This window comes from Chitinophaga pinensis (assembly GCF_007896845.1).
GTDB classification, from domain to species: domain Bacteria; phylum Bacteroidota; class Bacteroidia; order Chitinophagales; family Chitinophagaceae; genus Chitinophaga; species Chitinophaga pinensis_C.
The window spans coordinates 1-57,671 of sequence record NZ_VOHS01000030.1 but is presented as its reverse complement, the minus strand read 5'-3'; the positions used below and the strand labels follow the sequence as shown (position 1 = coordinate 57,671).

58 protein-coding genes (1 of these 58 running past the window's edge) are annotated in these 57,671 nt (G+C 44.9%); 31 read left to right on the top strand and 27 right to left on the bottom strand.

Translation table 11 applies throughout. The annotated features are described in order from the left end of the window. Both FEF09_RS22275 and FEF09_RS33440 read right to left on the bottom strand, forming a co-directional pair. Window positions 1-1,632 carry the start of a sugar-binding protein gene (locus tag FEF09_RS22275; RefSeq protein WP_261387666.1) on the bottom strand. The gene continues 2,493 nt to the left of window position 1, outside the view, so 1,632 of the gene's 4,125 nt are visible here — the first part of the coding sequence; the start codon lies at window positions 1,630-1,632; its stop codon lies off the left edge, out of view. Beyond that, the gene (locus FEF09_RS33440) at window positions 1,622-1,879 is read right to left on the bottom strand and encodes a hypothetical protein (protein ID WP_261387665.1); all 258 of its coding nucleotides are present in this window, start codon (window positions 1,877-1,879) and stop codon (window positions 1,622-1,624) included. The genes FEF09_RS22275 and FEF09_RS33440 overlap by 11 nt, the downstream gene beginning before the upstream one ends. A gap of 220 nt (window positions 1,880-2,099) precedes the next feature. Between FEF09_RS33440 and FEF09_RS22270 the strand changes: the two genes are divergently transcribed. After that, window positions 2,100-2,543: a hypothetical protein gene (locus FEF09_RS22270; protein WP_146307152.1), complete on the top strand. Its 444-nt coding sequence runs from the start codon at window positions 2,100-2,102 to the stop codon at window positions 2,541-2,543. A gap of 53 nt (window positions 2,544-2,596) precedes the next feature. Then, window positions 2,597-3,019, top strand: a complete 423-nt coding sequence (locus FEF09_RS22265) for a hypothetical protein (protein ID WP_146307151.1) — start codon at window positions 2,597-2,599, stop codon at window positions 3,017-3,019. 263 nt (window positions 3,020-3,282) lie between these two features. Here the strand turns inward: FEF09_RS22265 and FEF09_RS22260 are convergent, their stop codons facing one another. Further along, window positions 3,283-4,047 carry a hypothetical protein gene (locus FEF09_RS22260; protein ID WP_146307150.1) on the bottom strand — a complete coding sequence of 255 codons (765 nt, stop codon included), beginning with the start codon at window positions 4,045-4,047 and terminating at the stop codon, window positions 3,283-3,285. 366 nt (window positions 4,048-4,413) lie between these two features. On the opposite strand from FEF09_RS22260, the gene FEF09_RS22255 reads away from it, so the two are divergent. The 5 genes from FEF09_RS22255 to FEF09_RS22240 all read left to right on the top strand — a co-directional run bounded on the left by FEF09_RS22255 (window position 4,414) and on the right by FEF09_RS22240 (window position 11,552). After that, a complete protein-coding gene (locus tag FEF09_RS22255; RefSeq protein ID WP_222597072.1) occupies window positions 4,414-7,227 on the top strand; it encodes a SusC/RagA family TonB-linked outer membrane protein in 2,814 nt (937 codons plus the stop codon). Further along, window positions 7,152-7,580 carry a hypothetical protein gene (locus FEF09_RS31735; RefSeq protein WP_222597071.1) on the top strand — a complete coding sequence of 143 codons (429 nt, stop codon included), beginning with the start codon at window positions 7,152-7,154 and terminating at the stop codon, window positions 7,578-7,580. The genes FEF09_RS22255 and FEF09_RS31735 overlap by 76 nt, the downstream gene beginning before the upstream one ends. A 20-nt stretch (window positions 7,581-7,600) precedes the next feature. Then, window positions 7,601-9,490: a RagB/SusD family nutrient uptake outer membrane protein gene (locus tag FEF09_RS22250; RefSeq protein WP_186774461.1), complete on the top strand. Its 1,890-nt coding sequence runs from the start codon at window positions 7,601-7,603 to the stop codon at window positions 9,488-9,490. A 19-nt stretch (window positions 9,491-9,509) separates the two neighbouring features. Then, window positions 9,510-10,187 carry a DUF3823 domain-containing protein gene (locus FEF09_RS22245; protein WP_146307148.1) on the top strand — a complete coding sequence of 226 codons (678 nt, stop codon included), beginning with the start codon at window positions 9,510-9,512 and terminating at the stop codon, window positions 10,185-10,187. Between the two features lie 141 nt (window positions 10,188-10,328). Beyond that, complete coding sequence (locus tag FEF09_RS22240; RefSeq protein ID WP_146307147.1) at window positions 10,329-11,552, top strand: hypothetical protein; 1,224 nt, start codon at window positions 10,329-10,331, stop codon at window positions 11,550-11,552. Here FEF09_RS22240 and FEF09_RS22235 read toward each other — a convergent pair. Further along, on the bottom strand, window positions 11,547-11,960 hold the full coding sequence (locus tag FEF09_RS22235) for a response regulator (RefSeq protein ID WP_146307146.1): 414 nt from the start codon (window positions 11,958-11,960) through the stop codon (window positions 11,547-11,549). The two genes, FEF09_RS22240 and FEF09_RS22235, sit on opposite strands and share 6 nt — an antisense overlap. Before the next feature lie 21 nt (window positions 11,961-11,981). Continuing rightward, window positions 11,982-13,136, bottom strand: a complete 1,155-nt coding sequence (locus tag FEF09_RS22230) for a sensor histidine kinase (protein ID WP_146307145.1) — start codon at window positions 13,134-13,136, stop codon at window positions 11,982-11,984. Window positions 13,137-13,444: 308 nt separating this feature from the next. Here FEF09_RS22230 and FEF09_RS22225 point away from each other — a divergent pair, with 308 nt between their 5' ends. Next, window positions 13,445-13,768, top strand: coding sequence for a DUF3820 family protein (locus FEF09_RS22225; RefSeq protein WP_261387664.1), 324 nt, complete (start codon window positions 13,445-13,447; stop codon window positions 13,766-13,768). Between the two features lie 13 nt (window positions 13,769-13,781). On the opposite strand, the gene fabF is transcribed toward FEF09_RS22225, so the two are convergent. Together fabF and FEF09_RS22215 are read right to left on the bottom strand one after the other, a co-directional pair. Beyond that, the gene (gene fabF / locus FEF09_RS22220; protein WP_146307144.1) at window positions 13,782-15,035 is read right to left on the bottom strand and encodes a beta-ketoacyl-ACP synthase II; all 1,254 of its coding nucleotides are present in this window, start codon (window positions 15,033-15,035) and stop codon (window positions 13,782-13,784) included. A gap of 120 nt (window positions 15,036-15,155) precedes the next feature. After that, entirely contained in the window at window positions 15,156-15,716 is a 561-nt protein-coding gene (locus FEF09_RS22215) for a TetR/AcrR family transcriptional regulator (RefSeq protein ID WP_146307143.1), read from the bottom strand. 104 nt (window positions 15,717-15,820) lie between these two features. On the opposite strand from FEF09_RS22215, the gene FEF09_RS22210 reads away from it, so the two are divergent. Continuing rightward, complete coding sequence (locus tag FEF09_RS22210; RefSeq protein ID WP_146307142.1) at window positions 15,821-16,309, top strand: DinB family protein; 489 nt, start codon at window positions 15,821-15,823, stop codon at window positions 16,307-16,309. 70 nt (window positions 16,310-16,379) lie between these two features. On the opposite strand, the gene FEF09_RS22205 is transcribed toward FEF09_RS22210, so the two are convergent. The 6 genes from FEF09_RS22205 to FEF09_RS22180 are packed head-to-tail and all read right to left on the bottom strand — an operon-like array spanning window position 16,380 to window position 22,829. Continuing rightward, window positions 16,380-17,372, bottom strand: a complete 993-nt coding sequence (locus FEF09_RS22205) for an L-histidine N(alpha)-methyltransferase (protein WP_146307141.1) — start codon at window positions 17,370-17,372, stop codon at window positions 16,380-16,382. A gap of 29 nt (window positions 17,373-17,401) precedes the next feature. After that, a complete protein-coding gene (egtB, locus tag FEF09_RS22200; RefSeq protein ID WP_146307140.1) occupies window positions 17,402-18,553 on the bottom strand; it encodes an ergothioneine biosynthesis protein EgtB in 1,152 nt (383 codons plus the stop codon). Between the two features lie 12 nt (window positions 18,554-18,565). Then, a complete protein-coding gene (locus tag FEF09_RS22195) occupies window positions 18,566-20,134 on the bottom strand; it encodes an ABC transporter permease/substrate-binding protein (RefSeq protein ID WP_146307139.1) in 1,569 nt (522 codons plus the stop codon). Further along, window positions 20,109-21,095, bottom strand: a complete 987-nt coding sequence (locus FEF09_RS22190; RefSeq protein WP_146307138.1) for an ABC transporter ATP-binding protein — start codon at window positions 21,093-21,095, stop codon at window positions 20,109-20,111. The genes FEF09_RS22195 and FEF09_RS22190 overlap by 26 nt, the downstream gene beginning before the upstream one ends. Window positions 21,096-21,138: 43 nt before the next feature. Beyond that, complete coding sequence (locus tag FEF09_RS22185) at window positions 21,139-22,521, bottom strand: mercuric reductase (RefSeq protein ID WP_146307137.1); 1,383 nt, start codon at window positions 22,519-22,521, stop codon at window positions 21,139-21,141. 26 nt (window positions 22,522-22,547) lie between these two features. Continuing rightward, window positions 22,548-22,829 carry a DUF427 domain-containing protein gene (locus tag FEF09_RS22180; RefSeq protein ID WP_146307136.1) on the bottom strand — a complete coding sequence of 94 codons (282 nt, stop codon included), beginning with the start codon at window positions 22,827-22,829 and terminating at the stop codon, window positions 22,548-22,550. 216 nt (window positions 22,830-23,045) lie between these two features. On the opposite strand from FEF09_RS22180, the gene FEF09_RS22175 reads away from it, so the two are divergent. From FEF09_RS22175 to FEF09_RS22165, 3 genes are all read left to right on the top strand, one after another. Then, window positions 23,046-25,577, top strand: coding sequence for an XrtN system VIT domain-containing protein (locus tag FEF09_RS22175; RefSeq protein WP_146307135.1), 2,532 nt, complete (start codon window positions 23,046-23,048; stop codon window positions 25,575-25,577). Beyond that, window positions 25,570-26,931: an exosortase N gene (xrtN, locus tag FEF09_RS22170; RefSeq protein WP_146307134.1), complete on the top strand. Its 1,362-nt coding sequence runs from the start codon at window positions 25,570-25,572 to the stop codon at window positions 26,929-26,931. Before FEF09_RS22175 ends, xrtN begins: the two co-directional genes overlap by 8 nt. Window positions 26,932-27,058: 127 nt before the next feature. Further along, complete coding sequence (locus tag FEF09_RS22165; protein WP_146307133.1) at window positions 27,059-27,490, top strand: SRPBCC domain-containing protein; 432 nt, start codon at window positions 27,059-27,061, stop codon at window positions 27,488-27,490. Window positions 27,491-27,492: 2 nt separating this feature from the next. Here the strand turns inward: FEF09_RS22165 and FEF09_RS22160 are convergent, their stop codons facing one another. After that, complete coding sequence (locus FEF09_RS22160; protein WP_186774459.1) at window positions 27,493-28,125, bottom strand: MarR family winged helix-turn-helix transcriptional regulator; 633 nt, start codon at window positions 28,123-28,125, stop codon at window positions 27,493-27,495. Window positions 28,126-28,305: 180 nt separating this feature from the next. On the opposite strand from FEF09_RS22160, the gene FEF09_RS22155 reads away from it, so the two are divergent. Beyond that, complete coding sequence (locus tag FEF09_RS22155) at window positions 28,306-29,472, top strand: lycopene cyclase family protein (protein ID WP_146307131.1); 1,167 nt, start codon at window positions 28,306-28,308, stop codon at window positions 29,470-29,472. Between the two features lie 3 nt (window positions 29,473-29,475). Continuing rightward, the gene (locus FEF09_RS22150; RefSeq protein ID WP_146307130.1) at window positions 29,476-32,526 is read left to right on the top strand and encodes a response regulator; all 3,051 of its coding nucleotides are present in this window, start codon (window positions 29,476-29,478) and stop codon (window positions 32,524-32,526) included. A gap of 153 nt (window positions 32,527-32,679) precedes the next feature. Here the strand turns inward: FEF09_RS22150 and FEF09_RS22145 are convergent, their stop codons facing one another. The 10 genes from FEF09_RS22145 to FEF09_RS22100 all read right to left on the bottom strand — a co-directional run bounded on the left by FEF09_RS22145 (window position 32,680) and on the right by FEF09_RS22100 (window position 39,155). Further along, entirely contained in the window at window positions 32,680-33,093 is a 414-nt protein-coding gene (locus FEF09_RS22145; protein WP_146307129.1) for a hypothetical protein, read from the bottom strand. Beyond that, entirely contained in the window at window positions 33,090-33,527 is a 438-nt protein-coding gene (locus tag FEF09_RS22140; protein WP_146307128.1) for a hypothetical protein, read from the bottom strand. The genes FEF09_RS22145 and FEF09_RS22140 overlap by 4 nt, the downstream gene beginning before the upstream one ends. Window positions 33,528-33,538: 11 nt before the next feature. Beyond that, the gene (locus FEF09_RS22135) at window positions 33,539-34,240 is read right to left on the bottom strand and encodes a hypothetical protein (protein WP_146307127.1); all 702 of its coding nucleotides are present in this window, start codon (window positions 34,238-34,240) and stop codon (window positions 33,539-33,541) included. Further along, a complete protein-coding gene (locus tag FEF09_RS22130) occupies window positions 34,186-34,836 on the bottom strand; it encodes a hypothetical protein (protein WP_146307126.1) in 651 nt (216 codons plus the stop codon). The genes FEF09_RS22135 and FEF09_RS22130 overlap by 55 nt, the downstream gene beginning before the upstream one ends. Then, a complete protein-coding gene (locus tag FEF09_RS22125; protein WP_261387671.1) occupies window positions 34,833-35,372 on the bottom strand; it encodes an alpha-2-macroglobulin family protein in 540 nt (179 codons plus the stop codon). Before FEF09_RS22125 ends, FEF09_RS22130 begins: the two co-directional genes overlap by 4 nt. Before the next feature lie 313 nt (window positions 35,373-35,685). Continuing rightward, a complete protein-coding gene (locus FEF09_RS22120) occupies window positions 35,686-36,378 on the bottom strand; it encodes a carboxypeptidase-like regulatory domain-containing protein (RefSeq protein ID WP_146307124.1) in 693 nt (230 codons plus the stop codon). A gap of 705 nt (window positions 36,379-37,083) precedes the next feature. Continuing rightward, window positions 37,084-37,752 carry a hypothetical protein gene (locus FEF09_RS22115; protein ID WP_146307123.1) on the bottom strand — a complete coding sequence of 223 codons (669 nt, stop codon included), beginning with the start codon at window positions 37,750-37,752 and terminating at the stop codon, window positions 37,084-37,086. Next, window positions 37,746-38,075, bottom strand: coding sequence for a hypothetical protein (locus FEF09_RS22110; protein WP_146307122.1), 330 nt, complete (start codon window positions 38,073-38,075; stop codon window positions 37,746-37,748). The genes FEF09_RS22115 and FEF09_RS22110 overlap by 7 nt, the downstream gene beginning before the upstream one ends. Further along, window positions 38,072-38,422, bottom strand: a complete 351-nt coding sequence (locus FEF09_RS22105; RefSeq protein WP_146307121.1) for a hypothetical protein — start codon at window positions 38,420-38,422, stop codon at window positions 38,072-38,074. Before FEF09_RS22105 ends, FEF09_RS22110 begins: the two co-directional genes overlap by 4 nt. A gap of 64 nt (window positions 38,423-38,486) precedes the next feature. Further along, on the bottom strand, window positions 38,487-39,155 hold the full coding sequence (locus FEF09_RS22100) for a hypothetical protein (RefSeq protein ID WP_146307120.1): 669 nt from the start codon (window positions 39,153-39,155) through the stop codon (window positions 38,487-38,489). A gap of 130 nt (window positions 39,156-39,285) precedes the next feature. Here FEF09_RS22100 and FEF09_RS22095 point away from each other — a divergent pair, with 130 nt between their 5' ends. The 5 genes from FEF09_RS22095 (at window position 39,286) to FEF09_RS22075 (ending at window position 43,711) form a co-directional block, all read left to right on the top strand. Further along, a complete protein-coding gene (locus FEF09_RS22095) occupies window positions 39,286-39,849 on the top strand; it encodes a helix-turn-helix domain-containing protein (protein WP_146307119.1) in 564 nt (187 codons plus the stop codon). A gap of 90 nt (window positions 39,850-39,939) precedes the next feature. Then, window positions 39,940-42,186: a heavy metal translocating P-type ATPase gene (locus FEF09_RS22090; RefSeq protein ID WP_146307118.1), complete on the top strand. Its 2,247-nt coding sequence runs from the start codon at window positions 39,940-39,942 to the stop codon at window positions 42,184-42,186. A 10-nt stretch (window positions 42,187-42,196) separates the two neighbouring features. Continuing rightward, entirely contained in the window at window positions 42,197-42,403 is a 207-nt protein-coding gene (locus tag FEF09_RS22085; protein WP_146307117.1) for a heavy metal transport/detoxification protein, read from the top strand. Window positions 42,404-42,733: 330 nt separating this feature from the next. After that, on the top strand, window positions 42,734-43,102 hold the full coding sequence (locus FEF09_RS22080; RefSeq protein ID WP_146307116.1) for a hypothetical protein: 369 nt from the start codon (window positions 42,734-42,736) through the stop codon (window positions 43,100-43,102). 66 nt (window positions 43,103-43,168) lie between these two features. Then, complete coding sequence (locus tag FEF09_RS22075) at window positions 43,169-43,711, top strand: hypothetical protein (protein ID WP_146307115.1); 543 nt, start codon at window positions 43,169-43,171, stop codon at window positions 43,709-43,711. Between the two features lie 69 nt (window positions 43,712-43,780). Here the strand turns inward: FEF09_RS22075 and FEF09_RS31730 are convergent, their stop codons facing one another. After that, entirely contained in the window at window positions 43,781-44,464 is a 684-nt protein-coding gene (locus FEF09_RS31730; protein ID WP_222597070.1) for a hypothetical protein, read from the bottom strand. A gap of 513 nt (window positions 44,465-44,977) precedes the next feature. Between FEF09_RS31730 and FEF09_RS22065 the strand changes: the two genes are divergently transcribed. From FEF09_RS22065 to FEF09_RS22030, 8 genes are all read left to right on the top strand, one after another. Next, window positions 44,978-46,960, top strand: a complete 1,983-nt coding sequence (locus FEF09_RS22065) for an alpha-L-arabinofuranosidase C-terminal domain-containing protein (RefSeq protein ID WP_146307114.1) — start codon at window positions 44,978-44,980, stop codon at window positions 46,958-46,960. Between the two features lie 323 nt (window positions 46,961-47,283). Then, the gene (locus tag FEF09_RS22060; RefSeq protein WP_146307113.1) at window positions 47,284-47,856 is read left to right on the top strand and encodes a hypothetical protein; all 573 of its coding nucleotides are present in this window, start codon (window positions 47,284-47,286) and stop codon (window positions 47,854-47,856) included. Then, a complete protein-coding gene (locus tag FEF09_RS33435; protein ID WP_261387663.1) occupies window positions 47,849-48,280 on the top strand; it encodes a multiprotein-bridging factor 1 family protein in 432 nt (143 codons plus the stop codon). Before FEF09_RS22060 ends, FEF09_RS33435 begins: the two co-directional genes overlap by 8 nt. A gap of 13 nt (window positions 48,281-48,293) precedes the next feature. Continuing rightward, complete coding sequence (locus FEF09_RS22050; RefSeq protein WP_146307112.1) at window positions 48,294-48,731, top strand: hypothetical protein; 438 nt, start codon at window positions 48,294-48,296, stop codon at window positions 48,729-48,731. A gap of 281 nt (window positions 48,732-49,012) precedes the next feature. Next, window positions 49,013-50,362, top strand: a complete 1,350-nt coding sequence (locus FEF09_RS22045) for a TolC family protein (protein ID WP_146307111.1) — start codon at window positions 49,013-49,015, stop codon at window positions 50,360-50,362. A 16-nt stretch (window positions 50,363-50,378) separates the two neighbouring features. Further along, complete coding sequence (locus tag FEF09_RS22040) at window positions 50,379-51,710, top strand: efflux RND transporter periplasmic adaptor subunit (protein ID WP_146307110.1); 1,332 nt, start codon at window positions 50,379-50,381, stop codon at window positions 51,708-51,710. Then, the gene (locus FEF09_RS22035) at window positions 51,634-52,383 is read left to right on the top strand and encodes an ABC transporter ATP-binding protein (RefSeq protein ID WP_146307109.1); all 750 of its coding nucleotides are present in this window, start codon (window positions 51,634-51,636) and stop codon (window positions 52,381-52,383) included. The genes FEF09_RS22040 and FEF09_RS22035 overlap by 77 nt, the downstream gene beginning before the upstream one ends. Before the next feature lie 2 nt (window positions 52,384-52,385). Continuing rightward, window positions 52,386-53,606, top strand: coding sequence for an ABC transporter permease (locus tag FEF09_RS22030; RefSeq protein ID WP_146307108.1), 1,221 nt, complete (start codon window positions 52,386-52,388; stop codon window positions 53,604-53,606). A gap of 21 nt (window positions 53,607-53,627) precedes the next feature. Here FEF09_RS22030 and FEF09_RS22025 read toward each other — a convergent pair whose 3' ends face one another. Both FEF09_RS22025 and FEF09_RS34905 read right to left on the bottom strand, forming a co-directional pair. Further along, window positions 53,628-54,179: an HD domain-containing protein gene (locus FEF09_RS22025; RefSeq protein ID WP_146307107.1), complete on the bottom strand. Its 552-nt coding sequence runs from the start codon at window positions 54,177-54,179 to the stop codon at window positions 53,628-53,630. Beyond that, entirely contained in the window at window positions 54,179-54,343 is a 165-nt protein-coding gene (locus tag FEF09_RS34905) for a four-helix bundle copper-binding protein (protein WP_409994874.1), read from the bottom strand. The genes FEF09_RS22025 and FEF09_RS34905 overlap by 1 nt, the downstream gene beginning before the upstream one ends. 296 nt (window positions 54,344-54,639) lie before the next feature. On the opposite strand from FEF09_RS34905, the gene FEF09_RS22015 reads away from it, so the two are divergent. The 4 genes from FEF09_RS22015 to FEF09_RS31720 all read left to right on the top strand — a co-directional run. Then, the gene (locus FEF09_RS22015; RefSeq protein WP_146307105.1) at window positions 54,640-55,533 is read left to right on the top strand and encodes an S-adenosyl-l-methionine hydroxide adenosyltransferase family protein; all 894 of its coding nucleotides are present in this window, start codon (window positions 54,640-54,642) and stop codon (window positions 55,531-55,533) included. 51 nt (window positions 55,534-55,584) lie between these two features. Further along, entirely contained in the window at window positions 55,585-56,991 is a 1,407-nt protein-coding gene (locus FEF09_RS34540) for an ATP-dependent RecD-like DNA helicase (protein WP_146307104.1), read from the top strand. A 19-nt stretch (window positions 56,992-57,010) separates the two neighbouring features. Then, window positions 57,011-57,166: a hypothetical protein gene (locus tag FEF09_RS30880; RefSeq protein WP_186774458.1), complete on the top strand. Its 156-nt coding sequence runs from the start codon at window positions 57,011-57,013 to the stop codon at window positions 57,164-57,166. After that, window positions 57,160-57,671, top strand: a 512-nt coding sequence (locus FEF09_RS31720) for a helix-turn-helix domain-containing protein (protein WP_222597069.1), incomplete at its 3' end; no start/stop codon positions are given. The genes FEF09_RS30880 and FEF09_RS31720, both read left to right, overlap by 7 nt.

Here is a 57,671-nt window from a genome sequence, read left to right as displayed (position 1 = left end):
GACGTCGGAAGGGACGTCTCTTACAACAGGATCAAGCCCTGTGCCGTCGATGGTGGTGTTATTGAAGACGAGGTGATGCAGGTTATTGCCGTAGATCTGGATACCATCGCGTTGTGAGCGCAGAATGGTGTTGTTGTCAAATTGCATATTGAAAATGCCGGTGCCACCTGCATAGAATTCAATCGCACCTCTTTTCTGGTCCCACAGGTCATAACTGGTTCCACAACCGATCATGGTATTTTCATATACTTTGATGAGATCACCGGGATATTCGAATGTGAAGCCGGGGAAATCATTGGTGAAGCGGATCGCAGAACCGCCTACGCCGTCTTTGATCAGGTTATGATGGATCTCATGTCCGGTACCGCCAAATAATGCGATACTACCTGCACGCCAGTTGTTTTCGATAGTATTATACCTGAAGATGTTATTACGACAGGTGGCGTTATTACCCGCCGCATTAGCGGGCCATACTGCGAGACCGTCATCGCCGTTATTCCGTACACTGGATTGTTCTACTACGGAATTCGAGGTGCCCTGACAGAAGTTTACACCATCTGCATAGTTGTTGCGGATACGGCATCTGGAAATAACGAGGTTATTAGTGATGTCGATCGGATAAGGGGGATCGTAACCAGCTATCCAGAAACCGCATTCAAAATGCTCCACCCATATATCATGTATACGGGAACCGGAGCCATAGGTACCCATAAAACCTTTATAGGTCTTATACATTTCGCCGGGGAGTCTTGGATTTGCTTCGTCGTATTTCAGGCGGTCATTGTTGATAGTACTGAGTGTAAAATTAGAGATCTCTACGTTGCTGGCACGGCCCATAAAGCCGCCATAGAATTGTTTGTCGGTGGAAAAATTAACATCTGTGTACCAGATACCTGCACCCTGTATTTTCATGTTGCTGACATTCAGGGCCAGTTTATCACTTAACAGAAAACGACCAGCGGGGATATATACATGTTTACCCTGGGAGGCCGCTGCGGCGATACATGCATTGAATGCGGCAAAGTCGTCCGTCTGATCGTTGGCGGTAGCGCCATAGTCGGTAACAGACAGGAAGTTGGCTGGTAGCGGCAGTGCTGCAGGGACAGCTTCTACTTCCACAAAGTCAACACCATAGGTGATGGCGTCGTTGTTGTCTTTGCGGATACTGAGTTTGTCGCCTGCATTCATAGGCGCATCCAGCCGGAAATGGATTTCGTCAAAACGCATGAATGTCTTTCCTCCGGGAGTCTGCACCGGATCGGCAGCAGGAAAATACTGGTAGGCCCAGTAGGAGGAGAGGTTGATCGTACGTACTTTGACGCCGTTGACGTACAGTCCGAGCGAACCGGTTCTGCCGGCGCCTGTGTTGTCATCAGGCATAGTGAAACGCAGGTTGACACCTTGTGCGGGCTGTGTGAGTGTCCATTCCACGCCGGCGCCATTTGTTGCAAGACTAACATACTTCTGGTCAGATGCTTCTGAGGCGATTTGTGTCTGAATGAACTGAGGCGATTGCTCGAGGGCTGCACCTCCACTTAAGGCTGCATTTTCTGCTTCATAACGGGTGTAAGGCATCTGGTATGCGCCGCGGGGTAAACCATCGCTTTGCGCCAGCAGTACACTACTTTGCATCAGTAATAGCAGACAGCATATTGTCCGGTACCAGCAGGGAATTTTCTGCAGGTACCTTAGCCGGGCAGGACCAGCCTGCGTAATGGACGCGGAACGTTCCGCTTTCGAGGGAAAAGAAACGGGTTTTCTCATTATGGTAGGTATTTAGAGACAGGAATGTTTCCCAGGGGCCTCTCATTTTCAACAACGTGGTAATATTTTCATCCGTGGTAATCTCAAAGGAAAAGAAGTCGGCTGAAATGGGCAAGTAGTACGGAGAAAATATAGAAAATACGGCGGTTTAAAAGGAGCTTGTTTTCTTTAATTTTCTCATTATCAGTATGCTGTAGATATATGAGCAGCTTCATTGATATAGGCGTCTTAAGGAGGATCCGGCTTCATGAGCCTGATATTTACCCGGGTATTTCGTGTCATTTTTTGGCCGGATATTTTGTTTAATTTAGCGCTACCTATGAAATACCTATACCATGGAAATTAAAGCTCGTTTCTCCCAGATCGGATATGTCTTGTTAGGAGTGTGGGGCCTGTTTCTCGCGGCGATGACATTTTTGGAATATAGTCCCTGGGTGTTATTCACTTATATCGCATTAACAGTATGGCTGATCGGCGTCAGACCATTTATTTTTACTATTCAACTGGATAAGGAAAGAATCACCATTACATGGTTCAAGTTCTTTATAAAACGAACGACCAGCCGCGATATCCAAAATATCAGACTGGAGGTGATTTATCCCGATGCGGAGGAAAATCCGGAAGAAGCTATTCTGCACATATTCAATGGAGCGAAATGTATACATCAGGTATATGCGAATCGGGGATTTGAAGAGCGGGATTTCAGAAAACTGATCGTTAAACTGGAAAAGAATAAGGTTGCCGGACAGGCGGTGGGCAATCAGGCATTGAATAAGTAGGAATTGTAATGCGGTGGGGAATGACGCGTATGGTTAATTAAAATTAAAAATAGATGAAGCTTGGTACTGAATATAGTGTTGTGAAGCACTGGCTGAAAGTGGGCATGGGGGTTGCATCGATAGTGATGTACATTTATTTCCGAGATAGCTCGTGGTTATTCTTTCTGCTATTTACTCTTTTGTTGATGATTGCCAGCAGTCAGCAGAAAACGTATGCTATCGTATTGGAAAATAATATGCTTATGCTGACAGGTGCAAGGTTGGTGGTCAGGAATGTGGTCACTTATAATGTGCAGGACATCTGGCTGGAATTGATCTATTCCGGCTCAACGGGTAAGGCGAAGGACGCCATACTGAATGTATTTGAGGGAAAGAAATGTGTCCGGCAGGTACATGTAAAAGAAGGGTATACAGAAGAGGAGTTCAAAAACCTGATCACTGCATTTTATGTGATGAAGACCTCGTCAGCAGCCTGATATTTGTTATCGGGCCTGTTTACAGGAGATTTACAGGACGCATCGCCGCTATGTACCCGAGGTATACGTGGACTTGATCGCGAAGTGATGCTTTGTTTATCATCAGTGTGGAATGAGTCATAGTTGAAATGTATGGGAGGGCAGGAGGCAATAAATATCTTACTGCGGGAAGCTCCGCAGATATCCGGGATACCGGGCATTGAAAAAAATAAGGCGACAATCTATCATAATAACCAGATAATATCTTTCAGGCAAGGCATCACCTATTCCTTTTGAATAAATACGGGCGACTGATGCAGACAGGCATCAGTAAAAACGATCTCAGGCACATTATAGGATAAAGGTTGCTGTACCCGGGCAGTTTTATGGAAGGTACTTTTTCTTTCAGGCGTGAGTACCGCGATAATATCGGCAGCCATATATTTTTTATCACAAATAAGCATTCCCTGCCGCAGGGCTCTTACTTGTATTGTTACTACAGACATACCTGTACTACTCTGGTCTATCTGTAACATTGTACCCGCAAAATATTCACCCGGCTTCAGAGTCAGAATATGTATATTAGTATGTATAATGCGCTGTGTGCCGAAACTCACATTAGCCGTTATCACTTTTAATTCAAGCGCTGTACAGTTTTTGAGCACAGGCAGCAACTGTGCAGGAATATGTAGTAGGCCGCCTGATGAACATACAGGACTTGCTGCAAAGAAGCGGTCAATGCCTGTCTGCTGATTGAAGCGAAAACCCTCCAGTGCAGAGGCATGATCTCTCCCATTCGTGATGAATGCCTTATTAAGACGGTTAACGTGTGTACCGTCCGGAACCCCCTCCATTTGACTATATAAAGCGTGACGGATGAGCGCGCCCTTTTTGCTCGCAATGCCGAAGCGTTGCGCTGCACGCCGGGTATTTTCTGTTTGCCGGACTGTCTCCGGTGCGCTACGCAGAAAATGATGGTTCTTTCGTTGATAGCCGATCATGTTACCGAGTTTACCGGTGAATGTGATCAGAGAAGTTTGTTTTGCCATAAAGCTATATCTGGTTATCTATAAATATACGATAAAGCCAGAACATGCGCCTGTGGGCTGATTTGACCATATTGCAACAGCTATCGCATCGGTTGTCGTACTTCTTCAATATGCTTATGCGCGTATTAGATAATTGCAAACATCACCCGGATACAGATTGAAGAATATCGAAAAGAATCACTGCCATCATGCCGCTGCTACATCCTATAAAAAACTCCGAAAATAAATAACTGTATTTTTGACATTTATATTATATTCATTTCTGAATTTCACCGTTAGCATGAAAAACGCCGGAGGTACTGACCGGCCAGGAACTGTAGTGTAATTAACAAACCTCGAAAAAAACACACAACTAAACCCAACGTTATGAAAACGCTCTACGTACTCGTAGTGCTGCTGCTATTTGCCTTCCTCCATGGCTTTTCGCAGCAGACAAACAACGTTACTTACTCAGGAACAGTAACAGATTCCACAGGCATCCCCATTCCGGGTGCGACCGTATCAGTGAGGAACAGTAACAAAGGAGTGGTCACGAAGAACGATGGTTCGTTTGTCATTCAAGCCACGCCCGGCGCTATTATTTCCGTCAGCATTGTCGGTTTCCAGACCAAAGAACTTGTTCTCGGGAAGGAAACAAAATTACAGATCACTGTCTCGTCACAGGCCAGTAATCTGACAGACATCGTAGTGGTAGGTTATGGTACACAACGAAAGGCCTCCGTTACAGGCGCCGTTAGTACGCTTAAATCGGACGATCTTGTACGTACGCCTGCTACTACTACCTCTGCCGCTCTCGTGGGGAAAATGCCGGGTATAACAGCCCGTGCTCCTGATTCCCGTCCGGGCAACGGGACTAATCTGCAGATCCGTAACCTCGGTACACCACTCTTTGTTATTGACGGGGTACCTTACACGGGTAACACGGCCACATCTGCCTTCGGATTAACTACCGGTTCAGGACAGGATATCTTTAATACGCTTGGTCTTGAAGATATTGAAAACATTACCATCCTGAAAGATGCTTCTGCTTCCATTTATGGTTTACGTGCCAGTAATGGTGTGGTGCTCGTAACTACCAAAAAAGGGACAAAAAATGAGCAGCCGCGTATTAACCTGTCCGGTTATTACGGCTTCCAGAATTTTACACGTTATCCTTATCCGGCGAATGCCGGACAGTACGTACGTGCACTGGTAGAGTCAGAGCAAAACCTTGGCCGTGATCCGTCATTGCTGTATTCGCCCGGTGAACTGGCGAAATGGGAAGCGGGTACAGAGAAAGGGTATAAAAGTTATGATTACTACAAGGAAGTGCTCCGCCCTAATGTGCCTCAGTACTACATTAGTGCGAATGCTTCCGGTGGTTCACAACGTACCAGCTATTATATGTCTGTCAGCAGACTAAGTCAGGACGCGCTCGTCAAAGATTTCACCTACGAACGTACCAACCTGCAGGCCAATCTGGAAGCCAGTCTGGCGAAAGGATTAAAGGTCGGTACGCAGATCAGTGGTCGTCTGGAAAAGCGCCACAACGTCGGTGTACCGGGTCTGGATGATTACTTCAATCCCTTCCTCAGTATCTTCAGTATGTGGCCGACAGAAAGTCCTTACGCTAATGACAACCCGAATTACATTCACCAGACGCATAACGTAAACGTTAACCCTGTTACCTACAGAGATGACGTTACCGGTTATCTGGATGAATGGTGGAGAGGAATGAACGTTAATCTGAATGCACAATACGATTTCGATTTCGGTCTGAGTTTAAAAGGTGTATACTCCTACAACTATCTCAATGAGGAGTTTGATGGGTTTGAATATACCTGGAATGCCTATAAATACGACGCGAATACAGACAGCTACTTTACCGAACCGGGCTTCGGTAACCAGAACCCATGGCGTGAGAGACATAAACGAAATGTGATCTCCCGCTATGCACAGTTCCAGATGAGCTATGCGCGTAAATTCAATAACCACAATATCTCTGCAATTGCGGCGTATGAGTTGTCTGACTATGAGAACTCATACTATGTAGTACATACCATTCCTACCAATAATTACGTACCTGTACAGTATCTGGTAGAGCAGGACTATCTCTCCGATGAATGGAATCTGGAAGCCAGAGCTGGTTATATAGGGAGGATCAACTATGATTATAAATCAAAGTACCTGTTAGAAGTATTGGGCCGTTATGATGGTTCTTATCTCTACGCTGCGGGCAAACGCTGGGGCTTCTTCCCGGGTATATCACTTGGCTGGAGAATCTCCGAGGAACCATGGCTGAAAGGAAAGTTTGGTGGTGTACTGAATGACCTGAAACTAAGGGCTTCCTATGGTGAAACAGGTAGCGAGATCGGCTTTTCAAATGGTAATGCCCCCAACGCCTTTGACTATCTCGCCGGTTACAACTTCAATCAGGGCGGTGCTGTCATGAACGGCAGTTATGTGATCGGTCTTCGTCCACGTGGTTTGCCGGTAACAGAATTGTCGTGGGTCAAGAATAAGAACTTCAATCTTGGTCTCGACTTTACATTGCTGAACAACAGTGTCAGCGGACAACTGGATGTGTTCGAGCGCCGGCGCTCGGGGTTACCTGCGGCGCGTTATGACGTATTGTTACCAAGTGAAGTAGGTTATTCTTTGCCAAATGCCAACCTCAACAAAGATGCTACCCGTGGTATTGAAGGTATGGTGACGTATACCGGTATTTCCGGTGATGTGCGCTATTCTATTGGTGTCAATGCTACTTATGCACGACTGAGAAGCGTCAGTACTTACAAACCACGTTTTGGTAATGCATGGGATAAGTATCGCAATTCCATTGAAGACCGCTGGTCGAATATCACATGGGGCTACCACGTGACAGGCCGTTTTGAATCGGAAGAGCAGATTAAAAACTATGGCATTGATAACGACGGACAGGGTAACCGTACCGAATTGCCCGGTGATTTATGTATGAAGATGTCAACGGTGACAAGATCATCAACGGGCAGGATCAGCGCCCTATCGGGTATGCGCAGGGTGCACAGCCTTATGTCAGCTTTGGCATCAACAGCAGTGTGTCGTGGAAAGGCATCTCCCTGCGCTTTGATTTTGCAGGTGCAGCCATGCAGTCTTTCCTGCGTGACTGGGAACTGCGTTATCCTTTCCAGAATAATGGTTCTTCTCCGGCTTATATGCTGACAGACCGCTGGCACAGAGAAGATCCTTACAATGCAGACAGCAAGTGGGTAAGTGGTAAATATCCTGCTATCAGAAAAGATAATACTACTCACGTGAACTATGCTGTAAACGATTTCTGGATCACCAACGTAAGGTATATCCGGTTGAAAAATCTGGAACTGGCTTATAACTTCTCCCGTGAGTTTGTCAGGAGGATCGGTATTTCCGGACTGCGTGTGTATGCCAATGGCACGAATCTGTTTTCTATCGACAATGTAAAAGAGTATGAGATAGATCCTGAGATTGGCTCTGCAAATGGTCTGGTATATCCGCAGCAACGGCTGTACAACTTTGGTTTTAACGTATCCTTTTAATGCATCTTAACCCGCTAATCATGAAACGACTTTATATATACTGCCTGATGGCAACGGGACTGTTCCTGCTGACCAGTTGTATGAAAGACTGGCTGGACAGAGAACCACGCACCATCCTCTCTGACGAGCAGGTATGGAATGATCCTAAACAGATCGTCGCATTGCTGGCGAATTTTTATGACAGGATACCTGCGGAGAGCGGGTTGACTGATGTCAATAATGAAGGCGCCGACGGACGGCTTTTTCAATGGCGTAATCTGGCAAATTATGATGAAGCGATGTGGAGTGGTCAATCCAATGAAGATGGCCGTAATAACATCACTTCCTATGGTTACGATAGCTGGTATCTCTGGAATTATACCTACATCAGGGATATTAATCTGGCACTTGAGAATATCGAAAAATACGGCGTAAAGCTGTCAGAAGCTTCAAAGAGACAGTATTCAGCTGAATTACGTTTCCTGCGTGCACTTAATTATTTTAATCTGGTGAAAAGACTGGGCGGTGTGCCATTGGTTACCAAACAGCTGATCTATGATTATTCCGGTAATGTAGAGAGTCTGCAACAGCCACGTGCGAAGGAGTCAGATGTATATGACTTCATTGCTTCAGAAGTAGACGCTATCAAAGATCTGATCGGTAATGATGGTAGTACTACCCGCGCCAACAAATACACTGCGCTTGCGCTAAAGAGCAGAGCGATGCTGTATGCAGGATCGCTTGCAAAGTATAATGGTCTCATGGCTGCACCTATTACGACTGCCGGTGGTGAAGTGGGCATTCCGGCGTCTATGGCGAATGGCTATTATCAGAAAGCGCTGGATGCATCCAAAGAAATCATCAACAGCGGTCCATACACCTTGTATAAAAATAATCCTGATCTGGGTGAAAACTTCTATGAAGCAGTGACCAAGAAGGCGAATAACAGGGAGGTGATCTTTGTGAAAGACTTTCTGCTACCTACCCGCAAGCACGTGTTCTCTTATGACAATATTGCCCGTGGTATCAGGGAAGACAATCTGGGTTCTTCATCTGTTGTGCCTTCTTTAAATCTGGTGGAAGCCTATGAATACAAAGACGGAACAAATGGCGCCCTTAAAACCCGTACTGCTGACAATACAGACTACATCTATTACAATAATGTTGCTGATATCTTCAGCAACAAAGATGCGCGGCTGTATGGTACGATTATTTATCCGGGTACTTCTTTTAAGAGTTTGCCGGTATCTATTCAGGCAGGTGTACTTGTATGGAACAGTGGTCGTAATGCGTATGATATGGTAGAGGGCAGTGATCTGGGGACTACTTATAGCGACGGTAAACTGCTGACCGGTACTTCCGGTCCGCATCGTTCTATTCAGGAGGTTTCCAATACGGGTTTCTATCTGCGTAAGTTTATTGACGCCAATGATAAGACCAGTACCCGTGGTGTGCAAAGTGATGTGTGGTGGGTATGGTTTCGTCTGGGTGAAATTTATCTGAATGCGGGAGAAGCCGCATTTGAACTGGGGCTGACAGGAGATGCGTTGCTTTATATCAATGCACTGCGTGAAAGAGCGGGCTTTGGTCCTAACAGTCTTACAACATTGACGATGGAGCGCATCCGCAATGAGCGCAGGGTAGAACTGGCTTTTGAAGATCACCGCTTGTGGGATCTTAAACGTTGGAGGACGGCGGATAAAGTATGGAACGGCAATTCATCCAATCCGGATGCGATGGTCTACGCATTATATCCTTATCGTGTGATTCGTCCGGGAGACGCTGCGAGAGATGGAAAGTATGTATTTGTGAAGATGGTAGCGCCCCGTTTCAGAGCGCCCCGCTTTTTCCGGTTGGGGAACTATTATACGGCCATTAATCAGTCGGTGCTGAACAACAATCCGAAGATTGTAAAAAATCCATTCCATTAACCTGTTAAAACGAACTGACATGATCAGATTAATATCATCATACGTCATTACACTGTTGCTGTTGGTAATGGTGAATGGCTGTAAGAAAGACAACTACGAAAAACCGTCCTCCATACTTTCCGGTAAAGTGGTGTATGATAAGGAAGCGGTGGGCCTCCGTTCGAATGGTGTGCAGCTGGAGCTGTGGCAACATGGCTTTGAGCTGTTTACAAAAATCCCTGTCTACGTGGCACAGGATGGCACCTTCTCCGCCTCTTTGTTCAATGGAACCTACAAACTGGTCCGCTTACCCGGTAACGGTCCGTGGGTGAATAATATCGATTCTATTGATGTTACTGTCAATGGTAATACAGTGATAGAGGTACCTGTACAGCCTTATTTTGTGATCAAAAATGCGTCCATCAGTAAGTCCGGTACAACGGTGACCGGTACATTTTCTATAGGAAAAATTGCCAACGGTGGTACACTTGAATCAGTAACGTTGTTTGTCGGTAAAACCAATATAGTTGACGCCGTAAACAATCTGGGATCTGCAGGCATCAACGGCAGTGATATTACTGATATCAATGCACCAGTTACTGTCAGTCTGACAATTCCGGGTAGTCTTTCGGGACAGTCATTTTTCTTTGCACGTGTAAGTATCAAGACAGCAGGCGTTGCGGAGCATATTTACTCACAACCCGTTAAAATTGAATAGATAGGAGTCATAATCAAAAACGATAAGCCCATCCGGAAGATGATCTCTTCCGGGTGGGCTTTATAATGATCTGTAAACCAATTGAACAAACCAAGTAGCATCTTTTATTTTAAAATATTAATTTTATTCAAAATGCCGCAGATGTACCTGGACTTATTGAAGCAAAATATCCTATCCCGATGGAAACAAGCCTTTATTGAATTTGACCTTTTACAGGAATTTAAGACTCAAATAGCCACTGAAAAATATATCCCAGGTTACAGATACGATCTCGATGATTATGGTACTCCCGCTTTTTTACAGCCAGATGAAAAGATATTTCCGGTAGGGAATGTACGTGAGTTGGGCGATTATCATTTCTATGGTCTTGCGGAAGACGGCATGCCTTGTTATACATCTTATGGGAAGCCGGCTAACAATGTATTCTGGGCAGGGTATTATTCGTATGGTAAAGAATGGGTGGAGTATATAGAATACAATCTTGAGACGCAGATACCATCCGGCATTAAACGCATCCGCTTCGATGAAAACGGACAAAAAATAGCTTATCAGTCGTTAATGGTGAATGGCAGAGGGATCGGCGAAGAGTATGCTGATATGACCGCAGAAGAGAAGATGAGCAGCATTGAGAGTTATGAGCACTCTTTGTTCTGTAATATCGAACAGTATGAGATCATCGACGGTCGTATTGTGAAAGCGGATTGTCTGGGAATTGTGCCGGGCGTGGGGGAGATCAGATACGAGAATTTGTACAGATACGGGGCTGATGGTATTCTTGATGAGATCAGGATGGTGTATGAAAACGGGGAGAATGAGCTGGCATATGTAAGGCCGGATACGAATCTGGATATACAGTCGCTGATGAACACGGTTGCGGAGAATATGGCGCTTGCAATTGTTGATACATTGGAGGAGCAGGAGGTAGAGACACCATTGTCATTGCTTGAATTGAGTTATCATTATGCAGATACTTATATACCGTCTTTATCACCGCGTTCAGTAGCTGTAACGAGAAGGATTTCCCGGCAGCATCCTGATGAGGATATCTTTGATCTGATCTTTTTAGCTACGGAGCTGGATCATGCTTATCTGGAAGTCAACCGGGAGAAATTTGAGCGTCCTTTTACACAGCTGATAAAAATCATCAGCAAGGAAGAGAAGTGGGAGATGGGAACGCTGATGTTGCGCAAGGTAGGGCATATACTGACCACTAGTAAATTATTCGGCCGTATACCCGTAGGAGATGAGTTTGCGGCTTATGCGGTAGACTGGGGTGTAGAAATGGAGGATTTTGAGGATGTATTGCGTGAATGTGGCGCAACGAATGCGACGATTGCTGTCTGGAAGGAACAGGGCTGGCTATAGCGGAAAATATTGTTTTAAGATTTCTTTCATCAGGGAAGGAGTAAGGGGTTTGTTTTTGAAACCGGCAACGCTGGGATTAAGACTGGCTCTGTGTTTATCTTCGGGGTTGAGTGAAGTGGTCAGCATTACCACAACGATCTTTCCTTTTTCTGCTGGCTGGAGCTTTTCATATTCGTCCAGAAATTCCCAGCCGTTGAGGCCTGGCATATTGATGTCCAGCAGTATCAGTTCTGGTTGTTGACAGGTTGTCCGTTCTACACAACCTTTCAGGTAATCGAGGGCGTCTGCGCCGTTCCACGACACATGTACATGATCGGTACAATCCAGACGTTTAATCACCATCTGATTAATAAAGTTAGTTGCTTCATCGTCTTCGATGAGCAAAATGGAGTTGAGTTTCCTGTTCATGCCGGGTTGTTGGTTGGTTGGTTATACCGAAATAATAAAATAGAATCTGCTGCCTTCACCGGGAATAGAGTCAACCCAGATCCTGCCATTATGCATCGCTACAATCTTCTTACAGTGGGCGAGACCAATGCCGGTCCCTTCATAAGCTGACTTACTATGCAGGCGTTGAAAGATTTCGAAGATCTTATCACTGAATCTTTGATCTATCCCGATGCCGTTGTCCTGAAATTCGAAGATCCAGCCGTCATCGGTCAGGCAGGCTGAAACGTTCACATACAGTTGCTGATCCTTTTTTCTGAATTTGATCGCATTACTGATGAGGTTCTGAAACAGGAGTTTCAGTTCCATCGGGTAAGCACTCAGTACAGGTAGCTGTTTTACGTTAATGATTGCGTTACTGTCTTTGATTGCTGATTGCAGGTCAGCAAGTACTGTTTCCATGATCACATTACAATCTACCTGAGGATCCAGTTCTGCTTTCCCCAGGCGGGAATAATCGAGCAGTCCTTTGATCAGCTGGCTCATGCGATTGACGGACTGTAAGATAAAGTGCAGGTAGGTATCTGCTGTTTCGTCCAGTTTGCCCTGATATTGTTCTGTAATCATTTCTGCCAGGCTGCTGATAGAACGCAAAGGTTCCTGCAGGTCATGCGAGGCAATATAAGTGAATTGTTCAAGTTCGCTGTTCTTTATTTCAAGTTTTTCAGTGTAGAGGCGGCTGTTTTCTTCTGCCATTCTCCTCTCTGTGAGATCGTGGGTTATTTTAAGAAAGCCGGTTACCTGTCCGTCCCGGTTATGCATGGCGGTGATGGTGACATTACTCCAGAAGAGTCCTCCATCTTTTCTTACGCGCCATCCTTCATGTTGTACCCGTCCATCTTTTACGGCTGCATGCAGCAGTTGTTCAGGTACCAGACTGGCTCTGTCCCGTGCGGTATAAAATAAGCGAAAGTTTTTTCCGATGATTTCGCTGCTTGTGTATCCTTTGATCTTTTCGGCGCCTTTATTCCAGTTGAGGATGTTACCGTCGATATCCAGTAACAATATGGCATAGTCTTTCACTTCCTCTACCATGTTCTGGTAGTTGTCCCTGGTTTGTTTTAATTCCAACCTGGCTGCGCGTAATTGTCGTTCCGTATCCTGAAGCCGTTTACGTAGTGCGCTTCTCCTGTTCATGTTCATGCTCTCCTTACTTCATAAAAAAGGTTACAGCCACAGAGGGCTGTAACCGGATGTTCTGAAATAACCACTCTTCTGGGGGGATGTTTAATCAAAAGTTTACAACACTGCAAAACGAAAAGAAAGACGAATGATTTTATATAAGTATAGATGAAGTATACTGATAGATACAGCTGATGACAAGCTGTCAAAAACACATTTAATATTGTCCCGTTAAAAAAAATGTCCCCTCCAAAAATGCTGCTATATCAGACAGATATAGAAATATTATAATTGATGTTGGTACATACGTATAGCTTAGCAGTATGGATTTGAAAATGGAAAAAATAAATGAACTTTTTTCGGCACACGGTGTTTTGCGCCTATCTTTGGGACCGGAAAAGATTTTAAATCAATCAATCATGGAATTCGCACAACCTGACCGGGAAATTTTTCAGCAGCTGGTAACAATGAAAATGCCGTTTGGTAAATACAAGGATGTATTGCTGTGCGACCTGCCTGTTTCGTATCTGGAATGGTTTCAGAGGAAGGGGTTTCCTGATGGTAAACTGGGGATGTTACTGGCGACGGTCTATGAGATAAAGTTGAACGGCCTTACGGGGCTGCTCACTCCCCTTAAAGGGAAATAGTGGTGATCAATGATCAGTTTATTTCTTTGAATACCACAATACCATTGTGACCTCCGAAACCGAATGTATTGCTCATTGCCACACGTACTTTCTTCTGTATGGCATCTTTCAGCACAATCTGTAATCCGGCCGGGATTGCAGGGTCCAGTTGTGTAGTATTGATAGTGGGCGGAATAATTCCATTTTTTATACTGAGGATGGAAGCAATTGCTTCAATGGCGCCCGCAGCTCCAAGGAGGTGTCCTGTCATGGATTTTGTTGCACTGATAGATAAATGCGCAGGAGCGTCTCCAAAGAGGCTTCTGATGGCTGCCAGTTCGCTCAGGTCACCTACAGGCGTAGAAGTAGCATGTGCATTCATATAATCAACATCTGAGGGTTGCAGGTCTGCATCTTTCAGGGCCAGTTTCATACCCTGTAAAGCGCCCTTTCCTTCAGGATGTGTTGCTGTCATATGATAGGCATCTGCTGTCATAGCAGCACCTACTAATTCAGCGTAGATATGTGCGCCCCGGGCTACTGCGTGTTCATATTCTTCCACAACCAGAGCCGCAGCGCCTTCACCCATTACAAAACCGTCTCTGTCTGTATCAAACGGTCTGGAACCTGTTGCCGGATCATCATTACGGGTAGACATTGCTTTCATCGCGCAGAAGCCGCCTACGGAAGCCTCGGTAATTGGCGCTTCAGAACCACCTGTAATGATCACTTTTGCCTTACCAAGACGGATATAGTTGAGGGCATCCATGATCGCTGTGTTAGATGTGGCACAGGCTGATACGGTGGTATAGTTGATACCCATCAATCCGAAGCGGATGGAGATCATGCCTGACGCCATATTGGCGATCAGTTTAGGTACGAAATAAGGGTTGAAACGTGGTACATAATTGCCCACTGTATATTCCTTTACCTGTTCTTCGAAGGTAAGCATACCTCCCTGTCCGGAACCCCAGATCACGCCACTATCAAACGGATCCATTTTTGAGAAATCAAGTCCGGAATCAGTTACTGCCTGTTGGGCTGCAACCAATGCATATTGTGTGAAGGGATCTGTCTTACGTATATCATTCCGGTCCAGCACACTGGTCGGATCGTAGTCCTTGAGTTCACAGGCAAACTGCGTTCTGAATGGATCCGGATTGAACTTTGTAATGCGCGCAGCTCCGCTCTTACCTGCTATCAGGTTGTTCCAGAAATCAGCCACGTTGTTGCCAATCGGAGTAAGTGCGCCAAGGCCGGTGATGACTGCTCTTTTAAGTGTTTGCATGTATGTTGTTTAATTAAGATTAAAAATTATCAATGAAGCATTTTGCGTGGATTAAGAGATCGGAATTGGCAGCGAATTATTATAGAAGACTTACAATTCTTAATTCTCAGCTGATAATGCTTAATTTTTTTTCAGGAGGTCTTTGTATAACTGAGCGCTTATTTTACCATATGTTTTTGGTCCCATCACCCTGCTCATCAGCAGCGAGGCAAGGAGATTACTAAGCACCAGCAAAGCCCTGTCATAAGCATCGCCATCGAACGCAAAGAATCCTTTTTTGCGACCGTTTTCGAGGCATTGAGAGGTCCAGTCTGCAAAGGCTGTTGACATTTCCGTGACCTTTTCCTGTAAAGGTTCGGGGAAGGTCTTGTAGTCAGGAGACAGGGTACCCATCAGGCAAACCAATCCCTCTTTATGTTTTCTGTTGAATGTCTCAAACAGCTGTTTCAGCTGTTTATCTTCCGGCATGCCCGACCATTTGGCCGTGTGCTCCTTAAAGCGCTCGGTTTCAAAGTCTACCACCGCTATGCCCAGATCGGTTTTGGTGGGAAAATGATAGTGAATGGCGGCATTTTTTATCTCCAGAGGATCAGATATATCTTTATAACTAAAGGCATTGTATCCTTTGGTTCTGATCAGCTGATCTGCCAGTGCGACAATTTTCTCTTTGGTATCCTGCATAGAGTACAAAATTACTTACTTGTAAGTAAGTAAGCAAATATTTTCAACTGGCACTCTTTTGGTGCGTATGTGTACATTTATTATCACGTAAAATTGTCTTTGATATGACTACAACCCGCAATCATGATAAAGAGATTGTAAAGACACTGGAGCAGTTTCTTACGGGCGGACATGCACATGCGACCTTTGAGGATGCTGTAAAGGGGCTGCCGGCTGCACTCAGAGGAGAAGTACCTGCAGGTATGCCTTATAGTATCTGGCAGCTGGTAGAACATATCCGCATTACACAGTGGGATATATTGGAGTTTTCGCGTGATGCGAAGCATACTTCTCCCAACTGGCCGGATGATTACTGGCCAAAGGAAAAAGCGCCTAAAGACGATGCTGCATGGAAGCATAGTCTGGCGCAGATTAAAAGCGATCTGAAAGAATTTGTGGCCTTGTTAAATGACCCTGATGTGGATCTGTATAAACCATTTGCGCATGGAGATGGACAGCATTTGTTGCGGGAGGCGATGTTAATCGTAGATCATACAGGTTATCATACCGGCGAAATCATTGTGCTCAGAAGACTGCTGGGCGCGTGGAAGTAGGAGATTGGTTAAAATAAGAAAGCGGCTGTCCGCCTGAGTGAGGCGAGACAGCCGCTTATTTTTTTCTGCATTATACGCAAAGCCACATATTATCTGCAAACCATTTACGGTTATCGAAGAAGTTAGCGACCGTCTCAAAGCCTGACTGTACTGCCAGTTGCTCTGTTGTTTCGAGGTCATACTTTTGCGAGATTTCCATGTAAATGTATTCGTGCAGACCAAAGTGAAATGTTTGTCCGCCGATAGTTACATCCTGTGCTTCGAGGCTTACCAGATAACTTTTACAGGCGCCTGTACCGGGATCGTAAGTCGGATAATGGTCAAACTTTGTGATATCAAAATTACCTCCCAGTTCGCGGTTAATACGCTTCAGCAGGTTGAGGTTAAAATCCTTCGTAATGCCTGCACTATCATTATAAGCGTCCAGTATGATCTGAGGATGTTTTTTCAGATCAAATCCGATCATTACCAGATCTCCCGGTTGCAGATAGTTTCTTAACTGACGGGCAAATTTTCTTGCTTCTGCCGGTGTGAAATTACCGATGTTACCGCCCATACAGAGTATTACCTTGTTTTTATCAGACAGTACGTTTGCTTCCTGCAGCATGTCAAAGTATTCACCGTGCAGGCCATGCACTTTCAGTGCCGGTAGCTGGGCTGGTAATGATTGTTCCAGCTGGCTGATCACGTTGCCGGATATATCGACAGGGTAGTAGGTAAAGTCTTTTCCTGTGTTCAGTAATTCCCTGAGCAGGTGTATGGATTTTGTGGCATCTCCTGCTCCCAGTTCTACTACGTCAAAGCGATGTGTATAGGAGAGGATCGTCTGGCTGATGGCAGCAGATTGCTCCTGCAATATTTCCATTTCGCAGTTGGTCGGATAGTATTCATGACAACGCATGATCTCCTGGAAAAGGCGGTCGCCCTCGGCATCATAAAAATATTTGGAGTCCAGGTACTTGTTTTTTGCACTGAGTCCGCGGATCACATCCTGTAAAAAGATCTCCTGCTGGTCCTGTTTAACAGGAACTAATACCGTATGCATTACAGAGGTGGTGGCCATAATGTTATGATTAGAGTAATGAGATTAATTTATTTTGCCAGTCTGATACCGGTAAACTGCCATCTCAGTGAAGGATGGAAGAAGTTCCGGTAAGTAGCGCGGCTATGATTGGGAGGGGTGACTTCCGAACCGCCACGCAGTACCATCTGACTGACCATGAATTTACCATTGTATTCGCCAATGGCACCGGGGGCTTTTACAAAGCCCGGATAAGGAAGGTAGGCACTCTCTGTCCATTCCCATCTTTGTCCCCAGGAAAATTGTGCCGATGCTGCTTCCCATTCAAATTCAGTCGGCAGACGGAACCCTTTCCATGCGGCGTAGGCGGTGGCTTCATAATAGCTGATGTGACAAACAGGATCATTTTCATTTACCGGTTGTAGTCCCTGCCAGTTATAATGTTGCCATTTCCCGTCAACATGATGCCAGTAGAGGGGGGCTTTTACTTCATTTTTCTTTACCCAGTCCCAGCCTTCTGCATGCCAGTGACGGAAGTCCGTATAACCGCCTGCTTCCATGAATGCAAGGTATTCTCCGTTGGTCACCAGTTGAGCCGCAATGCTATACGGCTGGAGATATACGGTATGTCTGCCTAATTCATTGTCAAAGCAGAAACCATCTCCTTTGTAACCGATATCGTAGAGGCCTGCTTCCATGTCTACAAATGGTTTATCTGTAGCAGGTGCGATATAGTTGTCAACTGCGGTATCAGAGTAAGCCGGCATCAATGGGTTATGACCCAATATGAACTTGATGTCAGTATACAATAGTTCCTGATGTTGTTCTTCGTGATTCAGGCCCAGTACAACAAGTGTCTTCATTTCCTCTGACAAAGGTGTATCAAGTAATGCCTGCATGGCTTTATCGACGTGTTCGCGGTAACGCATCACGTCTTCTACTGCGGGGCGGCTCAGATTTCCTCTGTCTGTACGTATTACGCGGGCGCCTACTGTTTCATAGTAACTGTTGAATACGAAATTATAGTTCGGATCAAATTCTTTGTAACCCGGAAAATGCGGCTTTAGCAGAAATGTTTCGAAGAACCAGGTGGTGTGTCCCAGATGCCATTTCGGCGGACTCACATCAACGACAGGTTGAACCACATAGTCCTCTGTTTTCAAGGGCGCGCAGATATGCATGGACCTTTTCCGCACGGTGTTAAAATCATTTTTCAATTGCATATACCTTCGTGGTTAGTGATGCTGTAAATATTCCTTTAGATCTGATATAGATGTGATATGCAGTTCAGTTGCCTGCTGTTTGCGCATCATTAATGCATAAGTATTGTTGAAGCCAATAGGAGGTAACCACCTGATCTGGTACTGTTGCATAAACGCTTCAGAGACGTAGTCATATACCTTTTGCTTATCTGCGATAAGGGTATCGATAACAGATTTGTCCGCTTGCAGAATGACCAGTAAACCGGTGCCGGTATATTCCGGGTAAAGGTCTATCTGGCCATTGGTGAGTGCATCAAAACAGATTTTAGTGCCTCCGAGGCCGGTTTTTGTGACTGCTTCGAGGTCAGTATATCCGTTTACCAGCAGTTTATACATATTGGCAAGAATGTAGCCGTCGCCGAATATTTTGGCGCCGATGACAACCGTTCCTTTAGCGCCTTTTCTGGCTGGCTGTAATAATCCTTTAGCTTTTAAAAAATCACCGGCTACAAGTGCAGGATCCTGTTTGAGATGATCTACCCTGTAGTTCAGTTCAGTCATTACACTATCATTAATTATACCAGATAGTTTATTTAATGCCGGTGCAAGTTCCGGATACTTATCAAGTGTAGCCTGCCGCACAATGGGGGCTGCATAGTAAGGCGGGAAAATATGCTTGTCATCTTCCAGCACCTGAAGGTCAAATGCTTTTACCCTGCCATCTGTACTGCTCCCGCTGATCACGTCCAGTGTTTTCTCGTAAGCTGCTTTGTACATGATCATATCGCTGATCACGACGGTGCGCATATTGAGTCCGTATACCTGTTTTAAGCCCAGATTTCCATCTTTCCGCCCCATGAATTCAGGTGTAAAACCTGCTACGAGGCTACTGCCATAAGCGGCTGGAATCAGATAAAATGACGATAAGATGAGCAATAAAAAAGGTAAGATGTACAATGCCGTTTTGACGCTCCGCATCCGTAGTTTTTGCAGGCGTGCCACACCGGCATCAAATAAGATAGCCAATAAGGCAGCCGGAATAGCGCCGGCCAGTATCATATTGGTATTATTAAGCGCGATGCCACCGAAGATGAATTCACCTAATCCACCGGCTGCGATATACGCGGCCAGTGTTGCTACACCAACATTGATCACAGTGGCGGTACGTATGCCTGCCAGTATCACCGGCATGGCGAGTGGTAGTTGTACTTTCAGCAATAGTTGTCGCTGACTCATTCCCATACCTGTTGCCGCGTCAATGACAGTAGGATCTACCTGCAGAATACCGGTATAGGTATTTCTGATAATGGGCAGCAATGCATAGAGAAAGAGCGCCACGATCGCTGGTTTTGCGCCGATACCCAGTAGAGGGATCATAAAACCGAGTAGGGCAATACTGGGTATCGTCTGCAGGACACCTGCAATACCTAATATGCTACCTGCCAGCTTCTTTCTGCGCGTGATCAGTATGCCCAGCGGTACACCGATAACGACGGCTATTAATAAAGAAATAAATGTTAGCCCGATATGTTGCAACGTTTGCTCCAGCAGTTTGCCGGCCTGTTGTTGTACAAATTCAGGAAAGCCGGGTTGATCTTCCATTGCTGCTGATAGTTTGCTTGTATTGTGTAAATGCCTGCATCAACGCGGCGCTGTCTATGCGAATGAGCTTGTCGTCAAAAGAATAATATACCGGTACTGCAAGCGTAGTCATCTGCTCTAAAGCATCCCAGCAGGAAGCATCTTCCGGCAGTATGGGAGAGGCTTTTTCCACTACATGATCTGTTGGCAACAATGTACAGATAGCCGAAAGCCTAACAGCGTTCAGCTCAAGCAGCAGGCGTTGTTCCTGAAAGAAGTTTATTACAAACTCATTGGCAGGAGAGAACAGCAGTTCGGCTGGTGTGCCGGTTTGCTGAATAGTGCCCTTATCCATGAGACAGATACGATCACCCAATTGAAAGGCTTCCTGTACATCGTGCGTGACCATAATAACCGTCTTATTGCTGATCTCGTCCAGTGAGCGGAATTCTTTTCTTACACTGGCCCTTGTCACAGGGTCCAATGCGCCGAAAGGTTCATCCATCAGTAACACGGGAGGATCTGCTGCGAGTGCACGGGCAAGTCCGACACGTTGTTGTTGTCCGCCACTGAGTTGTTGCGGATAAGCATCATAATATTCGGCAGCCGGCAGGTGTAATTTTTCCATCAATGCACGGGTCCTTTCTTCTATGCGTTTTTTATCCCATTTGAGTAAACCGGGGACAATACCAATATTTTCTGCGACAGTATAGTGCGGAAACAATCCATTATCCTGTAAGACATAGCCGATATTACGACGAAGTGCAGTAGTTTCCTGTGTAGTAACTGCTTCTCCATTCACATATATTTTTCCGCTATCAGGCGCAATGAGTCTGTTGATCATGCGCAGTGTAGTGGTCTTCCCGCTTCCGCTGGTACCCAGCAGTACGAGGGTTTCTCCCGTATTGACCTCGAAAGACACATCACTGACAGCTGGCTTGCCGTTCTGAAAAGATTTGTTGACACGTTCAAGCTTTATCATGGCCGGGATTCATTGAGGATTTTAATCCGCACATTGTGCGAGGTTATTTTTCCAATGTCATAAAGAGGTTATTAATGGATTCTGCATACAGCGGATGTGCAAATATCATTTCTCTCAGCTGTGTAGCTGTGATTCCTCCGAGCATTGCCATCTGCATAACAGACATCACTTCGCCTCCTTCGGGGCCCAAGATAGCAACTCCCAGTAATTTATCATCGTTAGAGTTTATAACGGCTTTCATAAATCCCTGTGTGTTACCTGTCTCGATGGCCCGTGCTACCCGCGTCATATCGAGGCAGGCTACTTTTACATCATATCCTGCTTCTTTTGCCGCTTTTTCAGTTAGTCCGATACGTCCCAGCTGAGGGTCAGTAAACATACAGTAAGGTACGGGTCTATCTTTGATAGATGTATCTTCTTTGTTGATCAATCTCTTGTACAAAACAAGGTAATCGTTGTATGAAATGTGGGTAAACGCAGGTCCTCCTTTCACATCTCCCAATGCATAGATACCTGGCACATTGGTTTCCAGTTGATCATTCACTTTGAAGTAGCCTTTGTCATCTAATGCAAGTCCTGCTTTTTCAGGTTGTAAGGAAGTAGACTGTGGCGTGCGTCCCACGGCTACCAACAGGTGAGAGCCGGTAATGACATGATTCTCACCATTGGCGGTGAATTGCAGCCGGATGGTGTCACCGATCTGTTCTACTTTCTGAATATTTGCGCCGCTATGCATGGTAACGCCGGAAGTTTCCATTACTTTTTTTACCGCTGCTGCAACGTCTTCATCTTCATGTTTCAGCAACTGTTTGCCTTTATCAATAATGGTCACCTGACTCCCCAACCTGCGGAATAACTGACCAAATTCCAGTCCGATATATCCGCTGCCCATGATCACGAGATGTGAGGGCAGTCTGGTAAGTTCCATGATACTGGTATTGGTCAGATATTTTACGGTGTCGAGACCGGGAATGGGAGGTATTTTTGGGAGTGTACCTGTATTGAGGAAGATATGAGGGGCGGTGATTTCTTCTGCTCCGCCATCCTTCAGGGTTACTTTTAGGGTCTTGTCACCGGAGAATACCGCTTCTCCGTATATAATGGACAAGCCTTCTGTTTTTTCCAGTCCTTTGGTGGCTCCTCCTCGGAAGGATTCCACTACTTTGTCCTTTCGCCGGACGATCTTTTCAAGATCTACTTTAAAATCGCTGACGGTGATGCCCCATTCCTGACTGTTTGCAATGACATGCGCCGCAGCGCCGCAGGCAATCATTGATTTTGTTGGCGTACAGCCGTCATTGATACAGGTACCGCCGATCCATCTTTTCTCTACGATGGCTGTCTGCCAGCCGGCTTTAGCCAGCTTTTTAGCCAAAGGAACACCACCCTGGCCGGAGCCAATGACAATTGCATCAAATTTTCTCATAACTCAGCTTTTGTGTTTACTTATGCTTAATCTACGACTTCTACTCCCTTCCAGAATGCGATGTAGCCTTTGATATTCTCTGCCGCCTGTTTTGGCGCAGGATAGAACCATGCTGCATCGTGGTTGACTTTACCGTTGATATTGACATCGTAATAAGAGGCTTCCCCTTTCCAGGCACAAATGGTATGTGTGTTTGAAGGATTCAGCAATCCCAGTTTTACCGATGCCGGAGGAAAGTAATGATTGTTTTCGACCACCACTGTCTTGTCGCTTTCCGCAATAACCTCATTGTGCCAGATTGCTTTCATCGTGTTGTCGTTTAATGTGTTATGATTACAGGCCCAAATATTATACCATGGGGTGTTATATGGCAAATCAGAAGATAGTACTTTTTTTTGAATTGGAATTTGCCCGGATCAATTTCTTTTATTTACTTTGTGTTTCAAAGTGAGTGTAAAATCACATAACGGCCTGCTGGCCTTTTTTTAGATAAATCTTCTTTGTAATTCAAAGTGCTTTATAGTATGAATGGACGATCAATACCTTTGAGAATTCTGGACACCCGGCTTCGGGATAATATGTACAATTTCGGACTGGTTATTTTAGTACTGACACTGATCTTTTTTTGTATCGGCGAAGTGATACCTCCAAAAGGAGAATCCGAGTATATGGGCTGGTTCTTTGCCAACTATTTCTTTACCTGTGTTTATTTTGCCGCACTGTTAAGTAGCGGACGTTTAAGAAAGAGGAGAGACGGGCTGCCCCTGATGATTTTATTTCTGTTGATATTCCTCGTGAGTGCCTATTCCCTGAACAGGTTTATAAGCGTCTTTGCGGAGTCTGCTAACTGGTTTGCCGTTACAATTTTACTTTGTTCGGCGAACTACATCGCGTTTGCCTATTTACGCTTCCTGCCGGTATGGACAAGGTTATGCATGTTCTTTCTGTTGGGACTGTCTTTTTGTTGTTTCCTGTATATGGCCGTGTATATATTTCCTATCAGTCTGTTTGGATTAGCAGGCTTCTTTTTATTTGGTATTCCCCTGCATGCGATCCTGCCTTTATTATTCTGTCTGTATACAATCCGGGTATGGCGGAGGAATCGTCAACAGAGGCGTAGTTATGATATTGCATTCTTATCCGGTATCGGGGCGACGGTATTGTTTGTCGCGGTCTATGCGTTGCTCTGGCGCGTGAGTGTGGTGGAGGTGGAAAAGCAATACGAGTCTTCCGCTATTAACAATGATTTACCGAAATGGGTTAATCTCGTATCGAAAGTATCTACGGGGCCTGTTACACAGAAAGTACTGGTGGCAGATGCTGGTTATACCGTACCTGATACATGGGGAGAAAGTAGCTTTTTCCTGAGAGGAGGGAGAAGACAGGTATTGCATGATCCGCTTGTAATGATCTCCGCATGTCTGGGTGGTACAGCTGATATCCCCTGGGAGGATCGGGCAGCTATATTGGAGACTTTTTATGACGATCAGCCAGACAAGGAGTTACATCTCTGGTCGGACGAAGATCTGGTTACCTCACATGTACAAACAGCTACACAGATCTGGCCTGCATTGCGTCTCGCCTATACGGAAAAGACGATTAACGTAAAGAACAAAGGAGCGCAAAACAGGTTCAATCAACAGGAAGCTATTTACAGATTTCAGTTGCCTGAAGGCGCCCTCGTCTCTTCTCTTTCTCTTTGGATTAACGGCAAAGAAGAGAAAGGTATCCTGACCACAAAGACGAAGGCGGATAGTGCGTATACCAGCATCGTAGGGCAAGAGCGCAGAGACCCTTCCGTTGTTCACTGGAGAGAAGGGAATATGATAGCCGTACGGGTATTCCCGGTACTGGGAGGAGAGGAGCGCCAGTTTAAGATTGGTATTACGGCTCCGCTTTCACTGGAACATGGTCAGCTGATATACCGCAACATTCCGTTTAAAGGTCCATCGGCTATCAGTGCAGGTGAAAAGGTAGATGTGCAATTTGAAACGCTTCCTTCCGACTTGCACTATTCAGCGGCATTTAGCCGTGAAGAAAAGAATACACTGGTGAATATCGGCGGATACCGTGAAGAATGGATGCTGTCTATGAAAGATGAGGGATTGGTCCATCAGGTATTCAGTAACAAAGATATGATGTACACGGCTGTTCCTTATAAGAAAGAACTGGGAAATGCCGATATCAAAGCAGTATATCTGGACATCAACAGTAGCTGGACGACCGCTGCGTTCAATAAGGTATACACGCTGTTGAATAATTATAGGGTATGGGTATATGTAGATGATAAGCTGAAAGAGATGACCGTACTTAACAGGGATGAATTATTTACACAGCTATCAGCACAGCGTTTCAGTCTGTTTCCGTTCCATAAAATTACCGATCCTGACAAGGCGTTGGTGATCACCAGCAGCGTTGTAAAGTCACCACGCTTTGACGATCTGGGAGACTGCATTTTTACAAGTGATCTGAAAGAATGGTTGGGTCCATCTCATCGTGTGATGTTGTTTAACATGGGAGGAGCGTTATCTCCCTATCTGCGTACACTAAAGGAATGCCGGGCTTTCCGGTATGATCAGGGAGAGGTGAATGATTTACAATCCCTGCTGCAGAACAAACGTTTTCCGCTGGATATTGAAAATGATCAACGTGTTGTAATTGAAGCAGCAGATATGGCGATCACTGTGCATCCGGGAGCGGGCGGCACTACTGCACCTGATCATCTGCAAAGATTATTTGCTTATAACCATATTATGCAGGCTATGGGCCCACATTTGCTGACGGGTGGAGAGACTGCAGATACGCTGGTCGCTGAAGCACAAGAGGCACATATCGTGACACCGTTGTCAAGTCTGATTGTGTTGGAAACGCAGGCGGACTATGATCGTTTTAACATTAAGGATAGTAATGGCAGTCTGAAGAATGCTGCTATACAAAATAAAGGAGCCGTACCGGAGCCGCATGAATGGGTACTGATCATAATGGCAGTATTGCTGCTGATCGGATTGAAATACCGTTCTGTTTTTTCAAAACGTTTTAACTGGATCAATGGCTAGGCATTTTTATCATATACTGCTGAAGATGATATACGCCGGTCGCTGCTGGCCGGTGTTGATCTTCAGCATTTACGGGTATCTACTTTTCTGCGGACTTGGTGCATATAATGACTGGTTGTCCTCTGGCAGTATATTGGGTGTATTGGTACTGTTGATAGTAACGTCATTCAAACGAAGTGAAAAAGGAGGGATGCGTTTCTTTCTATTGGCGCTGCTACCATTATTTCTGTATGTATTAGTGCCGGCAAAGACGCTGCTTTGGGCTTCGACCATATGCGGGTGTTTGTTTCTTGCGGAAACCTTTTATGGCCGGATTAATCATTTGCCTTTGATGGTGCTGGGGATCATCACGCCTTTATTTAAGAGTATAGCAGATGTATTCAGTTTCCCGATCCGGCTGATGCTGACCAGATGGGCCGGGGCCGCGTTAAGTATGGTGGGAAATGGCATCAGTGTACAGGGAAATATGATTGTCATCAACGGACAGGAATTTTCTGTAGATCCTGCATGTATGGGCTTACAAATGATCATCACATCCCTGTTATGCGCGATTATGATCATCGGTATTTATCAGAGAAGGTATCAGAAGGTATTGTCTGCGCGTATGGTATTACTGGCATTACTGCTGGTCATGGGCCTGAATATAGGTTCAAATCTGCTACGTATTATTTTCCTTGTATGGTTTGGTATCATGCCGGATACTGTTATGCACGATATCGCGGGAATCATGTGTCTGGTGGTTTATGTGATTGCACCTACATTATTTATGGTGCGTTGGGCTGTCAACAGATATGGCTATCCGGAGCCGGAGCACCGCCGTCGTTATGTATTACGTTCCGCACTGAAAATGCTATTGCTGAATGCTTCATTGGCCATCTTTCTGATGCTGGCACTGGTATATAAACCTTTTGCACCTGCCGGAAATCCCGGTTTTCAACAGCTACCCGGTACACCCGGTTTTGCGGTTGCCAATCTGCCCGGGAATATTATCAGATTACAGAATGAGCATCTGCTGGTATACATCAAACATATCCCCAACGGTTATTATTCAGAACACCATCCTATGCTCTGCTGGAAGGGGAGTGGTTACAATTTTTACAGAGTACAGGAAACACCTGTAGAGGGGCACAGGATATATACTGCCCAGCTACAGCAGGAAAAGGACATACTTTATACGGCGTGGTGGTATGATAATGGGTTAGTAGCTACCAACAGCCAGTTACAGTGGCGCTGGGATGCGCTTTTGGGTGCGCATCCCTATTCGCTTGTCAATGTTACGGCAGCTTCTGAAAAGGAATTACAGCTGGCGGTAAAAGACCTGCTGGAGAAACGTAGCTTATCCATGTACTTTTAGCAAAACAGGCCTTTATTAAGTGCCTGAATTGCTTAAGATAATTTCTGTAACCAAATGGTTTCTTATATTTGTAACCGATCGGTTAAATGATGTTTATTCTACTAACATTTTCAAATCCATCAGCAACATGAAAAGCGAGCCATTTGTAATTGAACGTATCTACAATGCACCTGTAAAACGGGTGTGGGAGGCTATTACCACAAAGGAGCAGATGAAACAGTGGTACTTTGATATTATAGATTTTAAAGCGGAAAAAGGGGCAGAATTCCACTTCTACGGTATAGGGCCGGAGGGAGAAAAATTCAAACACCTGTGTAAGGTGACGGAAGTAACCGAGAACCAGCAACTGACTTATAGCTGGCGGTATGAAGGGTTTGAGGGAAATTCCTTTGTCAGCTTTGAGCTGTTTCCTGAGGGGGATAAAACAAGGGTGAAACTGACACATGCAGGGCTGGAAACGTTCCCGCAGGATAATGCCAGCTTCAAAAAGGAGAATTTTGCGATGGGCTGGACCCAGCTCATTGGTACTTCTCTACGGGAATTTGTAGAGCAGGCATAGTATTATTCCAGTATATCATCCAGTTTCGACAGATTATCCATAAAAATAGGGTGATGATAGTCGTCCAGTCGTTGTAAGGTCACTACCAGCTGATACTGTTCGAGGGGGCTCAGGTCTCCCAGTATCAGCCGGGAGATCTTATCCATATTGCCGTACAGGCCTGCCAGCAATTCCTTTCCTTTATCACTTACCCTTAAAGCTTTGCTGCGCTTATCCTCTTTATGCACCGTTTCCTCCATATAGCCAAGTCTGACGAGTCTTTTGATGATTTCCATACCCGTAGGCTTCTCGTGCCTGTTCTGCTGTATCAGTTCCGTCTTATTCATGGGTTCATATTGCAGCAGGGAAACCATGTACCCGAATTCATCCATTGACTGCAGAGGAGACCCTTCTAATGCTTTCTTTATATACAGTTTGGCATAACGGTACATATAAACGATCAGTTTACTGATCAATCCAGGTGTATGTGCATCGCCATATCCCTCTTTTGTAAGTGGTGTATCATGAAAAGGTACCGGCGGCAGTTCCTTTGTTTGTAACCAGGCAATGAAGTCATTTGTTTTTGGCTCCTTACCCGTTGACCGTTCATATTCTTCAGCGAGAACGATCAGGTCTTTCAGGAATGTATAATCCAATGAAAACGATTTTGGCAATAATAATAAGATTATATAGTAAAACTGGTATAAAAACATTTTATACTTATCACTTAATGCTATATTATTGTACCAATTTAGTGTGTAAACATACTTGTTGCCCCTGCGCACAACATTTTAATGATTGAAGAACCCCCATAGCGGAATTGAAAAACGGTTTGAATGGAACATTTCGACTACATCATTGCCGGTGCCGGATGCGCCGGAAGAAGCCTGGCTGTACATCTTATTCATGCCCGCAAACTGGCGGGTAAAAAAGTTCTCCTCGTAGAAGATATCGAAGACAAGGAACGCCGGCAGCACTGGTGTTTCTGGGAAAAAGATCCCGGTCTGTTTGACGAGATCGTATCTCATTACTGGGCTAAATTATCATTTGCTGGTTGTGAAGGTCAACAGGTACTTGACATTGCGCCCTATCATTACAAAATGATCGCTGCTGACCGCTTTTACGATTATACCCAAAAGCTTATTACGGCTGCTCCCAATGTGACGATCAGAAAGGGTTTGATTGGCAAGGCCTTTAATTCACGGGGGAAATCGGCCGTGATTGTGGACGGACAACGTTTTACGGCCGACTATGTATTTAAAAGTGGTCAGCCTCCCATAGCTCCCGATGCGACTGAAAGCAATCTGATCCGGTCTTTTAAAAGCTGGCATGTAGAGACGGTGACACCCTGTTTTGATCCGGATATGGCTACCCTGATGGATTTTAAAGCAGTATCATTACACGATAGCGGTTTCTTCTATACCCTGCCTTATTCTTCCACCAGAGCAGTGGTAACATATACACTTATTGCGCCGGAGATACCTGATCAGGATATGTATGATATGGTGCTGCAACGTTATATGCGACAGCAGTTTCAATGTAGTCTTTATAGCGTGAACCAGTCAGAGTCGGGACATATTCCTCTGTATGAATATGCGCGTAACAGTATTGAAGACAGCATTATCTATCTCGGGACGGGCGCCTATGAGATCAAAGCGGCTGGTGGTCATGCCTTCCGTTTTATTCAAAGACACTCACAACACATCGCTCAATGCCTGCTGAACGGTGAACATCCTGCTACTGCCAGTATACGTTTCGACCGTTTTGGTTTCTATGACAGCATCTTTCTTCGTTTAATCGCGTTGCCTGCTGTGTCTTTAAAAGGGCTCTTTTCACGCTTATTCCAGAGAAATGCACCAGCGACTATTTTGAAATTCCTTGATCATGAAACCTCGTGTTGGGAAGAATTACGTATCTTCACAACTCTACACAAACGGGCTTTTGCAACAGAAATATTCAAGAAATTGAAAGGACAAATTTCATCCACAGCGAAAAGTTTTTAGTGTTTGAATGCAATACTACAGCAGGAACTAAATAGATTGACTGAATTAGCCTCTCTGGTTTGCAATGTACAGGTAGCAACGATCTCTATCAGTGATGATCAACAGCCATCCGTTGTCATTGCATATGGCATTCCTATAACCGTACCTGAACCCCCATTTCTCCGTACATACGATTTAAAGGATAATACCGGCCACCTGCTCGGCATACTGAGTCTGGCCGACATCCATGCACGTGAACTGGATATGCGTCAGGAAAAGGCTATAGCACTGCTTATTCAGGAGATCGTCTCTCATATTACAGATCATTATCATTATGAAGAATTGCTGGATAGCGAGCTTAATTTCAGGGCTTTCTTTGAGAATTCGCATGGTTTGATGTGTACACATGATCTGGAAGGCCGGTTATTGACGGTAAATAATGCCTGTGCGTCCATACTAGGTTATACCTGCGAGGAAATGAAGGATATGACCTTAGCGGATATCGTGCCTGCCCAATATGAAAACGAACTCTATGCTTATCTGAAGAAGATTAGCACAGAAGGAAAGGCTCATGGTCTCATGATCACCATTCATAAGGATGGAACAATGGGATCTGTATTGTTCAATAATGTATTGTTCAGGAATCTCAAAGGGGAGACTTATGTGATCGGAAATGCCATTGATGTAACGGAAAGGCAGGTATTGGAAAGAGACCTCAGGCGTACCCGTGAGATATTGGAACGTACCAGTCAGATGTCCCGGATCGGCGGATGGGAAGCTGACCTTGTCAACCGGGAACTGTTCTGGTCTGACGTTACAAGAGCAATTCATGAAGTCCCTTATAACTATCAACCCACCATGGCGACTGCCATCGGATTCTACAAAGAAGGAGAAAACAGGGAGGCGATTACAGATGCACTCCGGGTGAGTATGGAAACAGGTGAACCATGGGACCTTCAATTGCAGATCATCACGGCAAGGGGGCAGGAGAAATGGGTGAGGGCTATTGGTAATGCCGAATTTGAAAATGGTAACTGCAAACGCCTGTATGGCACCTTTCAGGATATTTCTATTACCAAAGAAGCCGAGCAACAGCTGATCCTGCAGAAGTCTAATCTTGCCGCCGCCAAGCAACAGGCAGAACAGGCGAATATGGCCAAGTCAGAATTTCTGGCCAATATGAGTCATGAGATCAGAACACCTTTGAACGGAGTAATAGGGTTTACAGAACTTGTATTGAAGACTGAGCTGAATGAAACGCAGCACCAATACCTGTCTATTGTAAATCAGTCTGCTAATGCCCTATTGAGCATCATCAATGACATTCTGGATTTCTCTAAAATAGAATCCGGTAAACTGGAACTGGATATCGATAAATACGACCTGTATGAGTTCAGTAGTCAGGTAAGCGATATTGTCAGTTATCAGGCCCAGCACAAAGGGCTGGAAATGTTGTTGAATGTCTCTACGCAATTACCCCGGTTTGCATGGTTTGATGAGGTCCGGCTGAAACAGATCCTTATTAATCTCCTTGGTAATGCCGTCAAATTCACCAGCAACGGAGAGATCGAATTAAGGGTACGTCCGCTGGAATTCCTCGAAGATGACAAAGCAAAGATCCGCTTTGAAGTCAGGGATACCGGTATCGGTATCAAACCGGAGAAGCAGCTGAAAATATTCGAAGCCTTCCGTCAGGAAGACGCTTCCACTACAAAGAAATACGGTGGTACGGGACTGGGTCTGACGATCTCCAACAAACTGCTCGCATTGATGGGCAGTGAACTGCATATTGAAAGTGGTGTGGGAGAAGGCAGCACCTTTTATTTTGATATCGTATTGACCACCGTAGAGGCACCGGCAGAAAATCAGGATAATCTCGAACGTATTAAAGATGTATTGATAGTAGACGACAATGACAACAACCGCCGTATACTGAAAGAGATGCTGCAGATGAAGGGCATCTCCTGTACAGAAGCCCGTAGCGGATTTGAGGCATTGGAACTGTTATCAACGAATGACGGTTATGATATCATCCTGATGGATTATCATATGCCTTATATGGATGGCCTTGAGACCGTCAGAAAGATGCGGCATCACTTCGGTACGAAGCCCCGCGAACAGGGGATCATCCTGTTACATAGTTCTTCTGACGATGAGCGTATCATCACTGCCTGCGAGCAATTGGGAATAGGCCAGCGCATGGTGAAACCGATCAAGATTCATGAATTATATAACAGCCTTTCTTTACTGATCAATAAAGAGAAACGTAAGCGCCATCAGCAGGAACAACAGGCAGAACAATGGATCGGCGGACGTCTGAATATCCTGATTGTGGAAGATAATCCGATTAACATGTTGCTGGCGACTACTGTTGTCAGACGTATCGCGCATGATGCCCGTATCTACGAGGCTCAGGATGGTATAGAAGCGATCCGGATCTGTCGTGCACAATTACCTGATCTGATCCTGATGGATATACAGATGCCTATCATGAACGGTTATGAAGCAACGGGCCGTATCCGTGAAATCAAAGGAGGACAACGAATACCTATTATCGCGTTGACCGCCGGTAATCTGAAAGGAGAAAGGGAGAAATGTATGGAGGCTGGTATGAATGATTTTATTTCCAAGCCGCTCATTCAGGAGAAACTGATGGAACTCTTCCGTAAATGGCTTACTATACCTGTAGAGGAAGAACCTGTGCACCTTATTACCGTCAGGGAGGCGAAGGAAGAGCATTTCAACATCGCCACTCTGGAGACATATCTCATGGGTGAGGACAGGGCTGTATTAAAACAGTTGCTGAAACTGACAATCGATGAATTAAAGTCCGCAGTATCAGAGCTACAGGCAGCAGCAGCTGCTGTTGATATCCGTAAGATCAACCGCATCGGGCATAAGATCCGGGGCACTTCTCAGATTATCGGTTTGAGTAAGCTGGCTCGTATTGCAGATCAGCTGGATACGCTGGCGGTCAAACATGAGCCGGAATTCAGTCAGCTGATTGAAGCGATGCAGGAGGAGGCTTTATTGACGATTCAGCTGATGGAAGAACAGATCGCAACGTATGGATGAGGCATCAATTGAGAATGAGCAGGGAAGGAAGATCAGTGTATTGGGTCGCGTTGGAAAATACTGGATAATAATTACGAATATATGGCCTTATTAAAATAAAAGGAGTTTCAATAATTGAAACTCCTTTTATTTTAAGCCTGATTTCTGATTGAATCAGTCTGCATTGTTCACAAAGAAGTTAAACTTTTTAATGTATGCCTGTTTCAGCTTTTCATCAGTCTCTGTAAAGAAGTATCCGTGATATCCACGATCAAGTGCTGTGTATTTAACACCTTCCAGTTTTAACTTTCTTGAATCGACAACACCGATCAGCTTATCCTTATGGAATACCAATACGGTCCGGAAACCCGGAGACGGATCGTCTGCCGCGCTTTCGTAGTTGTAGTATTCTATATATGGCTTGTTGTTATCCATTGCTTCCAGCTGGAATTGCTGAATAAAAGATTCCATACCCGCTTTTGTTTTCTCCGGATGCTCCTGCATGTAAGTAGCCAGTGCATTTTCAATAATGGTGGACTGTTTCAGTTTATTTTGCTGTACAGCGGCATGGAATACGCCGGTATTCACACCTTTATCGTTTTGAAGGTCATTTCAATGACAACGTCCTGTAGCACCTTTCCTACGGTTTTACCATTTGCGATGATCGGGGATCCTTTTTTCAGTACCTGTCCTTCCTGTTGAGCATCAGTCAGTTCTGTTGTGACGAGGGTAGCTGACCAGCCTTTGGCAGGAATACCTGCTTCCAGTTCTACGTTATCATTTACCTGTGCCATTGGTTTACCATTGACCTCATCCAGCAGTGTAACGGTGCCGGCTGCCCTTTCCCGGATGATCTTTTCAGGAGTTGGCTTTTTTCCCTCCGGAGCTGTGGCAGGTGCAGGTTTTGTTTTGGCAGGTTTTTCTACTTCCTGTACTGTGCTGTCGGCCTGCTGCTCATGTTGTTTGTTTTCTACACAAGCGGTCAGCAGCAACGCTAATAAAAAGTATGAATGATTTTTCATAATCGCTAAAATTAGTGAATATAAACTTGTTTCAAAGCCTCTCTTCCCATAAATACCGGGAAATATTGCATTTCCGCTTTGGCGGGGTTGAGGTAGTATCTTCCTGTATAGCGGGGTAGCAGGGAAATTGTAAAAGTATGTTTACCTGCTGTCAGCTGTGTACAGAAAATACTGACCTTTTCTTTGAAGTGTTCCCGATGTACTTCATTGTTACGCCATTGTTGAGATTTATCTGCATAGGAGCAGCCGGCAGGGATCGGTATTTCCACGAGTACATAGTCAGCCGTTTTTTTCGCATTGACAGTCACTGTCAACGTAACCGGTTTGCCTGCTTCCAGTGTCGCTATTGCCGTGTTACTATCAGAGAATACAGAGCTTACATCAAACAAACCGCTGATCTTTTCCGGTGCGTGATTAATGAACTGCTGATAAGCCGTGAAATAGACAGGCGTTTTACCTTGTTTGCTGATAACGATATTATCTGCAGTCAGCGTATCTGTATAAGGGAACTGTGTAATCTTCCTGCCATTAATGTGAATTGTTGCGGCTGATTGTGCTTCTTCCTGCAGGATATCGGGCAGGATAGTTTCCAGTATCTGCGCTGATTCATAAGTATTCCGCCAGTAACCGGCTTTACGTTGTTCAAGGAAGTACCCTCTTATGCTTTGTAACAGTGCTTCTTGTCCCCCTGCCTTACGAAGTATCTTATACATCTGTAGGTAGACTGGATACTGTTATTGAATAGATGGAGTGTATCTTTTCCCCAGAATGTGTTGCCGTACACAGTCTGCTGCTGACGGGAAAGTAGCGTGGACAGATCAACAGTAAGACCTGTCTGTTGCTGTAATAACGCCAGTCTGATCGTGTCATACCCGCTTTTACCCGATCTTGCAATAAGGCTGTCAATATTGGATTTATAGTCGATGGGAGCATTCAGTTGTGATAATACCTGCATGTAGCCGATGCTGTCTTTACAGCTACGTGCGGTCAATTCCATGGTAAGGTAGTTAATGACGGCCTCCTTGTTGAAATTCGTTTTGTAGCCTTGTGCTGCTGCCATGATCATTGCTTCTGTAACATGGCTGGTGATCCAGAGTGATGCAGGGGCATCTTTCCACCAACCCCATACCTCTGATTTTTTCTGTTGGTTTAATTTGTCGATAATGCGTCTGATATCCTTCTTTTTTGAGAAATCCTTATGGAGATAAGTAGCGATCTTTTCTTCCAGCAGGAAGGCTTTCAGTTTAGAAGCCAGCTGTTCATTGCAGAGGTATTTATAATTTTCCACCTGTTCAATTTCATCTGTCATACTGGTAGTATAGCTGATGATGCATGGACAATAAGCGGTGAATGATAAACCGGGGAATATGTAAAAGCGGTATCATTTCGCAGTGTAGCAAAGGTCCCCGTCGTTTCTTCTGTACCTCTTTCTATGACAGGTGTTTTCCGCTCTTCTCCGTCCATATAACCTTCTTTTTCGATGGTATACCTGAATTGGATACTATCTGTGGTATTGACCACTACATCTGCAGAATCAATGATGGCATTTTTCAGATTGGCGCTGGCGCGTTTGAGGAGCTTATTATTTACAAAGAAGGAGCGGCTAACGGTACCACTATCTGATGCATAGTTCAGTGCTTTCCCTATCGCAAGTATGGCATCACCATTGACAGCAAAAGCCGGGATAGCCAGTGTAGCACTTAATGTTTTGAAAGATCGGATAGACAGTTGTTCCATGCCTGATTGCTTCCTGCCTGACATCGCGATCGCAAATGCGTCCCATTTAGTGATATCATCGGGGTATGTCACTTTAAAAGATGCATTGCCGTTGCATCTGTGAGCAATGAGGGCTGCCAGAAGGCATCATCTCTGAAGTTTGTACGCAGACTATAGGCTGGTACACCTTCAGGCATTCGCTTATATCTGCTCCCGGAATCCCCGGAGCCTTATCCCCGGTCATTTCTATTACATGATCAGGGGATGATGAAGGTCTGGTTGTAATTTTCACACCGGCTGCTTACCATATAATGCGGCTGAAAAATTGTCGTAATGCGAGCTCTGTATTGGTTCGGAAGTAATTGTACTTACAGCATATCCAGTGGTTTTCGTTCTCTTTTTATGCCCAGAGCTGTTACGGCCACTTCCCCCATCTTGTGTTTCATGGCTTCAATATAATGACATAATTGTTGTTGCCATTCACAGTTATCTGCTCCGTTGAATACCCTATATAACTGATGTCAATAGTTTCATTTTTAGGGACCCGTAAACTGAAGTGTCCGTTTTCATCCGTGCAGGTAGTGATATTGCTGCCATATATTCTTACCATTGCCTGAATAAATGGTTCGAGGTTATCATCCATTACTGTACCGGTAACTGTTACTACACTTTTACTATCGATTGGTGTCCGGGATTGCATGATACGTTGTCCGATGTCATGCGGTCCTTTACTGCGCATATCCAGTGATTGTCTGATGATGCTGTCGAGCCTTCTACTGAGACTATCAGCAGCATGGATATGTAAGGTGTCAAATAAATAACAGTGGAAGTAGCCGGTTTTCAGGAACAGACTATCCTGTAGTATATACCTGTTATCATTGAGGAGTATTATTAATTTATAGTATCCGGACAACATATCAGGAAACAGTCGTTTGTCTGCGCGGAAAGCACGGACTGTTAAAGCGCTGTCATATCTGAAGAAGAGGAACTGTTGTATGCTGTTGGCCAGTGTCTGCTCGTTGTTTCCCAGACTGATCTGGATATGACTATTAGATAAACGATAGCCGGGATTCGAAAATTGTTTGCTGTATACAGAGAGCATTTCATCCTGACGTTTTCTTATCAGGCTGTCCACCAGTTTTCGTCAGCGCCAATGATGATAAGCTTGTGTCAGAAGATGCATTGCTGTATACCTCGGAGAGGTTATTGTTTTGCTCTTTTTCTTTTATCAATCCTTCACTGATTTCAAAGAGGTATCCGGATTCAGGATTAAATGGTTGTCTGAAATGGTTTTTTTAAACCAATGTGGCTGCATCTTTTGTAAGAGGGCCTATTAACAAGACTGATTGGCCATATCCGGATCCTCTTCTATATTATTCACTCCATAGAATTGTCCGCCCTGAAGAAGGTATACATGTTCATATTGGCGAATGTATTTTTCAACCGCAACATGTATCTGTCAAGTGTAGAGAGCTCCTGCGGCGTCAGGAAATAGGGCGCATATTGCACCGTATACCCTGGCTGACGAATAGCGGTATCTATGCTTATGAATGTTTTACGCCCTTTTGTGCAATCATTTCAAAGCTGATAGATTGATAGTGGGTGCGTATCCGGACACTATGTTTGCCGGCGTTACTGCAAAGCTATAAGGACGTGAAGGGAATGAACGGGTATAATAGACCGGAATCCGTCTATATAGACTATTTCTGCACGCTGTATGCTTCCTTTTGCAAATACATAAGGTGCTATCTGTGTGACACTGTCCGGGGTCGGCTCTGTAAATATAAAAGCGCTATCCGGGTGTGTGAACCGGAAAAACGGCAAACTGTCCAGTCCCATTTTATACCTGTAAGCAGCCCAGTCCAGCTGGAGGGAAGAGGATGGGTGCATGGCATGCGGGAAGCTGTCTATTAAGGGGTAATATGTCCTTTTTTAGATTGTCGTGCGAAGGCGCTGATATAATATTTTGCTTTTCCGGAAATTTGCTGGTATATCCGAATGCAGTTACATCAACACCGGCAACAGGTTGCTGATACTTGTCAGTAACATTGATGTTGATATCAGCTGTTTGTCCGGGGTAAACAGTGCGGGGTGTTGTTACTTCGACATGCAGTTTTCCGCCCGGATCCAGCAATTCCGCCACTTTCTCATTTATTTTGTTAGCCCATATATAATTAACATATACGACATACTGTTTGTTATGTTTTGTACTGCCTTGCCAGTGAAGAGCATCATTGTATCCGCGTTCAATTACTTTTTTCCCATTTAGTATGCTATACCAAAATGGTAGTTTTAAAGGGTTTTGCACATGTAATCGTGCGGAATCCTGTTGCCAGCTGTTGAGCAACAGGATTCCCGGCAGGAAGTCGTCAACGGTGTATTGATCAGTAGTATTTCCGCTGGTGACAGTATAGTGATCTGAAAAAGGAGACATCTTTATTGCAGAGGGCAGTTGCCTGTAGTATTTTTCAATGGTATCGTTCTGCTGATTGAGTGCGGCGATCAACACATTGCCGGGACTCTTTTTTCCGGAGGATATGTAATGTATAAGGTATCGTGACTGGCGCGGAAATCAACGTGGGTATTATTATACAGGTATGTTGCCGAAAGTCTGGTTCTTTTCTGTTCGTTGTTGCTGTTTGTGAATATACAGTCTATGAAGTATGTCAGATCTGCCTTTGGAAATATACTATCGGGAAGTGTGACTTTCGTTTCTCCTGATATATCCAGAGTGCCGGTGTATTGCCATAGTGTATCAGCAATGGCTGTGTTTTCATAGATTTTTGTTATGCCGGTTACTTTTGCACGCAGCTGGATTTTCCCATCCATCACCGGCAGCTCATTTTCATCTTTTGCGCTGAGATATACAGAGAGTGGGGCACCTGTTCTATGAGTGAATTTATCTGTTCTGGCGGAAAAGGTAAGTTGTTGTAGTTCGTATTCTTCGAATTCGAAACTTCCCTGCAGTAAGACCGTACGTTTTTCAGCATATGCTTCATCTGAAAGATCGCCATCATAGTTCCTGAGGTCGTATTTACGGCTTTAGTCGTTTCAAATGAGATGATGTAGGTGTCGTCCAGTGAGAGGTCCAGATCTTTAATCAGTTCGGGGGACAGTACAAACTGATAATGGTAGTTACCCGGTGTTGCAGGAGCCAGCGTAGCTAATATAGTGTCCACACTTAAGCTCTCATCCGTAAGCCTTATCAGCATTTTTTATTGAGCGCAAGTCCTTTTTTGTTGCTCAGAAAGCTTTAACTTTTACTGTATCACCGGGTTTATAGACCGGTTTACTGAATACGATATAGCTGCCATATCTGTAGGTGTAATCTTTTAAGAGGTTGTGTCGGGATCTCTTACGCAGGATTTTGTATTTCAGGCGCTGAATAATGGTCTGGTGCTTTCTTCCGGAGTAGCCATTGTTGCCACGGGTTAAAGGAATACAGTTTAACACACCTTTGTAAGAGATCTGTAAGAGCTCTTCTTTATTATATTTATCCTTGCGCCATGTTTGTGTTTGCGCGTCATATGATAGTTTACTTTTGCCTATGCGGGCTTCCGCATCTTTTATCAATGCGCCGTGTTGATCATGCAATATCACAATCAGATCCCGTCCATTCATACCGAATTTTACGGCTACGTTATTGACGGCTGTGAAAGCGGTATAGAGGCGATCATCCTTTGCGAACACCCGGAGGTAATTGCCGGCAGGAAGGTTTGCAGGAAGAGGGGAGTCGTGTAGTACAGAATCTCTCAGTGTATGCAGACAGGCAGAACTTATCTTTTTCTGACCGTCTTTTACGATCTCCACGGCTTCTTTATCAGTGAGTTGATACAGGTAATCGTATTGGCTTGTACGGCGTCCCCTGGATAGTGGGTGTTGCGCTGCTGCTGAAAAAGTACATATCAGCAACAATAACAGCGTTAAATTTTCAAAGGTAGCGGATTAAATATCGAATTTTTATTAATGTCCCGTGCTCTAAGATAGCAGAAATAAAAATAGTTTTATTTTTCAGCTACCTTTGTTCTTTCAAATAGGATTCATGCATCTGTTTATAAAAAATATGGTTTGTAATCGCTGTATTCTGGTAGTACAGCAGGAATTAGATAAACTGGAGATACCTTATTCACGTATTCAGCTGGGAGATGTGGAGATGACACAGGCACCGTCAGAAGAGAAGCTGGAGGCACTTGGACAGCAATTGCATGCACTTGGTTTTGAGGTGCTGGATGATAAGAAAGACGCGCTGATAGAGAAAATAAAAACGACGATCATACGGCTGATCCACGGCAATGACAATGAGATGTTGAATACTAAATTGTCCGTTGTATTGCAGGAGACACTCGACGTTGATTATCATTATCTTTCAACTTTGTTTTCGTCAACGGAAGGCTTGACAATAGAGAAATATGTCATCTTACAACGTATAGAGCGGGTAAAAGAACTCCTGCACTATGATGAGATGAATCTCAGTGAAATAGCTGATAGTATGGGATATAGCAGTGTACAACATCTTTCCCAGCAGTTTAAGAAGATCACCGGTCTGACGCCGACAGGCTACAGACAATTAAAGCATAATGACAGAAAGCCCCTCGATAAAGTGTGAGGGGCGCTGCTCATAATTATATACATATTCCCCATCATTCTATAACAATCCTTCTCTTACCCGGTAGTAGCTTTGTGAAAAGTTTGGACAATGGCTACAACAACCGGACATATAACAAAAGAAACTTTTCCTGTATTGGAGATGAGTTGCGCAGCCTGTGCTGTCAGCGTCGCCTCTATGCTGCAATCTGTACCCGGCGTGACGGATGCTTCGGTAAACTATGCCGATCAGACAGCCCGCGTTACGTATGATAGTGATAATGTTACTCCTGAAGGATTACGGAATGTGATCCGGGGTATTGGCTATGATCTTGTTATAGATACGCATAACCGTGAACAGGTACAGGAACAGGCACAGCTGGATCATTATAATTCATTAAAAAAGAGAACGATCGCCTCATTGATATTGTCGGCGCCGGTAGTGCTGATTGGTATGTTCTTTATGGATATACCATATGCCAACTGGATTATGCTGGTGTTATCAACACCTGTTATTTTTTATCTGGGACGGCAGTTCTTTCTGAATGCGTGGAAACAGGCACGTCACCGTAAAGCCAATATGGATACATTGGTGGCATTGAGTACGGGTATTGCGTGGATATTCAGTGTGTTTAACACTGTATATCCGGAATACTGGCATGCCCGTGGATTGCATGCGCATGTGTATTTTGAAGCGGCGGCGGTGGTAGTAGCGTTTATATCATTGGGAAGGTTGCTGGAAGAGAAGGCAAAATCAAATACATCTGCTGCCCTGAAAAAGCTGATGGGATTGCAGCCTGCTACGGCATTTATTGTAGTAAACAATGGTGCGGAGACGAAGGAAATACCATTAAGTGAGGTGCAGGCAGGTGATCTGTTACTGGTAAAACCGGGTGCACGTATACCGGTTGACGGACAGGTACAAAGCGGCAGTTCCTGGGTGGATGAAAGTATGATTACCGGTGAACCGGTGCCTGTATTGAAAGAGAAGGGAACAGCAGTATTTGCAGGTACGATCAATCAGCAGGGTAGTTTTCATTTCAAAGCTGAAAAAGTAGGCGCTGATACCGTATTGGCACAGATCATCCGGATGGTGAGAGAGGCACAGGGAAGTAAAGCCCCTGTACAGCAATTGGTCGATAAAATCGCCGGTATTTTTGTGCCGGTGGTCATTGGTATTGCGATATTGACTTTCGGGATCTGGATGCTGGCAGGAGGAGAGAATGCATTTACACATGGATTGCTTTCGGCGGTTACTGTGCTGGTGATTGCTTGTCCCTGTGCGCTGGGATTGGCAACACCGACAGCGATCATGGTAGGGGTTGGTAAAGGCGCTGAGAATAATATGCTGATCAGAGATGCAGAAAGTCTGGAACTGGCACATAAGGTGAATGCGCTGGTACTGGATAAAACAGGTACTATTACGGAAGGAAAACCTATGGTGACAGACAGTTACTGGTTGTCTGCATCAGATGAGCCGGAAGAACTGCAGCGCATATTGCTTACGATAGAACAACAATCTGAGCATCCGCTGGCAGCAGCTATCGTAAAGGAACTGCAGGGCAGGGGTGTTGTATCATTACCCGGCGCATCATTCACAGCAGTGGAAAGCATCAGTGGAAAAGGGATACAGGCCCGTTATCAGGGTGTTCAATATCTGGCCGGAAACCTTGCTTTATTAGCAGCAAACGGGATTCAGGCAGATGATGTTTTGTTGAAGAAGATAGCAGAGTGGCAGTCTGCGGCAAGGACTGTGATCGCTTTTGCCGGAGATGGAGAAATATTAGCCATTATTGCTATAGAAGATAAAATAAAGGCGACTTCGGCTGCTGCGGTAAAAGCATTGCAGCAGCGAGGTATTACGGTATATATGCTTACCGGTGACAACGAACATACTGCTGCGGCAGTAGCCGGACAAGCAGGTATAACGCATTATAAAGCGGGTGTTTTACCAGCAGAAAAAGCGGCTTTTGTGCAGTCATTACAGGAGCAGGGGAAAGTGGTGGCAATGGCTGGAGACGGTATTAATGACAGCCACGCATTGGCACAGGCCGATGTCAGTATTGCGATGGGCAAGGGAACGGATATTGCGATGGATGTGGCGAAAATGACGTTGATCACTTCCGACCTGAATGTCATTCCAAAGGCACTGCAATTGTCCCGTAAAACAGTACACACGATCCGCCAGAATCTTTTCTGGGCGTTTATTTATAACATCATTGGTATTCCGTTGGCGGCGGGTGTTTTATTCCCCGTAAACGGATTCCTGCTCAACCCGATGATAGCGGGAGCTGCCATGGCACTTAGTTCCGTGTCAGTTGTGAGTAACAGTCTGCGATTAAAATGGTCAAAAATTTAATAATATAAATATGGAACAACAGTTTAAAACAAATATCAAATGCGGCGGCTGTATAGCGACAGTAACACCATTTCTGAATGAAACAGCAGGTGAAAATACCTGGAAGGTAGATACGGCAGCACCTGAAAAAATATTGACAGTATCCACTGATGCTGTAGCCGCAGCAGCGATTATCAGTGCTGTAGAGAAGGCGGGTTTTAAGGCAACACAATTGTAGGCACAGATATATAATCTTTTAGTGTTTTACCGGACTGATCATCATCAGTCCGGTATTTTTATGCAGCTATATAAAGGTGAGTGTTACATAAGACATGTGATAACAACGTAAGATATCAGGGAACAGGCGAGGGATTGTTGCTTCCGTTGGAACTTCATTATACCGTTGTCGCTTCGTTATTTGTACGTTCATGAACGGACTGGTGAAGGTGTAATAGCGGTACAATAAGGTTATGTAACGAACAGCAATTGAATTTTACGGAGAATGTATTAACGGTATAATAATTGCTTTATGGTAACGTTATTTAACCGGACAGTAAACCCAGGAAATATGTTAAACTCCACCTGGAAATCATTTAAACAACCTGCCAGCAGGGCAATTGCATTTTGTGGGCTGGCAGGTATTTTCACTTTTACCGCTTGTAGAACCAATCGTGGTTATGATCCTGCTCCCAGAATGGGAGCAGAATATCGTTTTGAAGAAGGATTAAAAAAGGAGAAGAACCCCCAGTATCTTTTCAGCAAAAAGGAGCGTCAGGATCTGGAAAAAATGGGCTATCCGATAGGCACACCCAATCAGGCAGCTGAGTCTGGGGGAGATACCAAACCGGCCACAAAATCTCCGGCTGCGGGAGCGTTGCAGAAAGCTCCATCTGACAGCCTGCGTACGGACACTGTTTTTAAGGTGAAGCCGCAATAGCAGGAATCGGGTTTGTTTGGTTTAGTTTGAATTACTTACATTTGTGGAAATTTTAAAATATCCTCTATGTTAAAGACCTTGTACACCGCTGGGCTTTTCATGGCAGCTACCTGTATGTTTGCTGGTAAAGCCAAGGCACAGTTAAAAGGTTTCAGTATTGGTCCTTATGCTGAAATCGGCACCCCTGTTGGTGATTTTAAGGACACGCACAACTCTGGTTTTGGTGGTGGTTTGAATGCTGATATTAAGCTGATCGCAGGATTTGGTGTGACTGGCTCTGCCGGTTTCATGTATTTCTCTGGTAAAAGCTACGATATCTTTGATGTAGAGGGCAACCGGGTTAGTGTAAAAGCGGAATCCATTAAGGCGCTGCCGGTAAGAGTTGGTCTGAAATACAAATTCGGTTTTCCGTTATTGTATGTAAAGGCTGAAGGTGGTAGTGCTACATTTGTAGGTGGCGATGCAGATGCGTACAAAGGTACTGCGGCCATCTTTGCTCCGGGTATTGGTATTCGTGTACTGGGCCTGGATGTGGAAGGAAAATATGAGATGTGGTTTAAAGACGGAACCAGTGGTTTCTTTGGTCTGAAAGCCAGTTATCATTTCTAATCTGAGAAAAGTTGTTGCAATAAAAAAGGGCTTCCGGATTCCGGAAGCCCTTTTTCTTTAGACCTGTAATTACTTTTTGTTCACTTTAACGGCTTTTGATTTCTTCGCAGCGGAAGTATCAGCCGGTGTTGCAGCAGCAGTATCTTTCTTAATTACTGCTGTGTCGCGTTTAGCAGCGGCAATATCATTTACTGCGGTTGCTGAATCCAGTTTCGCGGCGAAACTGATAGTGTCTTTGGTAGTAGCAGTGTCTGCTTTAATCGCTACTGTGTCTGCAGTTCTGAACGCTACTGTATCTGCTTTAAAAGCGAAGTTGGTAGTGTCTTTGAAGAATGCAGTGTCTTTTGAAAAGCTGACAGTGTCCTTGCCAAAGGCAGCCGTGTCACTTACAAAATTAGCGGTGTCTAACCTGAAGTTCGCTGTGTCGTACTTAAAGTTAGCCGTGTCCATTTTGAAGTTGGCTGTGTCTGGTGAGAAATTGGCCGTGTCTGCTTTGAAGTTAGCCGTATCCATTTTGATATTAGCCGTGTCCATCTTGAAGTTGGCTGTGTCAAATTTGAAGTTGGCTGTGTCCATTGCAAAATTGGCGGTGTCCGGAGCAAAATTAGCAGTGTCGCTTACAAAATTCGCTGTGTCGAGTACGAAGTTTGCAGTGTCTGCCTTTGATGTCATCGCATTTACTGCGTTAGTCTGTGTCATTACGAATGCTCCCAGGCCAGCCATGAGGCCAAATCTCAATAATTGCTTTTTCATGGTTTTTCAATTTAACTGGTTAAAAAATAAAGATCTCAATAAAAGATGGTTGAATACATTTCAACCAAAATCTTGCAAGAATACTGTAAGGAAATGTTAAAGTGATTTTACTTCTTTTTATTTCATTGATTATTAGGTTATTGTGTAAATTTCTTGTTTGAGTAGTTTTGTGTTGCTTATTAAACTTTACTGGAAAAAGTAAGTCTGCAAATATTTCATAATGTGGACATGAAGTAACAATACCGGGTATACGCTTTCACAATTTATCTATACAGGAAAGTATACACTGAACGTCTTAACATTTTGTTACGATACGGGAGGCAGCACTTTAATTATTGTGAAGAAGAGGGTGCAACGACCTGGCTGTTTATGATAGGGAGCGCTCTTTATATATGATCATATACATGTCTGATTCCCGTAGTACTATAAATAAATGTCATTTTAACACAAAAAGTGCTTATAATTGTTGCAGATATTGATTTTAGAATGTATATTGTTGTAACAAATCCCGTTATGAAACGAATAATCAACTTTGTCGCCACAGCATTTCTTCTGATGAGCGGGTCTGCGTCCTTTTCTCAGACGATGACATTAAAAGTAAACGGTCCGCAGTCGGAGGTGGCACCTACAATGTGGGGGATCTTTTTTGAGGACATCAACTTTTCCGCAGACGGCGGTATCTATGCAGAATTAGTAAAAAACCGCTCTTTTGAGTTTACAGAGCCTATGATGGGGTGGAAGGAAGTGAAGAAAGAGGGGAGTGGGACGATATTGGTCGTAAACCGGGAGACCGGGCACGCGGCTAACCCCAGGTATGCACATATTACAGTAACTGCGGACAAAGGCAGTTACGGACTATCTAATGAGGGATTTCGTGGGATGGGCTTCAAAAAAGGTTTGTCATATAATTTTTCCTTTCTGGCACGCAGCACGGCGGGTAAGGTGAGTGGAAAACTGGTACTGACAGATGAGAAGGGGGCGCCGATAGGCGAGGCCACGGTCTCAGCAGGAGATAAGGACTGGAAGAAATATACGGCTACGGTGACTGCTGAGCGTACAGTGGCTAAAGGGGGCGCACAATTGTTATTTTCCGGTACGGGCGCACTTGATATAGATATGGTGTCATTGTTCCCGCAGGATACCTGGAAACAGCGTCCCGGAGGTTTGCGCAATGACCTTGTACAATTGCTGGCTGACCTGCGTCCCGGATTTGTAAGATTTCCCGGTGGTTGTATTGTTGAAGGAAGGGATCTGGCCAACAGATATCAATGGAAGAAAACGGTTGGTAATGTAGAGGATCGTACGCTGATCGTAAACCGTTGGAATACAGAGTTTGCACATCGTGCACCCGGCGATTATTTTCAGAGCTATGGACTGGGCTTTTATGAATATTTCCAGTTATCTGAGGATATAGGTGCGGAGCCATTACCGATCCTCAACTGCGGGATGGCCTGTCAGTTCAATACGGGAGAGGTCGCAGCAGATGAAGACGTGGAGACTTATATACAAGACGCGCTGGACCTGATTGAGTTTGCAAACGGCAGTACGACTACGAAGTGGGGACAACTTAGAGCTGAAATGGGGCATCCAGCGCCATTTAATCTGAAGTTGATGGGCGTGGGCAATGAGCAGTGGGATAGTCAGTATATCGCCCGTTATCAGCGTTTTGAAGAGGTGCTGAAGACGAAGCATCCTGAGATAAAGCTGGTATCCAGTGTGGGGCCTTTTTCCAGTGGTGAGCGATTTGATTATCTGTGGTCTAAGCTGAAATCTTCAAAGGCGGATTTCGTAGATGAACATTATTATATGCCGCCGGAATGGTTTCTGAAGAACAGCGCCCGTTATGATAAATATGAGCGGAAAGGACCGAAGATCTTTGCAGGAGAATATGCTGCACATGTTAAAGTGCCGCAGGGTAAAAAAGAGACAGATACGGCAGAAGGAAGAAATACGTGGGAGAGTGCGTTGGCAGAGGCCGCGTTTATGACGGGACTGGAGAGAAATGCAGATCTTGTACAGATGGCTTCTTACGCGCCTTTGCTCGCGCATGTGGATGCGTGGCAATGGAGACCGGATCTGATATGGTTTGATAATTTGCGTTCAGTAGGAACACCGAATTATTATGTACAGCGTCTTTTCTCTAATAACAGAGGTACGCATACAATAACAGTGACGTCCGGCAATCAGGTATTAACAGGGCAGGATGGTGTTTATGCCAGCGCAACGATAGACAAACAATCCCGTAAGATCTTGCTGAAGGTGGTGAATACCACGGATAAGGTTGTGTCGTATAAAGTGGCGCTGGAAGGTGCTGTAGCTGCTCAGGGTACAGTTACACAGGAGGCGCTGACTGCGAAGCATAAAACTGACTTTAATACACTGGATGCACCATCTGTCGTAATGCCTGTTACGGCGCAGATCAAAGCGGCAAAAAATAGTGTTGCGATTACAGCAGGAGCGAATTCTCTGAATGTAATTACGATACCTTATAAATAATTATCTATTGGTTTTAAAACGCCGGAGGGCCCGCACTGTATGACAGTAGCGGGCTTTTTGGTATATAGCAGGTAAATAGAAGGAATAAAATTTTGAGAAAAAAGGAAGAAATATTTTTGCTTTAAAAAAATGTGTAAATTGGTTGTAGAATGCTTTGTTAACTGACTTCATTCGTCTCAGATCTGTAGTAACGTTATTGCAATATCTTTTTCTGAGCACAGTTTTCTCCCCTGAATATTTACTTTGATCAATTACCGCCTGAAGGCGGGGGATGATAAATGATCTATGCATTATCATAGTGACTTTATTATTTCATAACTGCTATGTCTTACAAGGAGTTAAAGAGAAAAATGTTAGTGATTTTTTTGAAAAACACTGATGATTGTTGTACTTTTGAACTTAACTGGAAAGTGAAGTTTTTAATTGGTAAAATAAGACCGGTAATGGAAATGAATAAGATCACTTATTATTCATTTCAGATTGATGGAGATGACCTGTGTGAAGTAGAGAAGTTTGTGACCACATTCAATAAGCCGGCATACAGCGAGGACTATCTTAATATCATGTCTGTCATCAGGGAGATGGGCATGACCAGAGGCGCGGAAGTAAAATACTTCCGGCACGAACGAGCTGCAGAGGCGTTACCGCCGCCTTATACATCCGGAGATGTAAGGCTTTACTGCAGCAGGATCAGCAGAGATATCGTTATTCTTGGAAATGGTTGTGTAAAGACAACTCAGAAAGTGCAGCAAAGTAAAGATTGTCTGTTTCATTTTGAGTTAGTGAATGCTTTAAGCACCCAGATCACAGAAAGAATAACAGCTGGCGATCTCAGAATTATTAACAAACAATTTGAAGGTAATTTAGAATTTAAAATTGGAGAATCTTATGAGTAAAATTTTTGAAGATGCAATGAATGCAGTTCCGTTGTATGCGCAGGAAAGAGCTGCAATGAGCCTTGATGTCGTTGATCGTATCGAGGCGATCCTGGAGATGAAAGGCATGTCACACCGGGAGTTGGCTGCTGCCTTAGGCAAGTCTGAGTCAGAGATCAGCAAATGGATGCGGGGTACCCATAACTTTACGTTCGAAACGATCGCAAAAATCAATCTGGCATTGGGCGTAAAAGTTATAGAAATTCCTAAAGGCGGGCGCAGAAAGCCAGTTACGGGGCATTTACAGCCAACGTATGCGACTGTGCTACCACTCAGTAGCATCGTTCGCGGAAAGGATATACAGGAAGTGAATGTACACAGTCCTCTGTATAAAGTTCCGGAAGGACGCATGATGTCCCTGCCTTTTGTATTGAAGAAGCATTAATATCTGTCAACTTATGTCTGTATTCAGCATTACATTGGAATCTCTTTCGATCATTACTTATAAAGCATACAATCCCGTAGAGGAAAAAGAAGATTATAGCGGTGAACTGAGGGTTGCCGCCATAATAAGAGTCAGCGCTGCCAGTAAGAAAGTCGCTGTAGTGATAAAAGCGGAAGGATATATCAGAACCGGTAAAGGCACCCAAATGATCCCGGTGGGTTATATTGAGACGCTGACGGAGTTCCTTACAGAAACGGGAACAGCTAATGTTAAAGCAGGCAGGAAGCCGGTGGCACTGACTGCAGAGATGGAGAACTATCTGATAGGCATTGCCTATAATAGTACAAGGGGATTGTTATGTGAAAGAGGACGTAATGATCTGATGGGAGCAATCGTTCTGCCGCTTGTAGCGCCGGAGAAGATCGTACGGGAGGTATTGCAGGATACATGATATAAGTGAGATAATTTTTTTGTTAACCGGTGTGGATAGCCACGCAGATGACCGATGCTTGTTTTCCTCAATATGTAGGTTCCTTCGGGGAGGTTTACACAACGTATAGCTACGTCGTTTGTTAGTCCGTCATCAACTATTTCTGGTATTCTGCTGTTATATGCCATGTATAGGGTATAACCGGACGCTCATGGATTTTAAGCGATCTTTAAGCCGCTTATGCCCGCTATGGCACGTTTTTTAGGCTTTATCTGAGACCGGACTACCGGAAATGCAAGTATATGTTCAGCAATTATATACATCGGTTCCTCTTTTGGATATTGATTTTCAGAATAGTTCCTACATATGCACAGGATACCTCCAATTTGCAGGTGCAGCTGCCTGAGAAATGGGACTTGCAGGCTTGTCTGAACTACGCAAAGGCCAATAATATTACACTAAACAGTTACCGGCTGAATCGCCTCAGCAGTCAGCAGGATCTGGAGCTATCCAAAGCCGCTGTATTGCCCAATCTTTCTGCCAGCGCTTCCCCTTCATTAATACAGAGTAAAACCGTTGATCCGGCCACCGGTGATTTGAAATCAGGTGTGCGGTTTTCCGGTAGTAGTTCGCTGAATTCTTCGGTGACATTGTATAATGGAGGATACCTGAAGACTGATATCCAGCAGAAAGATCTGCTGGTGAAGATTGCCGGACTGGATCAGGCGACGGTTGAAAATGATATTACACTGCAGATTACACAGGCATATCTCAATATTCTGCTGGCTAAAGAGAATATTGTATACGTCAGAGATGTAGTAGCTACATCTTCCGCACAGGTGCAGCAACAGCAACAGTTTTATGATGTTGGTGCTGTCGCACTAAAGGATCTTGTACAATTACAGGCGCAACTGGCCAATGATAAATATACACTTGTCACAGCTGAGAATACGCACAGGTTAAATTTACTGGTCCTGAAACAATTATTGCAATTGCCCACGGTTACTCCCTTTGAGATCGTGGAGCCGGATACGCTGATGGGAAATGCATTATTGACACCACTGTTGGATGCACAGAATACGGCACTGGCTACGCGCCCTGAAGTGAAAAGCAGCGAACTGGGAGTGCAGGTAGCCACATTGGATGTCAGAAAAGCCCGGGCAGGATATCTGCCGGCATTGACCGCCGGTGCGGGTGTAGGAACCAGTTATGCGCATAATGATAACTACTCTTCTCTACGCCAGCTGGATAACAATTTTTATCAGCAGGTGGGGCTGACCTTATCAGTGCCAATTTTCAGCCGCCGGGCAAACAGAGTAAATGAAGAGAAAGCAAAGATAGGGGTAGGACAGGCGGAACTGACCTTGCAGAATACACGTACCAATCTGTCACAGGAAGTAGAGCGCGCATATATCAATGTGCAGAATGCGCAGGGGCAGTATGATGCAGCAGTTGAACAGTTGCGCTATACCCAGGAAGCTTATCGCATTGCCAATGAACAACTGAAAATTGGTGCGGCAAATACAGTGGAAGTGTTACAGCAAAAAAATCTCTATGTCCAGTCCATGCAATCATACATTCAGGCTAAATATGCAGCAGCACTGTATATCAGGATATATGATTTCTACAGGGGCGTACCTGTCCATTTATAGTATAAAATAACAAGGAATGAAGAGAAAGATCGTCATTACAATAATAGTACTACTGGCAGTGTTTGCCGTCTGGTACTTCTTTTTCCGCAAAAAGGAAAATCAGGTGGTGATCAGTACGCAAAAACCGAGATATGGTCATATATCGACCAGTGTGACTGCTACAGGTACCGTGCAACCGGTAGATACAGTTGCCGTGGGTACTCAGGTATCCGGTATCATCAAATATATCTATACGGACTTTAATCAGCCGGTGAAGAAAGGGCAGCTGCTGGCAGAACTGGACAAGGTATTGCTGCAGGCAGAAGTAGACCGTAATAGAGGGGCGCTGGCCAATGCGCAAAGTCAGCTGATATACCAGCAGGCACAATACAAAAGACAGGACCAGCTGTATAAAGTCGGTGCCATCAGCAGGGCTGATTATGATAACGCAACCTATCTGAATAAGGCAGCTCAGGCAAGTGTAGAGAGTGCCGCCGCCTCGCTGAGAACGGCGGAGAGAAATCTGTTTTTTACAGAGATCTATTCTCCTATAGACGGTGTTGTGCTGAACAGAAGTGTGAGTGTCGGTCAGACGGTTGCCGCGAGCTTTAATACGCCTACCTTATTCGTATTGGCAAAAGACATCACCAAAATGCAGGTGCAGGCCAGTGTGGATGAAGCGGATATCGGTAATGTACGGGATAGCCAGCGCGTATCTTTTACGGTAGATGCTTACCTCGATGAGGAATTTGCCGGAAAGGTGCAGGAGATCCGTTTACGTCCCTCCGTATCGGCCAATGTGGTGACTTATACGACCATGATCAGTGCGTCTAATGAAAGCATGAAACTAAAGCCCGGTATGACAGCAACTGTGACGATCTATACATCTGAAAAAGACAATGTAATGCTGATTCCATCTAAAGCATTGATGTTTAAACCGGATTCTGCGTTGTCGGGAAACTTTAAAGTGATCACTGTTGCCCCGGCAGCAAGCGAACGCAGAAAAAGTGCAACACCGGTAACAGGCGGCAACAGGGATACCGTCAGGAGAAATATGCCGGGCATGGAGAACAAAACAGAAGCGGCGTCTAACTATGTATGGGTAAGACAGGGAGATACACTTTTACAGAAAAAAGTAGTTATCGGATTGAATGATAATACCCGCGCAGAGGTTATCTCTGGTTTGTCGCCCGATGAAGATGTCATCACAGGTATGCAGGAACTGAGTGGTAAAAAGGCACAGCGGGAAGTGGCGGACAAGCCAGTCCTTTCATGCCTCAAAGAAGAAGACGATGAACAAAAAGATACTGGAAATACAGCATATCAAACGGGAGTTCCGGATGGGAACAGAGGTCGTTCGTGCGCTTAAAGGCGTGTCGTTTGATGTTTTTGCAGGAGAGTTTGTTACCATCATGGGAAGCAGCGGTTCGGGTAAAACTACCCTGCTGAATATATTGGGTTGTCTGGATAAACCAACTGAAGGAAATTATTTACTGGACGGTGTGAATATCGGTCAACTATCAAGGAACGAACTGGCAAGATTAAGGAATAGAAAGATCGGATTTGTCTTCCAGGCATATAACCTGCTGCCCCGTACTTCCGCACTGGAAAATGTAGAACTGCCATTGCTGTATAATATGGAGATCAGTCATGAACAACGCCGGCAAAAAGCTATACACTCGCTGGAAGCTGTAAAGTTGGGAGAACGCCTCGGACATACGCCTAACCAGTTGTCAGGTGGACAGCAACAACGTGTCGCTATTGCGCGTGCGCTGGTGAATGAACCCGTGATGATACTGGCTGATGAGGCGACTGGTAACCTTGATACCCGTACTTCTTACGAGATTATGGCATTGATGCAGGAGTTGAATAAGGAACAGGGGAAGACGATCGTGTTTGTGACGCATGAACCGGATATAGCAGCTTTTAGCAGCCGGACCGTGATGTTGCGTGATGGCAAAGTAGTAAAAGATACTGTCAACGAAAATGTGCGTTCTGCAAAAGAAGCGCTGGCGTCATTGCCACCAGCGGATGATTATTGATTATGAATATTCTAAACCTGATACGGATTGCCTTAAAGGCCCTGCAGAGGAATAAGCTGAGGGCGTTTCTGACCATGCTGGGTATTATTATCGGTGTGGCAGCGGTAATTGCAATGGTGGCTATCGGACAAGGCTCAAAGGAAAGTATACAGTCCCAGTTATCCAGTATGGGCTCAAATATGATCACCATTCTGCCGGCCAGTAATGTAACCGGAGGCGCCAGGCTCGAAGGGGCGAGTGTACAGACACTGACCATAGAAGATGTAAAAGCAATTCAGAAACAAGCGCTTAATATCAGTGCGATTTCTCCTGCTGCCAACTCCAGCGGACAATCCATCAACGGTGCTTTTAACTGGCCCACCAGTATACAGGGAGTGGCGCCCGGATATCTGGATATCAGGAAGTGGAGTTTGCAGGATGGAGTGCCATTTACGGATGAAGATGTGCGGGCCTCAGCGAAGGTGTGTCTGCTGGGACAGACCGTCGTCAGCAATCTGTTTCCCAATGGAGAAAATCCTGTCGGTAAGATTATTCGCTTCAATAACATCCCCTTTCAGGTGATCGGTATATTGGCCGCCAAGGGACAGAGTTCATTTGGGCAGGATCAGGATGATGTGATCCTGGCTCCTTACACCACGGTGCAGAAACGTATTCTGGCGACGATCTATTTCAGGACGCTTTACGTCTCCGCAATAAGTGAGGCCGCTACAGATGCCGCGACAAAGGAAATAGAGACCATTTTGCGGAAATCTCATCGTTTGAGAGATGCTGATGAAAATGACTTTCAGGTGAGGACCATGGCTGAATTAATCAATACACTGAGTTCTACCAGTAATCTCCTGACCATCCTGCTGACTGCCATTGCAGGCATCTCTCTGGTCATTGGTGGGATCGGTATTATGAATATCATGTATGTATCTGTAACGGAGCGTACCCGGGAAATCGGGTTGCGTATGTCTATCGGAGCGAGAGGGATCGATATACTCATGCAGTTCCTGATTGAGGCAATCATGATCAGTATCACCGGTGGTTTGATAGGTGTCGTACTGGGCATTACTTCAGCGTGGTTGATCACCTATTTCTTACACTGGCCAACACTCGTGTCAGAGTCTTCGATTATACTTTCCTTCATGGTATGTGCGCTGACAGGTGTCTTTTTTGGGTACTATCCAGCCCAGAAAGCCTCCCGGCTTGATCCGATAGAGGCTTTGCGATATGAGTAGGATAATGGGTACCAGCAATTACTATTTACCAGCTGCGGTAAGGTATTTATTGACAATATCCACCGCGCGCTGTCTGGTTTCCGGATTTCCTTTTTCCATTACTTTCAGCAGCTGACGGCATTCATGTAGAAAGGTCGGGATAAAGTCTGAGTCTGCGCTGGCGATATCGTTGGCATTATCAATAATATCAGCATACTTTATAGTCTGCCCCGCGGCACTTATCTGGCTGAGACGTGTTGCTTCCATTTGTTTGCGTTTGCGCCTGTTCCAGTGCGGGTAATTTTTCTTTGAATAAATATCCGTCAGTTCAACGGTGAGTTTGAGCGTACGGTCAGCATCCGGAGCTGACATGGTCTTGTGAAGCCACTCTGATAGTTCATCCTTTGTAACAGCAGTATCTTCCAGTACGTCATGCAACAGTGCTGCTGACAATACCGGAAGATCTGAAGTATATGTTCTGCATATTTCCATTACTCTTACGGGATGGTTGATATAGGGTTCGTCAGCAAATTTCCGTCGCTGAATACCATGTGCCTGTCCGGCGAAGTCTTTAACTTGTGTAAGTTGGTCCATTAGGATACGAGCATTTTTCTGCAGGCTTCCGCACATTGTTTACAGCTTTCCGCACATTCCTGACAATGTTTATTGCTGTGCTGACTGCATTCTGCGGCGCATGCTTCGCAAATATCGGCACAAATTGAACAAATTTGTACTGCATTTGTGCTTCCAAGGCTCATTAATTGTGCGGTAGTGTAACAAACCGCGGCACATTCCATATCCAGCTGAATACAGCGGGCCATCATAGTGACGTCTTTTTCCTCAGTACAGGAGGACGCACAGTGATTACAGATAGCCGCGCAACGCAGGCAGCTCTCGATACAGTCTTTGTAGAAGTGATAACCGTTTTTCATCTTGTGTATTTATTGGTGGTAAAAAGAATCTAAAGCATTCTTTTATAATCACTTCAAATACCATACAAATCTGAGCAGGCATGCTCAGCCAATATTGTGGCAGAATTTGCTAATTTGCGCTGATGAAACATACTTTTCTTTTCCATTGTTTGATTATTATCTGTTGCTCCTGCTTTGCACAAAAGCACGCACTGGTCTTTCAGACGGACTTCGGACTAAAGGATGGAGCCGTAGCTGAAATGAAAGGAGTGGTGTACAGCCTGTCACCCGATATTCCAATGTTCGATCTTACACATGAAATTCCGGCCTATAATATCTGGGAGGCTGCTTATCGTTTGCAACAGACTGCTCCTTACTGGCCGGCCGGAACGGTGTTTGTTTCCGTGGTGGATCCCGGCGTAGGTTCAGACAGGCGTTCTGTCGTACTTAAGACAAAAACAGGGCATTTCTTTGTCACGCCCGATAATGGCACGCTTACTCTGGTAGCAAAACAGCTGGGAATCGCCGGGATCAGGCAGATAGATGAAGCAGTAAACCGTCGCAAAAACTCAGGTGCTTCTTATACCTTTCATGGCAGAGACGTCTATGCTTATACCGCTGGTAAATTAGCTGCCGGTAAGATTTCGTTTGAACAGGTAGGCCCTAAACTGGCAGACTCAGTCGTAAGCATCTCTTTTCAACAGCCTGTCTATGTGGATGGTACACTGCGGGGTAATATTCCGGTACTGGATGTACAGTATGGTAATATCTGGACAAATATCGATCAGCAGACCTTTGCAAAGATGCAGGCCAGGCCGGGTGATCTGCTGAAGGTAGTGATCAGTAAAGGAAGTGAACAGGTTTATAGCGGTACGATGCCCCTTGCCAACACCTTTGCTGCTGTTCCGGAAGGTAAAGAGCTTTTATACCTTAATAGTCTGCTAAATGTATCATTTGCAGTGAATATGGGCGATTTTGCGACACGTCATCAGGTCAAAAGTGGTCCGGAATGGACAGTGGTGATTAGTCGTCCATAGAGAATTTTGCTTATTTTTGTCGCTTAGCTTTTTTAATCTTACAAATTTCAGATGCCACAACCGGATACTACAAATACGATGTTTCATCTGGCGGCAGACTTTATCAATCATACCAACCGCCACATATTTCTGACCGGTAAAGCCGGAACAGGCAAAACAACCTTCCTGAAATACATTCGGGAGCATACAGCGAAAAATACTGTAGTAGTAGCGCCTACAGGCGTTGCTGCGATTAATGCAGGAGGTGTAACCATGCACTCGTTTTTCCAGTTGCCATTTGGTCCTTATGTGCCCGCGAATGCACACCTTTTTGGTGTGAACAACGGGGTGACTGATACACATGCGCTTTTCCGTAACATCCGATTTAATCATGATAAAAAAGAGCTCCTGCGTGAGATGGAGCTGCTTATTATAGACGAGGTCAGCATGGTGCGTGCAGATACACTGGACGCTATCGATGCCATTCTCCGTCATTTCCGGGGGCAACCACTGCTTCCTTTCGGAGGTGTGCAGGTGTTGTATATCGGAGACCTCTATCAGCTGCCGCCGGTAATGCCGGATGATCAGTGGCAGTTCCTGAAAGACTACTATGAGAGCGTATTTTTCTTTCACGCAAGAGTGATGCGCCAGTCAGCCCCCTTATTCATCGAATTGAATAAAATCTATCGTCAGAATGAGGCCACTTTCATCAATCTGCTGAATGGCGTGCGAAACAGCACACTGGACTGGGATGATCTGGAAATACTGAATCAACGTTATCTGCCTCATTTTACAGGGGACGATGAACAATATATCGTACTGACTACACATAACCGCCGGGCAGATGAGATCAATAATGCACGTCTGGCCGCTATGCCCGGACAGATGCATACGTTTACCGGAGAGATCAGCGGCGATTTTAGTGATAAAGCGCTGCCTACAGATATGGATCTGCGTATCAAACTGGGTGCACAGGTCATGTTTATCAAGAATGATGTGGCAGAGCCCCGCCGGTATTTTAATGGTAAACTGGGCACCGTGACAGATATTCTGCCCGACGACAAAGTCGTCGTGAAACTGGCAGGTGGAGAAGATACGATTGTACTGGAAAAGGAGACCTGGAGGAATATCCGTTACTCCTGGAATAAGACAGAAGAAACGGTAGACGAGGAGGAACTCGGTAGCTTCAAACAATACCCTATCCGACTGGCATGGGCCATTACGATTCATAAAAGTCAGGGGCTGACCTTTGAAAAAGCAATTATAGACGCAGGTAATGCATTTGCCCCCGGACAGGTCTATGTGGCTTTGAGCCGTTGTACATCTTTGGATGGACTGGTCTTACATTCACGTATTCATCCGGAGCGATCCGCACGGATCAGCAGGTGCAGGAGTTCTCTTCCGGTTTCCATAAAGAAGATGAACTGGAACTCCTGCTGGATGGAGAGAAATTGGTTTTCTGGGCGGAACAGCTGCTGAAGTTATTCGGAGCAGAAAAATGCTGGTGGAATTGCAACAACATGCCGCGTGGTTGAGAGACAAGAAAATGAACGGGATGGAAAGTGCTGTCACATTAAGCCGTGGTTTACAACAGAGGGGAGCACAGCTGCATGAAGTCGGACTGAAATTCAGGCACAACTGGATCCATTGCTGAAAGATGTCTTACAGAATGGTAATACAAGTGTGTTGAAAGAGCGTGTAGGGAAAGCAGTGGCTTACTTTACAAACGAAATATACAGGATTTATACAGCCGATCAGAAGAGAAAGGGATCTTGTAAAGAGCATCGCGAAAGTGAAAAAGTACGTGCTGCAATTGTCAGGTCTGGAACATTTCATGTGGAACAGATTACAGCTTTTTGCAGACGCGAGCTATGGAATCTGAAATTCAATGAAGGATTACCTGATTATGCTCACTGCGTACGCCGGCCACTGATGAAAAGCAAAAGAGAAGCCGGAAAAAAACGAGAGGCAGGCGGCAGCAGAAGAGGTACTCTGGAATTGTATCTTGCCGGCAAATCACTGGCGGAGATATCTGCAGAACGTGGACTGGCATTGAGCACCGTAGAGAGCCATCTTGCTGATTGTGTGGCCAATGACGAGCTGCAGGTAAACAGGTTTGTAGATGAGAAGAAATTGGCGATGATATTGCCACTTGTAAA

Coding starts and splice junctions, on each gene's coding strand:
- FEF09_RS22270 (WP_146307152.1), top strand. CDS start 2,100: ATGGAAATTAAAGCTCGTTTCTCCCAGATCGGATATGTCTTGTTAGGA.
- FEF09_RS22265 (WP_146307151.1), top strand. CDS start 2,597: ATGAAGCTTGGTACTGAATATAGTGTTGTGAAGCACTGGCTGAAAGTG.
- FEF09_RS22260 (WP_146307150.1), bottom strand. CDS start 4,047: ATGGCAAAACAAACTTCTCTGATCACATTCACCGGTAAACTCGGTAAC.
- FEF09_RS22255 (WP_222597072.1), top strand. CDS start 4,414: ATGAAAACGCTCTACGTACTCGTAGTGCTGCTGCTATTTGCCTTCCTC.
- FEF09_RS31735 (WP_222597071.1), top strand. CDS start 7,152: ATGCAGTCTTTCCTGCGTGACTGGGAACTGCGTTATCCTTTCCAGAAT.
- FEF09_RS22250 (WP_186774461.1), top strand. CDS start 7,601: ATGAAACGACTTTATATATACTGCCTGATGGCAACGGGACTGTTCCTG.
- FEF09_RS22245 (WP_146307148.1), top strand. CDS start 9,510: ATGATCAGATTAATATCATCATACGTCATTACACTGTTGCTGTTGGTA.
- FEF09_RS22240 (WP_146307147.1), top strand. CDS start 10,329: ATGTACCTGGACTTATTGAAGCAAAATATCCTATCCCGATGGAAACAA.
- FEF09_RS22235 (WP_146307146.1), bottom strand. CDS start 11,960: ATGAACAGGAAACTCAACTCCATTTTGCTCATCGAAGACGATGAAGCA.
- FEF09_RS22230 (WP_146307145.1), bottom strand. CDS start 13,136: ATGAACAGGAGAAGCGCACTACGTAAACGGCTTCAGGATACGGAACGA.
- FEF09_RS22225 (WP_261387664.1), top strand. CDS start 13,445: ATGGATTTGAAAATGGAAAAAATAAATGAACTTTTTTCGGCACACGGT.
- fabF (WP_146307144.1), bottom strand. CDS start 15,035: ATGCAAACACTTAAAAGAGCAGTCATCACCGGCCTTGGCGCACTTACT.
- FEF09_RS22215 (WP_146307143.1), bottom strand. CDS start 15,716: ATGCAGGATACCAAAGAGAAAATTGTCGCACTGGCAGATCAGCTGATC.
- FEF09_RS22210 (WP_146307142.1), top strand. CDS start 15,821: ATGACTACAACCCGCAATCATGATAAAGAGATTGTAAAGACACTGGAG.
- FEF09_RS22205 (WP_146307141.1), bottom strand. CDS start 17,372: ATGGCCACCACCTCTGTAATGCATACGGTATTAGTTCCTGTTAAACAG.
- egtB (WP_146307140.1), bottom strand. CDS start 18,553: ATGCAATTGAAAAATGATTTTAACACCGTGCGGAAAAGGTCCATGCAT.
- FEF09_RS22195 (WP_146307139.1), bottom strand. CDS start 20,134: ATGGAAGATCAACCCGGCTTTCCTGAATTTGTACAACAACAGGCCGGC.
- FEF09_RS22190 (WP_146307138.1), bottom strand. CDS start 21,095: ATGATAAAGCTTGAACGTGTCAACAAATCTTTTCAGAACGGCAAGCCA.
- FEF09_RS22185 (WP_146307137.1), bottom strand. CDS start 22,521: ATGAGAAAATTTGATGCAATTGTCATTGGCTCCGGCCAGGGTGGTGTT.
- FEF09_RS22180 (WP_146307136.1), bottom strand. CDS start 22,829: ATGAAAGCAATCTGGCACAATGAGGTTATTGCGGAAAGCGACAAGACA.
- FEF09_RS22175 (WP_146307135.1), top strand. CDS start 23,046: ATGAATGGACGATCAATACCTTTGAGAATTCTGGACACCCGGCTTCGG.
- xrtN (WP_146307134.1), top strand. CDS start 25,570: ATGGCTAGGCATTTTTATCATATACTGCTGAAGATGATATACGCCGGT.
- FEF09_RS22165 (WP_146307133.1), top strand. CDS start 27,059: ATGAAAAGCGAGCCATTTGTAATTGAACGTATCTACAATGCACCTGTA.
- FEF09_RS22155 (WP_146307131.1), top strand. CDS start 28,306: ATGGAACATTTCGACTACATCATTGCCGGTGCCGGATGCGCCGGAAGA.
- FEF09_RS22140 (WP_146307128.1), bottom strand. CDS start 33,527: ATGAAAAATCATTCATACTTTTTATTAGCGTTGCTGCTGACCGCTTGT.
- FEF09_RS22135 (WP_146307127.1), bottom strand. CDS start 34,240: ATGTATAAGATACTTCGTAAGGCAGGGGGACAAGAAGCACTGTTACAA.
- FEF09_RS22130 (WP_146307126.1), bottom strand. CDS start 34,836: ATGACAGATGAAATTGAACAGGTGGAAAATTATAAATACCTCTGCAAT.
- FEF09_RS22095 (WP_146307119.1), top strand. CDS start 39,286: ATGCATCTGTTTATAAAAAATATGGTTTGTAATCGCTGTATTCTGGTA.
- FEF09_RS22090 (WP_146307118.1), top strand. CDS start 39,940: ATGGCTACAACAACCGGACATATAACAAAAGAAACTTTTCCTGTATTG.
- FEF09_RS22085 (WP_146307117.1), top strand. CDS start 42,197: ATGGAACAACAGTTTAAAACAAATATCAAATGCGGCGGCTGTATAGCG.
- FEF09_RS22080 (WP_146307116.1), top strand. CDS start 42,734: ATGTTAAACTCCACCTGGAAATCATTTAAACAACCTGCCAGCAGGGCA.
- FEF09_RS22075 (WP_146307115.1), top strand. CDS start 43,169: ATGTTAAAGACCTTGTACACCGCTGGGCTTTTCATGGCAGCTACCTGT.
- FEF09_RS31730 (WP_222597070.1), bottom strand. CDS start 44,464: ATGAAAAAGCAATTATTGAGATTTGGCCTCATGGCTGGCCTGGGAGCA.
- FEF09_RS22065 (WP_146307114.1), top strand. CDS start 44,978: ATGAAACGAATAATCAACTTTGTCGCCACAGCATTTCTTCTGATGAGC.
- FEF09_RS22060 (WP_146307113.1), top strand. CDS start 47,284: ATGTCTTACAAGGAGTTAAAGAGAAAAATGTTAGTGATTTTTTTGAAA.
- FEF09_RS33435 (WP_261387663.1), top strand. CDS start 47,849: ATGAGTAAAATTTTTGAAGATGCAATGAATGCAGTTCCGTTGTATGCG.
- FEF09_RS22050 (WP_146307112.1), top strand. CDS start 48,294: ATGTCTGTATTCAGCATTACATTGGAATCTCTTTCGATCATTACTTAT.
- FEF09_RS22045 (WP_146307111.1), top strand. CDS start 49,013: ATGTTCAGCAATTATATACATCGGTTCCTCTTTTGGATATTGATTTTC.
- FEF09_RS22040 (WP_146307110.1), top strand. CDS start 50,379: ATGAAGAGAAAGATCGTCATTACAATAATAGTACTACTGGCAGTGTTT.
- FEF09_RS22035 (WP_146307109.1), top strand. CDS start 51,634: ATGAACAAAAAGATACTGGAAATACAGCATATCAAACGGGAGTTCCGG.
- FEF09_RS22030 (WP_146307108.1), top strand. CDS start 52,386: ATGAATATTCTAAACCTGATACGGATTGCCTTAAAGGCCCTGCAGAGG.
- FEF09_RS22025 (WP_146307107.1), bottom strand. CDS start 54,179: ATGGACCAACTTACACAAGTTAAAGACTTCGCCGGACAGGCACATGGT.
- FEF09_RS34905 (WP_409994874.1), bottom strand. CDS start 54,343: ATGAGCCTTGGAAGCACAAATGCAGTACAAATTTGTTCAATTTGTGCC.
- FEF09_RS22015 (WP_146307105.1), top strand. CDS start 54,640: ATGAAACATACTTTTCTTTTCCATTGTTTGATTATTATCTGTTGCTCC.
- FEF09_RS34540 (WP_146307104.1), top strand. CDS start 55,585: ATGCCACAACCGGATACTACAAATACGATGTTTCATCTGGCGGCAGAC.
- FEF09_RS30880 (WP_186774458.1), top strand. CDS start 57,011: ATGCTGGTGGAATTGCAACAACATGCCGCGTGGTTGAGAGACAAGAAA.